Raw genomic sequence first — 54670 nt, forward strand, 5'->3', positions numbered from 1 at the left:
TCCTCTGTCCGCAATAAACTTTCACTACAACCCGTGCATTCTGCCATATGAAGCCAAATCACAGGAGTGCGATTTGCCATTTCGGCTGCTTTGAGCGTCAATGGAACAAAGCTTGCCGGCAAAGAAAGAGCCGCTGTCATCGCGCCCGCCCATTTCATAAAATCGCGACGCGTAAGCCCATTTTTATGCAATTCGTCCATGAGATTTTTATGCTCATTGTGAATAGGCATTTTTTCAAGCTCTTTGAGTCGTTTTGATACCATTGAAAATAAGTGTTTAGCGTGTTTGTCTTCCATTGCTTCTCTCCTTTATCTTATGTTATGGTTTTGATTGTATAGATTTTTTTCTAAATTTTATATTAACATTTGAAAGCTTATCAAATACTTTACTATTTTGATAAAAGTAAAAAAAATATAAACTTTTTTGATTGGCAAGAAGTGCTTAATATTGGATATAGACAAGTATTTTTTAACTTTTTTGTATTTTGATACTTTTTGTGATAGTTTTTGTTTTGTTTGGGACAAGCACACAAATAAGCTTAAGATTCCAAATAACTTATATGCATTATAGGCTCTGTTTGATTTATCTAAATCATTTAGAGCTAAATAAAATAATAAAATTAAAGATATTTTTGAAATATGATAATTACACACAAGGGCGTAGTCAAAAATAAATCCTTTTATCCTGCTAAGATTTAGCCAGAATCCACTTATAAAATCTCATTGCGAGCGCACAACGCAAGTGCGGCAATCCATAAACCCACAATCGTCATTCTGAGCAAAGCGAAGAATCTCTAAAAAGAATCTAAAAATAGAATCAAGATTATTCAGTCGCTTATGCTCCTTCAGAATGACGGCATGAGGTGGTAGATTCTAAATCCTCCGCGTGCAAAAGCACCTAAGCACAGCAAACGAGATCCCACCCGCTATGATTTATAAGCAGACATTATTTAAATATTTTCTTTGAAAAACGCATAAAGTCTGTTGTAAATTTCCTCGTTTCTTGCCTCAATGTCTTCTTTTAGCCAATCATTTTTGGGGTAATTAGCCAAATCCCTAGCCTCTAAAAAATTGCTTTCTTTGTATTTCTCCTTCTTTCTGCCAAAATATCCATTGCCTGCTTGGATATTTATCTTTTTCTCAAGCCACATTTTATTGCCAATTTGCTCTAGGTATTCTTTAGCATCTTCTCTAGTCCAGCCATTGTAATTTGTGTTTTGCCATTTTTGTGGAAAAATATGCTCCATTTCACCATTTAATATTTCTTGATCTCACTTCCGTGATTATACGCAAGCTTATCAAGAATCCCAATCACAAGCCTTTCGTCGCTTTCAAGCTCATCTCGCGCTCTTTTTTCGTCCAAATAAAAAAGATTGCCTTCTTTATACACACCGCGATTTTTTAAGTCTTATAAATCTCTTTGTATGGTTTTTGTGCTTACTTCAAGCGCATTTGCAAGTTGCACCAAACTTAAGCCATTAACATTTTTGAGCCTCGCACACAGCGCACTTTACCTTGTATTTTTTGCATTCATTTTTTTACCTTTTTGCATGATGTCAAAATAGCTTAAAATTCTACATAATTTGCTCTAAAATAAATAAGCTATACCCTCTATGATTATTTTTGGTTTCATCTGCTATAATACCCTCTTTATAACTCAAACCAAAGGACAAAATATGGAACTCACTCAAATTTACAATAAAAATTTCTATGGAAAACCAGCTGGTTCTAATCCTTCCGCAGAAGAGATCTTAAGCTATGTTGATACACTTTTGCACCCAAAAAGTGTGATTGATGTAGGCTGTGGCGTAGGCTCTTGGCTCAAAGCATGGCAGGATATAAACCCAAATATAGCAATCGCTGGAATCGATGGCAATGAAGTGGTTTCACAATTTCCATACATTTCAAGTGAATCTTACAAACAAGTCGATCTAACTCAAAATTATCAAATCACCTTACAAGAAGTTTGCAAAACATTTTCAAATGTAATAGATTCTAGCTCTAAAAACGCGCTTGGGGGGGGGGGCAGAGAATAATACAATAGAAAATAAGATAGATTCTAGCGCATTAGATTCTGCCAACTCTAAATACTCTACACAATCTAAAGACTCAAAACCACAAAAACCATTTGCCTTAGCTCAAAGTATCGAAGTAGCCGAGCATCTTTACGCACAATATGCGCAAAATCTCATTGATTTGCTGACTTCACTTTCAGATATTGTGCTTTTTTCAGCAGCTATTCCTTATCAAGGTGGCACACACCATGTCAATGAACAACCGCCAATATATTGGGCGAAACTTTTTGCCAAAAAAGATTTTGTGTGTTTTGATATTTTGCGAGATAGATTCTGGGAGAATACTAAAATAGCTCCATGTTATCGGCAAAACATGATGATTTATGTGCATAAAAGCAAGATAGATATGTTTAAAGACTTTAGCCCAACGACAAATCCGCTATATATTATACATCCGGGCTATTGGGGGACATATACTTGGATGTGGCCAAATCACAACCCACCATGCGACATAATGCTTTATCTCAAATTAAGAACGCTTGTCAGAAGACCCATAGGAAAACTGCTTCGAGCATTAAAATTGCGAAAATAATTGCGTATTTTAAAGCATATTTGGATTTACTGGATTTTCGCTTATGCTCAGAATGACAATAAAAACGACACAAAATCCATATTTTTGATTGTCGTGCAAGGATAACATTGCCTGCAATAACAAAAGACAGAATCTAGTTGTAGAGCAAATCTAGATTCTCTTTTGCTTCGGCTTCACGCCTCGCAATGACGAAAAAACGATATAGAATCTAGAATAAATCCTAGCCTTTAAGCGATTTGAGCTACGAGATTTGTTTTTCGCTTTGTCGATAGGCGACTAGCCTTATCTCCTTACTCAAAACCGCACAACCCGCAAACTCATCTTAAAATCTAGAATTTTTTTGCATTGCTTTTTGCGTTTGCATAGATTCTAGATTCCAATTTGTCATTGCGAGCAGTTGCAAACTGCGTGGCAATCCAATAGAGTGAGTTTTAGATTCCAGATTGCCTTCGTCCTATCGTCCTCGCAATGACGATTTTAGATTCTAGATTCTATTTTGTATTCCTACTCAAATACGCATTTAAAAGTTTAAGCTCCTCATCGTTTATCTCTGTTTTGCGGAAAAACGGCATAGAATGCTTGCCATAGCGGACAAAAACAGAAACCATCTCTGGTGTCAAATCACTTCTACTCTCTAGCAAAGCCGGAATCTCAGTATCTTTATATACGATAGCCAAAGCGTTGGTTCCGGGCATTCCGACCCCATGACAAGGCATACACCATTTGCTATATATTTTTTGCCCTTTTTACTGATCTGCTGTAAGCAATTTGCTCTCGATCGTAGAAAACGTTGCCGGTGAATGTGGCTTGTTTGGATTATATTCATCAACATTAATAGCCCTGCTTTCAGGTGTTGTACTCTCTTTTGTAGTTTTTAGAGCTTTAGATTCTGCTGCGATAGCCAAATTCTCTATCAGGCAGAGCATTAATAGCGATATGAGTATTTTTTTCATTTTTTGCCCCCCTTTGTGTTTGAATCTTTGAGTTTTTGCAATGCTACTGCATCAAGTTTGTTATTGGCAAATCGCTGAGATCGCTCATTTTTGCCCTAGATTCCACCTCGCCCTGGTGCTAAAATACCATTTGGATCTATGCAATCTTTGAGCTGCTCGCTAAAGCGACGCAATATATAATCATTAAACGAATATGCATTCATAACATCATCTTGAAATGTCGGTGCAACGCGATAATCACCCCAACCATTTTGAGCTGCAACTTTTACCATTTCTCGATATGCTTGTCGCATTTTTAGATTCTGCTCTTGATTGTCTCGAGAATTGCTAAACCTTAGCATAAAACAAAACGCGCGATACATCCAGCTTCTAGGATGCGCAATTGGAATGCCAAGACTCACTTTGTGCTTGACCTGCTTTTTTTGCTCAAGGCTTAGAGGCAAGGCAAATTCTTGCACTTTTTCTATCTTTCTTTGCGCCCTCGATGATTTTGAATCACTCTTTGATGTAATTCATATTCGCATAACATGTATCTTTGCAACCATAAATCGGAATATCAATCTGCCAATATGGAATATTGTTTTTTAGCGCGTAGTTTTGGATTTTGTCAAGATCTGGCAAACCACCCTTTGAAGTGAGATAGCCTTCAAGCTCCGCATTCATAGGCTTTCCATGAGGTGGATTAAGCGGGCTTCGATAAAGTGGCCAGCCAACAATAAAGCTATCTTCAAGGTAATTGAGAATCTCAACTGCAAGGATCAAATCATCGCGTTTTTTCATCGTAAGCGATAATAGCAAATAATACTCTGGTTTTGGCATCATCCAAAAGCCCATTTTGGTTACGATTCCAAAGTTTGACTGCGCAAAAAGCCCATCGACATATAGTTAATAATATCCGCACTTTGTGAAGCAATATCAAATGAAGAGGCAAATGCCATAGAAGCATTCGCATAGGCAAGGGCAGGGGCGTCATTTGCCCCATCGCCCACCATTAGAATCTTATGCTGTTTTGATTTTTCTTTTAAAAGCTGCATTTTATCTTCTGGCAGGGCTTTGCTATAAGATTCTGTAATGTCAAGCAAATGTGCTACATTTTGCGTATTTATCGCATTATCCCCACTAATGATACTTGAGCTGATGTTGTGTTGTTTAAAAAGTTCTAAGGTTTGCTTGGCGTCCATTTTTAGCCTATCTTGCAGGGAGAATAGTGCTAAAATCTCATTATTTGTGGCGAGAAAGAGTGTGATTTTATCTTCTTGTGTGTTGTTGGGAAGTGATAGATGTGGGGGCAAAATATCAATATTACCAAATAACATACTCACGCCCTTGTATTGTGCCTTTCACGCCTTTGCCTATGATATTTTGTGAATCTGTAATGGGATAGAGTATCGCATTATAGGCTAATCTAAAAATAAAAAATTTCGTCATTATAAGAATTGCAATAGCGATTCGTTGCGATTTTAATGCCACGAATCTTGGATTTTTTTTGGATTGTCACGATTTTGCGAATCACAAAATCTCGCAATAATGACAAAAAGATTTTGGATTGCCACGCCAAATCTGCGATTTATCTCGCAATGGCAAGCATTTTAGATTTGCAAAAATTAACGCTTTTTCAATCATTTTTTGCTACAATGCACCCAAAAATTTAAGGCAAGGCAATTTTATGAACAAAAAAGTGCGAGTAGAAAAGACTATTGACTTATACAAAATCCCACTATCTGCGCCGATTGTGGCACTTGCAGCGTTTGCAGGGCTAATGGTATGGTTTGTAGTCAAAACGGCGGCGTAGGGTTTTTAGGATTTGCAAAATGATTGCGTTTATTTTGAGATTTACGATGATAGCGAGGTTGTAATGTGTGTGTTGCCCCCCCCCTATTAGTTTGTTTGCGTAGATTCGCTTATAGTGTGCTATTTATCGCAGTTATTGCACAGGCGCAAAGTATAAATATAGGCAATTTTTATTATAGGGATTATTTGGACTTTGGGCAAAATAAAGGCGCATTTAGTGGCAATGGTAGCACCACGATAACGGGCAAAGACGGCAAGGAATTTACAATCCCACAAACCCCAAACTTCTCTGCTTCAAGCAATAACGGCAATCTTGCGGCGGTAGGGCGTGGCTTTGCAGTTACGGCTAATCATGTGGTAAATTTCACGCCTAGTTATGATACACTCGGCACTTACCGCACATTTGATTTAAGCACTTATCAAATCGCTGATACAAGCGGTGGCACTGGTATTTCAAAGCCTTATGGTAGAGACGAAAAATTTACTCGCTTTGACAAATATGTCGTTGAAGGGCAAGTGGATATGCTTGATTTTGAAAACTCTATCGAAAGCAAAAACCCTACACAAGAAAGCAAAAATATAGAGAGTTTTAAAACCTTATTTAATAATCTTGCAAAAGATAATGAGGACAATGTTTATCTTTATCAAGCTGGTTCAGGTATCATCACTTTAAGAGGCAACACAAATACAAAGATTGACCGAATAGAAAACGGCGAGACAAAGGGCGGGGGCTTTGGCACACTAAAACAAGATAGCATAGCTTATGAAAAACTTGTGCATTGTCCTAGTGAGGATGGTTGCTCTAATAGAGATGTATATGGTATGTATTTTAATTATATTCCAAATTCAAATTTTAACAACCGCATTACAAGCGGAGATAGTGGGAGTGGAATTTACGCTTATGACAAGACAAATAACAAATGGGTTTTGCTGGGCGTTACTTCACAATCACAAGATGGGCTAAATAGGGCTTATATTTCTGCTGTTTCAAACAAGGATTTACAAGATTATCAAAGCAAATTCGAGCAAAAGATAAATCTTAAAATTCAAGACCCCGCAGTGGCGAATATTTGGACACTTAATGGTAACAATTTGAAGTTTGAGTCAAGAGGCGATATGCCACAAGAATCTAAAACTTTGGAACAAAACAAAGACATAATTTTTAGAGGTGGTGGGACAATTAAGGTGCAAACCAACATTTACCGAAATGTAAGCGGACAAGCTGGGGGCTTTGTCTTTGAAGCTGGAGATTCGGCTACTAGCACGAATCCTACGACTTACAAATTTATAAACGAAAACGGCAAAACTCACTCTTTTATAGGCTCTGGGCTTGATATAGGCGAAAATGTCGTGGTAGAATGGCATTTGAGAAATGGGGAAATACAAAATAATGGCAAAACTACATACGATTCTCTCCATAAAATAGGCAAGGGCGAACTTATCATCAAAACGCAAAATGTCGATAGCACAAAACTAGGCACGCTGAAAATCGGCGAGGGCAAGGTTACGCTAGACACCAACAAAAAGGCTTTTGACAACATTTACATTACAAGCGGACGGGGCGAACTTGCGCTTAAAAAGGACAAGGCTGAGGCATTAGGCGCGACAAAAGACGGCGCAAATTCAGTAAGTGGCACAACTTCGGAGAATTCTTACACGCTATCGCAAGATAAAAATAGCGAAATGGGCTTTTATTTTGGCAAGGGCGGAGGCAAGTTTGATTTGGCGGGCAACTCGCTAGTGCTTAACACCATAGCCGCAAATGATAGCAAGGCTATCATCACAAATTCAAACGCAAGCACGCAATCCACGCTAGAAATTCAAGGCTTGGGTTATGACACGAACGGCAAAAAAACGACAAATAAAGCCGATACCATAATCCACGCAAGTATCGGCGACAACACAAACGGCACACCTGCAAATTTAAATCTCATCTACACGGGCGACAAAACGGCGGTAAATAGTCATTCTGAGCGTAGCGAAGAATCCACACGCTCCAATTCAGTGGATTCTTCGCTTTCTACGAAAGCTCAGAATGACAGCACAGCGAGCTTGATTTTTGACGGAAATATCAATATAAATGGCAAACTCAACGCCACAAATGCGAACATTGCACTTCAAGGACACGCCACCACCCACGCTACGATTTCTAACGAAACGATTCGCAATCAAATTACAAACGCCGAAAACGGCACGCAAAAGGGAATGCCTGATTATATGGATTTAAGCAAGCCATCAACCCTAAATCAACCCGACTGGGACGATAGAATTTTTAAAATCGCACAAGGCATTACGCTTACAGATTCCACGCTTACGCTTGGGCGCAATGCCACACTTGAATCAAATATCAACGCTTCGGGTAATTCAACAATCAAGTTTGGTGGCAATGTCAAACATTTTATCGACAACAAAGATGGCGCAAATATCAATGGAAGCGGTTTTGGCTACTATCAAAAAGTGGAGGTTGGGAATTTAAGCGAGGAAATGCAAAAAATCGCAAATGAGACTATACACTACAAAGGCAAAATTACCGCAACAGGTGGCACGATAGAATCGCATATTTTGGATTTTAATGCAAGTTTGGATTTGAAAAATAGTGCGAAATTGACGGCGGACTATTTGACTTTGACAAACACAGATTCTGTTTCACTAGATAGCACTTCAAGCGCAACTACCAAAACGCTAAAATTGCAAAATGTAAGCGATAGCAATTTAAACACGATTTTTACAAATAGCAACACCACAAATAGCGTGAAGCTAAAAGTTACCGAAGCATTATGGTTTAATAGCGTGGGCAGTGCGGATTCGCCCTTTGATTTAACCAAATTAGATTCGGCAAATGTGAAAATAGAACAAAATTACGACATTAGGGGCGTTAAATCCAGCATTACAGGAAATACTAAAGATTTAAGCGCAAATGTTTCGCTTTTTGAGGAAGCGAATCTAACGCTACAAAGCCTTACACTAAAAAATACAAAAGCAAATGAAGTAACGAGTGGCGCAACAAATGCGATTAAAAATAGCGTGTATTTGGGCAATAACACAACCGAATCCACATTTACAAAACTTTCGCTTACCGAATCGCTAAAAGCGGAAAATTTAGATAAGGCACAGATTCAGTTAGATGGCAAAAGCGAGATTATCGCACCAAAAATCACATTTAACAATGTCAAGGATGGCATTTTGGCACTTGACAAAGATTCAAAACTCACGAGTGCAAATGGCAATGCAAATATCGAAGTTAGTGGTGCAAATTCAAGCCTAAAAATCAGCATTTTAGGCGATAAAAATTTTGATATAAACGCACAAGGTGGGAGCAAAATCACGCTAGGTTTGCTTGAATCTAGAGATAAAACACAAACGCCAAGTGCGAATTTTAGTGGGACAATCACTGCCAAAGATTCAAGCGTGGTGGCAACTGCGCTTGAATCTATCACAGCAAGTGTGGATTTGAGTGGCAGTGCGAAATTAAATGCGATGGATATTGTGCTACAAAATAGCCATAATTCAATCAAATTAAGCGACACCGCCACGCTTACAGCGCAAACAATCACTGCAAAAAGTGTGGCGAATCTTACTTTGCAACAAAACGGCGGAACGGCAAATATAGGAAAATTTATTTTTGATGGCGGGACTACAACGCTTACGGGCAATCTTATCGGTAACAATATCGAGTTAAAAAATAGCACGATTAAAACTACTGATTTGACTTTCAATAACAAGCAAAACACCACACTTGAGCTTGATAAAGATTCAAAGCTAGATATTACGAATCTAAAAGTAGAAAATGCGAATCTTATGCTAAACTTTGTTAATTCGGCGACAAGCACGGCAAATCTAACAAATATCAATCTAAATAATAATGCGAATCTAAATATCAATTCGTGGGATTTTGGCAACAAAACGACATTTTCAAGCAATGGCAATTCTCGTGTAACTTTTGAAAATGCCACTTATATGCAAAATAGCACAGCAAAAAATATCAGTGTAGATTCTACTATAAGTCAAATGCTTACACTTTCAAATGTCGGTAAGGATTCTACCAAAAGCGATGATAGATTTAAAACACTCACATTTGATAAAAATCTCACATTTAGCGAAAATGCAAAAGTCCAAGTTAAGCTAGATTCAAGTGTAAAAAAAGGCGAATCTAGCATTACTTTAGGCACATATTACACGCTCATAAGCGCGGGTAGCATATTTGATAATCGCACCGATTCACGCATAGATTTTATTTTTGATTCAGTCAAAGAAAGCGACAAACTCTTTGTAGTCAGCAAATACGACAATGACAAGAAAAATCTACTTATCAAATTCCTTGAATCCGCCCCAAATACCTTTAATGAGCTAAATAAGCAAATCTCTCACGCCTCTAGCCGATATAGCGAGATTTTAAAAGCCCTTACAGAGGTGCGTCCAAACGATGAAGCGATTGATACTGCCACACGCACCGATAATTACAGCGTCCTAGATAAACGGATTCAAACTATTGATAGCGATTTAAATGAAATAGCACAGGGCAACAAAACGCGTCAAACGCGCAATTTGCTCTTTTCAAATGACCAAACGATAAATACACGCATTTCGCAAGTCCGCCTAGCACAGAGTGGGCGCAATAAGCACTTGCGATTTGCGCAAAATGACACTATGTATCGCATTCAATCCCTAATGCAAGGCGCAGTTAGAAGCGATGCGATGCCTAGCTATGCGCGTGAGCGCGAATTAGACTTGTCAAATAGTGTGTGGCTAAATGTGGGCGGTGGATATTTCGGTGGGGATAGCAAAATGGGCTTTGGTGCGACAAATATCGGCTATGATAGGCTTATTTATGCGGGTAGTAGCGATATTTTGCTTGGTGCAATGTTTGGCTTTGGTGGCTCAAATGCATACACAGGCGATATGACAGATAGCGCGATGTTTTATAATATCGGGCTATATTTGCATAGCATTTTTGATTCGCAGGGTGGAAAATACGGCGGACACGAGATTCAAAGCAATATCAGTTTTAGCATTAACGATAATCACAAAACTATCGAATCTAAAAGTGCGAAAAATACGGCATTTGGGACGCTTTTCGCACTCTATTATAAATACAACTTTATTTTAGCGCAAAATAATACCATTAGCCACGCGCTAAAACCTGTGGTAGTTTTGGCGTTAGGCTACAATCGCAATGGTGCGTTTGAAATCAATGAATACAAGCAGGCAACATATAATAGCGTGAATTTTTCCTATGGGCTTGGCGTGGAATATAATGCCGTGATGAGTGAGAGCTTTTATAGCTTAGCGCTCACGCTAAAAGATATGGCATATAGTGGCGGTGAGCGCGTATTTATGAGTTTAAGCGGAGCACAGAATTTTATCGGCTACAGCCTTGAATCTGCCCCACGATTTAGCGCAGAAATCAATCTCATAGGCTCACATAAGCTAACAGACGCGCTATACTTGCAATATGGAATCGCTGGAATGGTAGATAGTGGCACGAATTATGGTGCAAAAGGCGATATAAAGATTGGGTATAAATTTTGACTTTCACACTAAAATCTACTGATAATAAAGCTCGTGCAGGGCAAATGAATCTATCTCATAGCATTGTGCAAACGCCTATGTTTATGCCTGTGGGGACTTAAAGCCTGTGTCAAGGCACTAGATTTTAATGATTTAGAAAATCTTGGCGCGAAAATCATTTTGGCAAATACTTATCACTTGTATTTGCGTCCAAATGATGAAGTCGTGCGAACGCTAGGCGGACTGCACGGATTTAGCAGATTTAATGGTAGCTTTTTAACCGATAGTGGCGGATTTCAAGCATTTAGCTTGGGCGGGAAACCACGCGAGAATGGCATAGAATTTCGTAGCCACATTGATGGAAGCACTCATTTTTTCACGCCCAAAAAGGTGCTTGACATTCAATATAATCTAAATAGCGACATTATGATGATTTTAGATGATTTAATCCGCCTCCCCGCGGAGCAAAAACGCATTGCAGATTCGATTAAGCGCACGATTGCTTGGGCACACGAATCGCTAGAATATCACGCGACTAGGCGCGAATCTCACCTTTCAAACAATATCTTTGCCATTATTCAAGGGGGCGTAGATTTGGAAGCACGAAAAATCTGCGCTGATTGTTTAGTGGCTATAGAATGCGGCGGAGTGGGATTTGATGGCTTTATAATCGGCGGAGTTGCCGCACAATGTCCTGCCCAATAAGATTCATAAAATATGTTTGGATATATGTCCCCACAGATTTACCAAAATACACGCCGATAATCATAAGCATCATAGCTAATGCCATCTTGTCATCTTGTGCTAATTCTTCAAAGCTAAAAAATGGCGTAGCTCGTGGCGTTTTACCCTGCAAGGTATCTAAAAGTGGCTCAATGAGATAGGCAATCCCCGCTGTGCAGGCAGCAACTACAAGTGAAGCACTAATAGCGATAATAAATGAAAATGTATGCCCTTGAATTTTTATACCCTTTGGTGCGAGAATCCAAGCACGAACACCATTTTCTTTTTTGTCATAAATCACAGACATACCATAATCTGCCGCCATACGACTCACCACAAAAAAAGTCAGCTCACTACTTATGCTTCCTATAATGGCTTTATTTTGAAGCGCATGTTTAAGCTCACTATAAATGCCACTTATATCGCCATCTACTGGCAGAATCTTTTGTGCTTTGATATGACTAAAATCCAAGCCCTCACACCAAGAATCTTTCAGAAAATATGTAAGCGATAGAACTTTTGAATCCAAGTTGGTAGGAAACAAAGAATCCTGAATGGAAGCTTGAATGCCAGACACAGCAAGAGTAGCAAGCACAGAACTTTTGATAAAATCTCTACGAGAAATCTTTGCCATATTTTTCCTTCATCTTAAAATACAAATCCTTAGTTTTGCAAGAATTGCCTAATAATTATGAAAGCAAATTTTGAAGATAGTATGAAGTTAGAATAAAAAAGTAAAATTTTTTTTAAATTTTCTTGAGGTGAGTGTGGCATTCCAAACGCTATTCTTAGAATCTACACGTTACAAAATCTAAAACAATTTTGTCGTTATAAATCGCAAATGTGGTAATCTCGATTCTAAAATTTTTGGATTCTTTAGATTTACCTCCAAGAATGATGCGTTATTTTTACTGAGTATTTAGAATCAGACTAACACACCAATCAACAAAATCCAAATAGAAAAATATACTAAATTTACGCGTTTAGAAAGATAAAATAAAAAGTGCAAAATAATAAATCAGGCTAGATTCTAGCAGTAAGACTTATATCACAAATCCACTAGAATCTAAAATAAGAAATTTAAGGTGAGATTTATACAAATTCAATCATCGCCATTTGTGAAGCATCTCCACGGCGAGTTCTTGTGCGATTAATCCTTGTATAGCCACCATTGCGATCTTTGTATTGAGGCGCAATCTCTGCAACAAGCTTTTTTGTCGCACTTTTGTTTTGTAGATACGCATACACAAGACGATGCGCATTAAAGTCTCCAACCCTTGCTGTTGTAACTAATTTTTCAATGTATGTTTGCAATTCTTTTGCTTTAAAAATACCTGTTTCTATTTTTTTATTATCAATCAACGCAATAGCAAGATTTTTAAGCAATGCCTTTCTGTGAGATGAAGTCCTACCTAATTTGCGATACCCATGATTATGTCTCATAATAACTCCTTATTTTGTTTTGGCAATTTTTTTATTAAATGCGTTTGAGACTTCTGTGCTCAAAGATGTGCCGATAGGATAGCCAAGCGATGCAAGCTTCTCTGCGATTTCATCAAAAGACTTTTTACCCATATTTTTAATGCCTTTTAGCTCATTTTCTTTCATCAATACAAGCTCACCGATATATTGCACGCCGATTTTATCAAGGCAATGGAAGCAACGAGTGCTAAGATTGAGTGTGTCAATTTTGATGAGTAATGTTTTGAGATCCAAAGAATCTTCTGTGGGAATTTTTATATCAGGATTAAGCACAGATACATCACTTCCAAAAATACCCAAATGTGCTTGTGCCATTGCGATTGAGTTTTTAAATACATCTAATGGAGCAACTTGCCCATCAGTTTCAATGTCAAAAACAATTTTTTCATAATTTGGATTATCTTCGACCAAAACATCTTCAATTTCATACACAACTCTTTTTACAGGTGTGAAATACGCATCAAGGGGAATCACGCCGATTTCATTAGAAAATTCTTTGTCTTTTCTGATCGCTTCATTTGGCTTAAATCCAATAGAACGTTTGACAACAATAGAAAAACCAAAACTCGCATCATCATTAATCGTGGCAAGATAAGCATCTTTATTGACAACATCTATCTCATCTGTAACGAGATTTGCTCCACGAAGCACCATAGGACCTTTAAATTCATAATGAAGATTTATGGTGTTTTGAAGTTCTTCGCCTTTATTTGAAAAACGTATATTTTTGAGATTGACGATAAATGTCGCCACATCTTCGATAATGCCACGTATAGAATCAAATTCATGCGATACTCCATTGATTTGTAATGTAACTGGAGCATATCCAGGAGTGCAAGAGAGCATAAGTCTTCGCAATGGATGTGCAAAAGTAATAGCATATCCCGGCTCAAAAGGCCATACACTCACTTGAATACGATCCTTACCCTTTTCTACAACCTGAATATCTGTTGGAATATGGGGAATTGTTTTAAAAATATCCATAGCTTACTACCTCTTTTTATTATTTAGAATACAACTCAACAATGAGCCTTTCTTCAATCGGAATCACAACCTCTTCCCTTTGTGGATACCGCGTAAAAATACCAAATTTTTTATCTTTATCAACATCAACCCAAGGAACCAAACCGCTTTGAGATGTCAAATCCATTGCACGCACAATTTGTGTGTTATTTTTGGATTTTTCGATAACTTCAATCTTTTGCCCTTCTTTGACAAAATATGAAGGAATATCCAATCTCTTACCATCAACCAAAATATGCCCATGCGTAACAAGCTGACGAGCAAATCGACGCGTAGTCGCAAACCCCATACGATACACAACATTATCTAATCGTTGCTCAATAAGTCGTATGAGATTCTCACCTGTATTGCCGTCCAATCGATTGGCTTCCACAAAAATAGATCGGAATTGCTTTTCAGAAACACCATACATAACTTTTGCTTTTTGTTTTTCTCGTAGCTGCATACCATATTCTGAAATTTTTCCTCTTTTTTGTCCATGCTGTCCAGGTCCATAAGGACGTTTATCAAGAGAGCTTTTTCCAGCTAAACGTCTTTCGCCTTTGAGGGCTAATGAAACCCCAAAACGTCTTTCGAGTTTTTCTACAGGTCCTCTATATCTTGCCATATTTTCTCCTTACACTCTTCTTCTTTTAGGTGGTCTGCAACCATTGTGTGGCAATGGAGTTACATCTTTTAACCATAGAACTTTAATACCTTCAGTCGCACCAACACTCTTAACAGCAGTTTCTCGACCACTTCCTGGACCTTGAACTTTTATCCCCACTTCTTTGATTCCGTGTTCTTTAGCTTTTGCTAGAGCACTCTCTACGGCTTGCTGTGCGGCATAAGGAGTTGATTTTTTGCTTCCTTTGAAGCCCAATCCTCCGGCAGTAGCCCAACAAATCACATTACCCATTTCATCAGTAATTGTTACATTTGTGTTATTGAAAGTAGCAGATATACACACAATGCCTCTTGCTATATTTTTCTTTACAACTCTTTTTTTTGCAATATTTTTAGCCATTGTCTCTCCTTACGCTTTTGCGCCAACTGTTTTTCTCTTGCCTTTTCGTGTCCGAGCATTGTTTTTTGTTGTCTGTCCTCGAACGGGCAATCCTTTTCTATGACGCAAGCCACGATAGCTACCTAAATCCATTAATGCTTTAATATCCATTTGAGTTTTTTTTCTTAAATCACCTTCAACAACATACGATTCTTGAATTTTTTTTGAAATCGTCGAAACTTCGTCTTCGCTGAGATCATTAACTCGCTTATCAAAAGAAATATGAACAGCATTTAAAATATCTCTTGCACTTTTTAATCCAATACCATAAATATAGGTCAGTGCATACTCTATTCTTTTTTTCTTTGGCAAATCTACACCAGCAATTCTAGCCATATTTTATCCTTGTCTTTGTTTATGTTTTGGGGTTGAGCAAATCACTCTAATAACACCCTTACGTTTGATAATTTTGCATTTATCACACATTTTTTTGACCGATGGTCTCACTTTCATGGTTACCTCCTAAAATTACAATGTATTCAACAAAACCGCTGTAATTTATTAAATTGAAAATTCGGATTATAGCTCAGTTTAGTTTAAAACACGCTTATTTTCGTTTATTTATAACGATATGTAATGCGCCCTTTGTCTAAGCTATATGGTGTTAGCTCTAGCTTCACCACATCTCCGGGCAGAATCTTAATATAATGCATTCTCATTTTTCCTGCAATATGGCATAAAACTATATGCCCATTATCTAATTCCACCCGAAAAGTCGCATTTGGCAACGCTTCAATCACCTTGCCATCTACTTCGATTACATCATCTTTTGCCATTATTCTCCTTTTTTTAAATTTGAGTCAGTATTGTTGCACGCCCACCTATAATGGCGATCGTATGCTCATAATGACTACCATTCATCTGATCTTTGGCGACTACTGACCAATTATCCTCCAAAATAAGTGGCTCTCCATTTTTTTGGCACACCATAGGCTCTATGCAAAATACCATTCCCTCTCTGATTTTTGGTCCTTGGTTTGGCTTGAGATTGCCAAGATAATTTGGAATTTCTGGTTCTTCATGAGGCTTTCTGCCAATCCCATGCCCGCAAAACCCCTCTAATGGAATAAAGCCTTTGTTTGTGATTGTTTGCTCCAAAAACAAACTTAACTCCTTGAAATGCATACCGACCCTGATCGCGCCTATCGCCTCATAAAGTGTGTCTTTAGCACAAGCGATAAGATTCTCATCATCACTGCTGATTTTGCCAATGCCTATTGTGATAGCTCCATCTCCATACCAGCCATTTTGCTCAACGCCCAAATCCACGCCCAAAATATCACCTTCTTGAAGCCGATAATCAGTAGGAATACCATGGATAATCACAGCATTTAATGACAAGCAAGTTGCATTAGGAAAGTCATATAAGCCCTTAAACGCAGGCTTGGCATTTTGAGATAAGATAAAATCCTCTGCGATTCTATCAAGCTCCAAGAGACTTACACCGACTTTAGCATGATTTCTAACAACCTCGAGAGTTTGTGCGACAATCTGCGATGATTGACGCACAAAGTCGATTTCTTTTTTATTGCGGATATAAATACCCACTTAAAATCCTACGGCACTCAAAGTTTTATATTTATTCATATATACTTGAGCTTCTATTTTTCGCATTGTATCAATAGCAACCTGCACGACAATAAGCACTGCTGTCCCACCAAAATAAAAAGGAACACCCAAAAATTTCACCAAAAGCCAAGGCAATGTCGAAACAACCGCCAAATAAAGCGAACCCCAAAGTGTCAGATTATTTGCAACAGAATTTAAAAATGATGAAGTTCCTTCTCCTGGTCGCATACCCGGAATGTAGCCACCTTGACGCTTGAGATTATCTGCAATATCTTTTGCATTAAACACTATCGAGGAGTAAAAATATGCAAAAAACACAACAAGCAAAAACATCAAAATATGATGAAAAAAGTGGTTTGGGCTCAAAATATCAGCTATGGTTTGGAGATATTTATTGCTTGAAGCTTGCAAAAGCGTAGATGGAAACACCAAAAGAGCCGAAGCAAAAATTGGTGGAATAACCCCACTAAGATTTAACTTTATCGGAATGTAGTTCATTATTCTTTTGTTTTGATTCTGCATGATTACTTTTCTTGCATACGAAATCGGTATGCGTCGCTCAGCAAGCTCAATAAAGACAATAAAACAAATTGCAGCTACAATCACGCACGCAATTACAATAAGAGCAAGTATATTAATATCACCTGTATTGACAAGCTTAAATGTAGAGCTAATAGCTGCTGGAATCCCAGAGACAATACCACCAAAAATGATAAGGCTAATACCATTTCCAACTCCCCGTTGGGTGATTTGCTCTCCAATCCACATTAGCAACATAGTCCCTGTCAGCATAGCAAAAACAGAAATGACTAAAAACTCTTTCATATCAATTAAAATCGCACCATTTATGCCATTTCCGATACTTCTTAAGCCAAAAGATACGCTTATAGCCTGCACAATAGTAATAAAAATCGTTACATAACGAATGATTTGCATATATTTTTGCATACCATCGCGCTCTTTTTTCATCTTGCCTAATGTAGGAAAAGTAGCCGCCAAAAGCTCCATAACAATAGAAGCTGTAATATAGGGCATAATACCAAGCGAGATAATACTCAATCGCTCAACCGCATTTCCACTAAACATATTAAATAAGCCTAAGGCATTATTACTATTTTCACTAAAAAACAACTTGATAGCAACCAAATCAACACCCGGAATCGGAATATATGCTAAAACGCGATAGAGAAATAAAAATCCTAAAGTGATGAGAATCTTATTGATAATTGCTTTACTCATAGCCTATTTCTACTTTTGACCGCTAACGATCACATATTGATCTTTGATTTTTGAAGCAAGATTTGAAGCATTTGTGCCAATAATCTTGACAAGCGCCTTTGGTTCTTTTGTGTTTTGTCTTTGAGATTCTCTCACAACATAACCGGGCAATTTATGAACGCTCTGAATAGATGCGATAGTAATCTCTTCCAAATCTGCGATTTTTTTGATTTTGTTTAGGTTAATCACATAAGGTTTTTGGGTATGAGTGGTGAAGCCAACTTTTGGAAGTCTTCTTTGAAGTGGTTGCTGTCCGCCTTCAAAACCTCTTTTTGCTTTATATCCTGTTCTTGCTGTTTGCCCTTTTCCGCCTCGTGTAGAGGTTTTGCCCATACCACTACCTTGTCCTCTTCCTACCCTTTTGGTGTATTTTACACTTCCAAGTGCTGGCTTAATCTTATGCAACGATGCCATTGTATCTCCTTTAATAGCTTATTATGCTTTAATCCGCGCCAAAGCATCAAAAGTTGCTCTAACGACATTATAAGGATTGCTTGAACCCAAAGATTTTGTCAAAATATCTTTGATTCCAGCAAGCTCGATTACAGGGCGAGCTGAACCACCTGCGATAACGCCTGTCCCCTCACTTGCGGGCTTAAGCAGAATCCGACTTGCATTATATTTATGCTCAATATCATGTGCTATGGTTGTGCCTTTGATATTGACTTTGATTACATTTTTAAACGCATCATCAATGGCTTTTTTGATCGCATCTGGAACTTCTTTTGCCTTTCCCAAACCAAAACCTACCATTCCATTATGATTGCCAACTACAACAAGTGCATTAAATCGGAATCTACGACCACCTTTTACAACTTTTGTTACTCTTCCGATATTGACAACCACTTCACTAAATTCTTCTCTGTTGATTTCCATATTTTCCCCTTATAGTTTTATTCCATTTTCTCTTAGCGAATCAGCAAATGTCGCTACAACTCCATGATATAAATATCCATTTCTGTCAAATATAGCTTGAGAGATACCTTTTTCATTCAATGCTTTTGCAAATATTTTTGCAATCTCTTTTGCATTCTCTTTGTTGTTGCCAAGTTTGAGTTTTTTGCCATCTACACAAGCGATCGTTGTATGTGTCGTGTCATCAATAGCTTGAGCGTAAAAATACTTATTAGAGCGAAAAATACTTATTCGAGGACATTGCGCATTTCCGCTGATTCTGCTTTTGATGCGCATTTTTCTTTTGAGTCTTAATTTCTTTTTTAATTCCAAAACTTTTGTCGTCATATTTAACCCCTATTACTTCTTAGCTGTTTTTCCAGCTTTGCGTATGATGATTTCATCAAGATATTTTATCCCCTTACCTTTGTATGGTTCTGGCGGTCTAAATTCTCGAATCTCCGCTGCGATTTGACCGATTTGCTGCTTGTCATTACCTTTGATGATGATTTGATTTTTATCAACACTCATCTCGACATCTTTTGGTATTGTGTATTTTATAGGGTGAGAAAAGCCCAAGGCAAGCTCTAATACATTTCCTGCAACATTTGCTTTATACCCGACACCATTAATCTCCAATGTCTTGCTAAAGCCTGAAGTCAAACCGACAACAATATTATAAGCCAAAGCTCTATAAGTCCCCCAAAACGCTCTTGATTGAGGTTCAGAATCTATGGAGGTAAAGATTAATTCCTTATCCTTGATCTCAATCTTGACACGATTATAAGTTTCTAACTCTTTTGTAGCCTTAGAACCCTTAAACACAATTTTGCTTCCTTCGAGATTCACTTGAATAGAATCTGGAATGCTAATAGGTTTTTTTCCAATTCTTGACATATCATTCTCCTACCAAATACTGCACAAAGCTTCGCCACCAACATTGGCTTTATACGCTTCTTCGTTGGCGATCACGCCCCTACTTGTGCTTACAACAATAATCCCATAGCCATTTTTAAATCGCTTGAGCTCTGAACGACCTTTATACACACGGCGACCCGGCTTACTGATTCTTTTGATTTCATTGATAACCGATTTTCCGCGTTCATCATATGCTAATTGCACCAAAATAGATTGTTTGCCATTTTCATCTTTTACACTATATTCTTTAATAAAACCTTTTGATTTAAACACTTCCAAAATAGAGACAACAATCTTTGCATAATACAATGTTGTTGATTCAAGTCTTCTCATTGAAGCATTTCGAAGTCTTGTCAAAGAATCTGCAATAATATCATTTACCATACTTTAATCCTTACCAACTTGCTTTTCTTAAACCCGGAATTAATCCTTCATTGCCCATCTTCCTAAGGCACACTCTACACAAACCAAAATCACGATATACAGAATGTGGTCTCCCGCACACTCTACATCTCGTATAAGCTCTAGCACTAAATTTTGCTTTTCTATTTGTCTTAGCAATCATTGATTTTTTAGCCATAATTATCGTCCTTTTGAAAATGGTATGCCAAATAATTCCAGAAGCTTATATGCTTGCTTATCCTCTTTGGCTGATGTAACAATCGTGATATTCATACCATGAGTTACCATAATATCATCATAAACAACCTCTGGAAACATTAGTTGCTCATTAAGCCCAAAACTATAATTTCCTCTCCCATCAAAACCATTTCGAGATACACCCCTAAAGTCTTTCACTCTTGGAAGCGAAATCACAATAAGCTTTTCAAGAAAGTTATACATTTGATTGCCTCGAAGCGTTACTTTAACACCCATAGGCATTCCTTCTCTCATCTTAAAGCCTGCCACAGATTTTTTGGCTTTTGTGATAATAGCTTTTTGCCCAGCGATCAAAGAAATCGTATCAGCAATATTTTGCATGATTTTAGAATCTTTTGCATAATCACCAGCCCCAACACTTACGACGATTTTTTCAAGTTTTGGCAAAAGCATAGGATTAGTAATATTAAGCTCTTTTTTCAACTGCTCTTTAATTTCATTTTTGTATTTAGCTTTCAGTGCAAACATAAACTACTCTCCCTCTTTCTTAATATTTGAAATATGGATAGGTTTTTCTTTATTAATAAATCCACCTTTTTTATTTTCATCAGTGGGTTTAATTGCTTTTTTTGCAACCTTGCAACCTTCCACAATCACTTGGGCTTTTTTAGGAAACACTGATAGCACCTTTCCAACCTTTCCTTTATCATCACCAGCGATAACTTTGACCATATCGCCTTTTTTAATTTTATACTTTACCACTACAATACCTCCGGAGCTAACGATACTATTTTCATAAAGTTTGCATATCGCACTTCTCTACTTACAGGACCAAAAATCCGCGTGCCAATTGGCTCTTTTTTGGAATCCAAAATCACAGCCGCATTATCATCAAAGCGGATCAAAGAGCCATTTGCACGATGAACTTCTTTTGTCGTTCGGACGATAACAGCTTTGACAACTTGCGCTTTTTTGACCTTACCATTTGGAATGGCTTTTTTTACAGATGCGACAATCACATCACCTACCGTTGCATATCTTTTATGGCTACCGCCTAATACTTTGATACACATAATTTCTTTTGCACCGCTATTGTCAGCGACATTTAATCTTGTAAAACTCTGTATCATATCACACTCCTACCGCTACGATTTCTTTGAGATTAAAAGATTTGTTTTTAGAGATAGGTTTGCACTCGATAGCTGTGATTACATCACCGATCTTGACTTGATTTTGTTCGTCATGTATTGTGTATTTTTTAAATCGCTTAACGATTTTACGATATTTTGGATGAACCACCTTGCGCTCAACTAAAATAACAACACTTTTATCTCCCGCCTTTGAAACAACTTTGCCTTGTATAATTCTGTTATGTGTTTGAACTTGACTCATACTCTCAATCCTTTTTGGCAGATATTGCTGTATTGATTCGCGCAATATCTTTTCTTAGCATTGCAATTTGACTTGGATTTGTTAATTGCATAGTTTTAAGCTTTAAACGCAATTCAAAAAGCTCCGACTTTTTCTCGCTCAACATCTTTTTGAGTTCACTCAAATCTTTATCTTTCAAATCAATAAATTTCATTTTCACTCTCGCTCGTTATAATTTTTGTTCTAAAAGGCAATTTACTTTGGGCTAAAGCCAACGCCTCTCTAGCTAGGGCTTCATCTACACCTGTTATCTCATAAATCACTCTTCCGGGCTTGATATTCATTACCCATTTTTCCACAGCACCCTTTCCTTTACCCATTCTCACTTCAAGTGGTTTTGCTGTCAATGGCTTATCAGGAAAGACGCGTATCCACACCTTACCGACTCTCTTAATATGACGCGTCAAAGCAATTCTTGCCGCTTCGATTTGTCGAGAATCTATTCTACCAAGCTCAAGTGCTTTGATTCCGATATTGCCATACGCTAAAGTTGAGCCTCGAAATGCCTTACCACGATTTCGACCCTTCATTTGCTTTCTATATTTTGTTTTTTTAGGCATTAACATAATTACTATCTCCCTCTTCTAGATTTTGGGCGAGAATCTTTTGAATCATTTGATTCATCTTTTCTTTCAGGCTGTATGCCTTTTTGGAGGATTTCACCCTTAAAGATCCACACCTTTACGCCAATAATCCCATAGGTTGTGATCGCTTCTGCAAAACCATAATCAATTTTTGCGCGCAAAGTATGCAAAGGAACTCTGCCTTCCATATACCATTCAGTTCTTGCCATTTCAGCTCCAGCCAAACGACCAGAAACTTTGACTTTAATACCCTTTGCTCCAGACTTCATAGCTGCTTGCATCACTTTTTTCATCGCTCTACGAAATGCTACGCGCTTTTCAAGCTGTGTCGCCACATTTTCGGCTGCTAATTGCGCGTTAGCTTGCGGTCGCTTCACTTCTTTGATATTGATTGACACATCTCTTTTAATCAAAGATTTCAGAGCTTCTCTTTTATTTTCAATGTCTGCGCCTTTTTTACCGATAATGAGTCCCGGACGAGCGGCAACAACAGTAACTCTCACTTTTGCTGCTGCTCTTTCGATAATAATTTCACTAATCCCAGCATAATACAGCTCTTTTTTAAGGAATTTGCGTATTTTGTGATCTTCAATGATATTTGTTGGTGCAGTTTTTGTATTTGGAAACCATCGCGAAGTCCAGTTTCTATTAATGCCTAATCGGAGTCCTATTGGATTAACTTTTTGTCCCATAGCTATTTATCCTCACCTTCAGTTTTTTTCGCTTTTTGTTTTGTTGTGCTTGCACTACTTTTTGCCACTTTTGTTTGTGGTTTTTTTGCAGGAGTTTGCGTGCTTTGAGCTTTAGTGCTCTTATTGGCTTTTTTGCTTGTCTCATTTGCACTAGATTCTGCTTTATTTTGAGTCAAAGCTTTGGTTTTGCTTTTTGATGAGGCTTTTTTTGCATCAATTTCACTTTGTGTCATTACCTCTACAAACACATGAGATGTTGGCTTACGAATAGGTGTAGCCCTACCTCGCGCCCTTGGCATAAATCGTCTCAAAACAGGACCTGCATCTACTCTACAAGAATGAATCACAACATTGTTTGCCTCATATCCTCCATTTGCAATAGCCGAAGCAACAACCTTTGCGATCACTCGTGCTGCTTTATTTGGCGTAAATTCCAAACTTGCCAAAGCTATTTCAGCATTCATACCTTGAATCTCTCTTGCGACCAAACGAGCTTTTGTCGGTGATAGTCTGATAAATCTTAATAATGCTTTACTCATTGAAAACCCCTATTTGCCTATTTTCTTTTGAACACTGCCTTTGTGTCCTTTAAATGTTCGTGTCGGGGCAAATTCACCAAGTTTATACCCTACATGATTTTCTGTTACATACACTGGAACAAACACTCTGCCATTATGAACATTAAAAGTCATACCAATCATATCTGGTAAAATCGTGCTTCGTCTTGACCAAGTTTTGATTGGTTTATTGTCTTTTACCTGCTTAGATTTAGCCACTTTTTTAGCCAAATGGTCGTCAATAAAAGGACCTTTTTTAATTGATCTTGCCATTTATTTTCCTTATTTTTTCTTTCTTGAAATGATGAGTCTATCACTTGCTTTTTTGCGTCTTGTTTTGTAGCCTTTAGCTGGTAATCCCCAAGGAGATACAGGATGTCCGCTTGATCCTGTTTTACCTTCACCACCACCATGTGGGTGATCAACAGGGTTCATCGCGCTTCCTCGAGTTTGTGGGCGCACACCCAAATGTCGATTGCGTCCAGCTTTTCCTATCGAAATATTGATAAAATCCTCATTACCAATAACTCCGATTGTCGCCATACATTCATCTAAAATATAGCGCATTTCACCACTTGGCATACGCAAAATAATATACTTACCTTCGCGTCCCATAATCTGAGCACTCGCACCTGCACTTCGAGCAAGCTGACCACCAGCTCCGGGGTGCATTTCGATATTATGGACAATTGTTCCTATTGGTATGTTTTTTAATTTCATCGCATATCCAGTTTTGATGTCTAGTCCCGCTTCTGCCGCAATCACAACATCACCAACATTTAATCCACTTGGTCGCAAAATATAACGTTTATCGCCATCTTTGTATGTGATAAGCGCAATCCGACAATTTCTAAATGGATCGTATTCGATCGCGCTTACTTTTCCTTCTGTATTGTATTTATTGCGTTTGAAATCAATAATACGATAGAGCTTTTTTGCGCCTCCTTCTTTATGGCGACTTGTGATTCTGCCATTATTATTGCGTCCAGCTTTGACAGGCAATTTCACAAGAAGTTTTCTTACACTTGCTTTTGCCGTAATATCATCTGAACTTAAATTGCTCATAAACCTTCGACTTGGGGTATATGGTTTATATGTTTTTATTGCCATATCAAACTCTCCTTTACGCAGTTAGCGAATCAATCTTCGCGCCTTCTGGAATCTTGACATAAAATTTCTTATACGAATTTCGTTGTCCGACTCTTCCCTTAAAACGTTTCACTTTGCCTTCTTGTCTCAAAGAATTAATCCGAAGAGGTATTACTCCAAAATAATCAATAAACACTTGCTTAAGCTGATTCTTCGTTACTTTTGTAGAAGTTTGCACGACAAGAACTCCGCTTTCTTGAAGAGATAAGGATTTTTCTGTGTAAAGAATTGATTTAATATCAGTTATATCAGCCATTTATTTCTCCTTATGTCCAGATTCTAAAAACTGCTCAAAAACGGCTTTTTCAATCACAACAGCATGAAAGGCAGCCACCAAATACGCATTCATCTCGCTAGAATCAATAAAATAACATTGTTGAATATTGCGATATGCCAAAAAAGTCTTTTCGTCTTGTATGGTTTGAGCGACAAAAAGCACGCTTCGTTCATTAAGGCTTTTAAACACATTAAACGCGTCTTTTGTTTTGCCACTCGCAATCGCTAATGAATCAACCACATACAACTTGCCATTTTCTGCTTTTTGTTTGATTGCATATTCAAGGGCAAGTCGTTTTTGCTTTTTATTGATTTTGAGATCATAGTTTCTGTTATTGCTTGGTCCATGAGAGACACCACCTCCTACAAATACAGGAGAAGTGATACTTCCAGCCCTCGCTCGACCTCCGCCTTTTTGCGACCATGGCTTTTTGCCTCCGCCACTTACTTCACCTCTTTTTTTTGCTTTTGCGTTATTTGCTCTTAAAGAAGTCAAATAAGATTTTATATAGAGATAAAGATTATGCTCTTTGATCTCTGTATAATTTTTAGGCAAAGCAATTTCACTTGCTTTTTTAAATTGATTATCTAATACTATTGCACTACTCATTTAGATTCCCTTTGGATTTATTTTACAATTTTTATTTTGCCGTATGCCCCATTGTATCCAGCGACAGAACCTTTGACAACCAATACATTGCTATCTTTATCAAAAGATACAACATCTGCTTGCGTTGTTACTTGCTCATTTCCATAATGCCCTGCCATTTTTTTACCCGGCTGCACGCGTCCTGGCCACTCACGATTCCCAATAGAACCCAATCTCCTGTGGAATCTACTTCCATGCGCTGCAGGACCACCTTGAAAATTCCATCGTTTCATAGCTCCGCTAAACCCACGCCCTTTTGTCTTAAAAGTCGCTTTAAGTCGCTTTGCACTATCCAAACTAGACATATCCAAATCACCAACTTCTGTATTGCTCACAGAAATCGTAGCAAATCGGTTAAACTCTTTGCTGAGATTGTATTTTTTTTGTTGTCCAACTATACTTTTATTTGTTACTTTGCCTTTTGGGTAAGCAACGATGGCTTGCCCGCATGATTTGATTTCACACACTTTGGCATTCAAAACCCTTAAAAGCGTAACTGGAATACTAGGATTTCCGATTGTCCGACTCATCCCGACTTTTTCTACTAAAAATTCCATACTTTTTATCCTTGAAATAAATTATTTTGTTGCTATTTGTTTCCCATTGAAGTTACTTCAACATCTACCTCTGGAGCCAAATCAAGCTTCATCAATCCCTCAACCGTATCAGGTGTCGCAGAAATAATATCAATAATCCGAGAATGCACGCGGATCTCAAACTGCTCGCGCGAATCTTTATTGACATGGGGAGAGCGCAAAACCGTGTATTTTCTACTTTTTGTTGGTAGCGGAATAGGTCCGCAAATCTCTGAACCTGTTCGTTTTACTGCCTCAACTATCGAAGCCACAGACCTATCAAGCACCCTGTGATCATAAGCTTTAAGCTTTAATCTAATTTTTTCCATAACTCTTCCTTCCATATATTAAAGAACTCATTGCCTTTTTGGCTGCCAAATCATAGTGTCTCTCTACAATAAAGCTAGCCATAACTAAATACTAGTGGGCACATCTATATAGTATTGAGACGCGCCCACAAGACAACGCTACCAAAATCGGAACGCAAATTATAAAAGAAAATCAAAAATTAGTCAATACCTTTTCCCATTTTTTAGGACTTATCATATAATTTAATTTCCTTTTAATAAGGAAGTAAATCATCATCGCAATTCATCAATGCATTGCATATTTTTCGCTACGATTTACTCAAATCAAAACAAAGAACATCAATGATCGACTTCACGCACACTTTTTATGAAAAAACCAAAAATTTCTCTATATTTCCGCGATCCTCTATGCCCAAAAACAAAAAACTCCTCTTGTATGGACCGCCAAGAAGTGGCAAAACCTCCATAGCCTTAGAGCTTGCGAATTCTGCCAAAAAAGTGCTTTATATCGATGGCTCTGATATAAGATTCCGCATTGCTGAAGCACAAAGCACGCTCTTAAAGCTCTTTTTAGAAAAGCGATTTGATTTTCTCATTATTGATAATTTCTCCCCAAATATCCCTCTACCAAATACATCAAACATCATCTTAATTACGCCACAAATAGCGCATTTACCAGAATCTATCCTCTCAACTTTCACAATCCAAAAAATCCTCCCGCTGACATTTCAAGAATATGTCTCTTTCACCAAAAAATCCCTTTCACTAGAATCTATTTTTTCAAACTTCCTCAAAGAGGGTAATATCCCTGAAATACCATTTTTACCGGAGTTTAAAAAGCTTGAGCGCAATCAAGAGATTGTAAAACTTAGATTCTCCCAAGATCTTAATATTTTTTGCTCCTTGCTTTCATATCAAGCGCAAAAATTCAGCATTTACAATTTTTACACCATACTCAAACAACACACCAAAATCTCAAAAGACAGAATCTATCATTTTATCCAAACCCTTGATGAAGAAGGTATCATCGCCAAAGTCCCGCATATATCAGCAAATCAGCCCCAAAAACTTTATTTTTATAATTTTGCTCTACCTTATTTCATCTCCGCACAGCCAAATTTTCAAGCCATTTTTGAGAATCTCATTTATTGCGAGCTTGCCCGAAGTGCGACATCGATTTATTATGATGAATATTGCGATTTTTTAGTTGATGATTGCGTGTATTGCGCCACGCCATTTCCCACACAGCACACAATAGCCCAAAAACTCTCACAAATCCAATCCACACACAGCATAATCAAAAAAATCATTTTTATCACCATAAAGGCTCAAGAGCCCCAAACACCGCCTCATCATAAATACTCGATAATAAATTTTATCGACTTTGCGCTCAATGATGAGTAGGATTTAGATTCTATGCAAATTAGATTCTAGAATCCAATATAATATTTCTCTTTTTACATTCATTTTGAAATGCCCCCATATCCTCGCCTATCCCTTGAATAGAAAGCCAAATCACATCGGATAAAAACTCTTGATGTGTGATTGTGAGATGATGGGCTTCAAGCAAAAATTTCAGTCTCTCAAATTGACTATACGCACATCGGATATGCAAAGTATCTTGCTTGCTATATGGCACGATGAGTTGGGTATTTTTGGCGTTTGTGATAGCACTCTGCACTGCTTTTGTATAAGCCCTCACAAGCCCGCCCACACCCAAAAGCGTGCCACCAAAATACCGAACTATAATCACCCCAGAATCTACAATCTCCTCGCCCCGCAAAACATTCAAACTCGGCACTCCAGAGCTTCCTTTTGGCTCGCCATCATCACTGCTACATTCACAAATTTGATCAAATTCGTTACTATACCGATACGCATACACAAAATGCACAGCCTTTGGGTGATGAGCCTTCAATGAAGCAAGCACAGAATCAAACTCTGCATAAGGGCAAAGTGTGCTAAAAAATTTTGATCCTTTTGACTCAAAGCTCCCCTCAACACTTGAGATGACGCGATACATAAAGTAATCAGCCCCTAAGTGTGTGGTGAATTGCAAATATGAAAGGCTTTAAGCATTCCTTCATGGATTTCAAACCCTTTCTTGATGAGATTTTCTATCACCTCCATATCGCAATCCGTCTCTAAGGGCCACTGGCGCAAATACCCATCATCTTTGTTTTTGTCTGTCGCATCAACAAACACTTGAGAATCTAAAATCTTTATATCCCTTTTGGCATCGATATTATTTACAATCCTCCATACAAGCATATATGGGTTATTAAGATCATTTTTGTGCGCATCGACAAAAATAGCAATTTTTAGATTCTGCGCCATATCCTGAAGCCTCTCTACATGATCCAAAACTCTGCCCTGCTTAGCAATCCCAATAATCGCGATAGGAATTTCTGCATCTATACCATACTGACGCACGATCTGCACTTGTGGCATTTTTGATTTGAGATTTTCACACAGCTCATCATCACTACATAGCACAAAAGTCTGCGCCTCATGGAGCTCCTCACTCACATCAAGTCCTAATTTCCCGCCATACGCATAATTTGGGCTTGAATGATCGAGCGCATCACACACCCCTTCGCTAATGAGAATCCGCTTTGTGCTAAAGCGATTCAAAACATAAGTCAGCACTTCTTGATAGTTTTCAAGGCTTGGCGCATCTTCGCCCAAAAATAGCGCGTGCTTGACAAAACTCATCTGCCCTACACCCCAAAATGCATGCATAATCTGCTTGGCATGTCCTGGGTATTGTGGGGCGATTTTGGCAAAGATAAGATTATGAAACACCCCATTTTCTGGCATATGATAATCAAGCAATCCATGAGCTGTGGTTTGGAGCAATGGTAAAAACACGCGCTCAGTCAAATACCCCATATATTTATCCTCTAATGGTGGCTTTCCAACGACGCTTGCTGGGTAAATTGGGTTTTGCTTTTGTGTAATCGCTGTAACTTGAAGCACTGGATATGGCTCAATTGGTGTATAAAACCCGGTATGATCGCCAAATGGTCCTTCATCTTTTAGCACACTTGTATCGACAAACCCCTCAATCACAATATCACAATCCGCCGGCACACTAAGCTCATTATTTATGCATTTGACGACTTTTGGACGTGATTTTTTGATAACCCCATAAAGCATCAGCTCATAGATTCCATTTGGCAGCGGTGCCTGCCCGCACCAAGTATAAAGCGCATCACCGCCTAGCCCTATGCTTACTGGCATTTTTTTGTTGTGTTTTTTGTATTCATGAAAGAAATGCGCAGAATCTTTATGTATCTGCCAATGCAACCCAAGCTCATTTTTGCTATGCACTTGCAGACGATAGAGCCCTAAGTTTTTTTTCTTGCCTTCTAAATCTTGCGTATAAACCTGCCCCATTGTGATAAATGGTGCTGCATCACGCTTCCAAGTCGTAAGGATAGGAAATCTATACAAATCCACCTCATCGCCGATATAGCGCACGCTTTGACAAGGAGCATTTTTGACTATTTGAGGAAGTGTAAAGCGCAAAGAGGCGTATTTTTTCAAGGTCGCAAAAATCGATAGCAAGCCTTTTGGTGGTGCGAGATTAAGGAGATTTTTTATCTGTGTGGCGATAGATTCTGGGCTTTGTGTGGCGATAAGCTCCAAACGTTTAAACGAGCCAAAAATATTCATAAATACAGGAATGTCAAATGATGTGCCATTCCTAGAATCTATCGGACGTGTGAAAAGTAACGCCTTGCCACCATTTGGCTTTTTGACCTCAAGATACGCCAAATGCGGAATCTCCAAATAAATATCAAGCGGTGTATCAATAATCTCAATCTCATTATGTTGCTTAAAAATCTCAATGAGTGTATCCATATGCATTCCTAGCTGTATGATAAAGCCCACAATAACCCAAAACCTCAAAGCCACAAACTCCAAAGCCAGCAAAACTTAAAGCCTGCTAATAGCTTATCGTGCTTGTCTAATGTGCGCTAAAATTTAGATTCTAGCAAAAACGCCCTTAAATCTAAACAAAATATCATCTTAAGGACAAAACACAAAACCTAGAATCCACTTTGTCATTCTAAGCACATCTAAATGTAATATTAAAGAGCTATGCAATATAGATTCTGGTATTTATTCAAAAAGTGCAGAGCCTATACGCACCATATTTGCTCCGTTTTGAATCGCTAATTCAAAATCTCCACTCATTCCCATTGACAAAATCTCCGCACCTTGAAGTGTGTCAAAGGCTTTTTTGGTCTGCTCAAAGCACTTTGCGATTTGCCTTTTGTCATCGACATTTACGCCGATTGTCATAATCCCTTTGAGTCGAAGGTTTGCGCAAGTGTGCGTAATCTGGGCGTATATATCACTGATAGATTCTAGTGCAAAACCATGCTTAGAATCCTCCTTTGAAGCATTGACTTGCAACAAAATATCTTGCACCATACCGCGCGTTTGGCATTTTTTGTCAAGCGCGAGTGCAAGCGCAAGAGAATCCACAGAATGCACCAAAGAAGGTTTAAGAGAGAGTAAAGTATTGATTTTATTGCTCTGAAGCGTGCCAACAAAATGCCATTCAATAGGCAGTGTAGCAAGGTCTGTGGTTTTGGATTTGAGATCTTGGACTTTGTTTTCGCCAAAAGCCCTCTGCCCTGCCTCATACATACACTCAATGTCGCTTGAAGTGTGGTATTTGGAGACGGCTATGAGCTTAATGATTTGATGTGAGGAATAGCTTAATCGCGCGTTTTCGATTCTTGCGATAATGCGCTTGAGATTTTTGGCAAATGCTTTTGACTTCACTTCAGCCCTACTCACCGCCAAAATAAAGAAGCGCTGATCCCCAAGTAAGCCCACCACCAAAGGCATCTAAAAGCATTAAGTCGCCATTTTTGAGCTTGTTTTGATTATACACCTCATCAATCGCCATAGGAATGCTTGCTGCTGAGGTATTGCCATATTTATGCACGGTAAGCACGACTTTTTCATCGGGTAGATTGAGATGTTTAGCGACTGCAGAGAGGATTCTAGAATTAGCTTGATGAGGAATAAAATATGTTAAATCATCTGCGGTGATGTTGTTTTTTTGCAAAATAGATTCTGCATCGCTAATGATTGTTTTTACAGCAAGCTTAAAAACTTCGTTGCCTCTCATCTCTAATATCGGCGGACGTGAGGCTGTCGGTCGTAAAGTCCTTAGCAAATCTTTATAATCACCATCAGCACTGATATGGACATCAATGATAGATTCTGCTTTTTTGGTCGTGCTAGAGATCACCGCAGCTCCCGCACCATCGCCAAAAAGCACACAAGTGCTTCTATCACTAAAATCTAAAACACTGCTTATTTTTTCAGCACCTATAATGAGGATATGTTGGTATGCACCAGATTCTATGAAGCTTTTTGCAATGCTTAATAAATAAATAAACCCACTACACGCTGCTACAATATCAAATGCTGGTTTATTACGAATGCCAAGCTGCGCGCTGATAATGCATGCATTTGATGGCATAGCAAAAAAATCCGGACTCAAAGTCGCGCAAATCACCATATCAATATCGCTAGGCTTAAGCTTGGCTCTTTGGAGCGCGAGTTTTGCAGCTTCTACTCCCAAATCACTACTTTTTTGAGATTCTGAAGCAAAATAGCGGGTTTTAATCCCTGTGCGCTTAGTTATCCACTCATCGCTTGTATCAAGGGTTTTTTCAAACTCCGCATTTGGAATACATTTTTGCGGAATATATGATGCAATCGAGCGCAAAGAAGCGTAATTCATATTTGTCCTTTTTGTCCCTCAATTATTTTAGTTTGGATTTTTCAGTTTGAACGCATTTGCGATTGAATCACATACATTAGATTCTATCGCATTGATAGCCTGATAAAGCGCATTTTCAATCGCCCTTGCATTTGATTTGCCATGACTAATGATGACGACTTTATTTACACCAAGCAATGGCGCACCGCCGTATTCTGCGTAATCCACTTTCTTTTTGAGGTTTGCAAAGGCTTTTTTCAAGAGCAATCCACCCAACATTCCTAGTATAGAGGATTTGATCTCGCCCTTTAGGATATGGCTAATAGAAGAAGCGACTCCCTCACTTGCTTTTAGCACGAGATTCCCGCTAAAACCATCACAAACAACAACATCTACGCTTCCATTAAAAATATCACTTCCTTCGACATTACCCTTGAAAAATGGATAAGCCTTAAGCATTTTGAATGCTTCTTTGGTAAGCTCATTTCCTTTAGAATCCTCCTCACCATTTGCAAGCAACCCCACGCGCACATCATTATAGCCCATTACACTTTTTGCATAGCTTTCACCCATAATCGCAAATTCAACCAAATATTCAGGCTTACAATCAGTATTTGCCCCAGCATCAAGAATCATACTTGGCTTTGGGGTGATCGTTGGCATAAGCGTGCAAATAGCAGGTCGCGTTACACCCTCAATCCTACCTAATCGCAAAGTCGCTAGACTCATTGTAGAGCCACTATGTCCGGGCGATACAAGCGCGTCTGCATTATTTTCACGCACTAAATCTGTCGCGACATAAATCGAGGACTCTTTGCGCTTCAATGCGTCCGTGGCACTCTCGTGCATACGGATAAAATCCTCACAATGCACAATCTCAATTTGCGGAAAAAACTCTTTGCTCACCAAAGGTTCAATCAATGTCTTATCGCCAACCAAAAAAGCCTTAAACTCTTTTGTTTTGAGTGCTTGCAAAACACCACCAACAATAGGCGCGACACCATTATCTGCGCCCATAACATCGATTGCTATTTTTAACATATATATCCTTATATATTAGGTGAGATTATTTATAAGAACCGCTGAATTTATTGATATGATGAGGCATTTTCCAGCTTCCGTCTTTGTCTTTTATAGGTTTAGCAAGAGCGACTTTGTAATGCGTTCGTCTTTTTGCTGCTCGTGTTTTGCTTACGCGTCTTTTTGGAACTGCCATGAAAACTCCTTTATGTAGATTTTATATGATAATCTGATTGAATCGACTCTATCTCGCTTTCTAAGATATAATCCAAATCAATAAAGCCATCAAAAAACTCGATAACATCAAATGTTTCAAAGTTTTGGCTTTGTATATCCCACATACCATCTGAAATATACAAAACCAACTCTTCATCAATTTTTTGTAAAAACTCCTCTCCGCTTCTGTCGCATACCAATTTCAAATCACCTGCCAAACGCGCTTGAAGATAAAAGAGATTGCCACTTTTTGCGCTGATTTCTCCACTTAGCTTCAAGCCATCTTTCTCCAAGCTGAATTGCTTAGGAGAAGAATGTATTTTTCGGGCTTCTATGCGCATTAATTAGCAAATTTCTCTTTGAGAAAAGAAAAAAGCTATTTCTTTTTGTGCGTTTTCAAGGCTATCGCTTCCATGCACAGCATTTGCATCGATACTTTCAGCAAAATCAGCGCGGATCGTTCCAGCTGCCGCTTCTTTTGGGTTTGTAGCTCCCATTAATTCGCGATTTTTAAGCACAGCATTTGCTCCCTCCAAAACCATAACCACAACAGGACCGCTCACCATAAATGCGACCAAATCGCCAAAAAATGGGCGATCTTTATGCACTCCATAAAACGCTTTGGCATCACATTCTGAAAGCTGCAATTTTTTCATTGCTACAATCCTTAATCCATTTGATTCAAAACGTTCAATAATTTTTCCAATGACATTTTTTTTGACTGCATCAGGCTTAATAATTGAAAGAGTTTGTTCCATTTCTTCTTCCTTTTCATTTTTACAATTTTTAATTATATTTGATATTTACTTAAAAACTTTTGAACGCTGTAAAATTTTTATAAGATTCTCAATCTGCAATAATTTTAGATTCTAATCCTCTTTTTGTTGTATTTTAAGTATATATCTCTCTATAAAAATCCTTCCACCGCTTGTGAAACCAAAACCAGCTTGAAGGATTCTCTTTGACGACTTTTGAGGTTATATCTGCTTGAAGTTGTGTCGCATACTTAATGTCTGCTTTAGAATCTGATGAATGGGGAGCAAAAATTGGCGGATAAAATTGCACTTTAAAGCGCGAATAATCCTCATTCATATCGATAAAAACAGGCACTATGCCAACATCAAATCGCCTTGAAAGCACCGAAGCTATGGTTGTATGCGTTGCTTTTTTGTCCATAAATTCTACAATCTCGCCTTCTGATGCAGAAATGCTTTGATCGACTAAGATTCCAACCAAAGCGTTTTTTTGCCCATAAAGCTTGAGGAGATGGCGAAAAGCACCGGATTTATTGATAAATGTAACGCCTTGTAGCTCTCGCCTTGAAATAATCAAAGAATCCACACTTTCAATGCCTGTAAGCCTACCAAGACTTGCCATTTGGCATTGTCTATACCGCGGAGGCAAAAAAGTCGCCATAGCTTCCCAATACCCAAAATGCGCGGAAATAAGCACAGCACTTCCTTGATTATCAAGACAATCAAGCAAATATTTCTCATCAACCACATCAAAGCGTCTGCTATGAGTGGCATAAGGGATCTTCGCCACTCGTATGCTCTCAAGTATCACAAATGCAAAATTGCGATAACACCGCTTGATAATATGCTGTTTTTGCGCTTGACTTAGAGAATCTCCATAAATAAAATTCAGATTATGTAAAGCATCTGTATAACGTCTTTTTTTGTCCAAAACGCGCATAAGCCACGCCAAAGCATCAATACACGCCAAAAAGACTCGATGAGGAACAATAGCCAACACACTCCCCAACGCTTCTATAACCCAAACCAGAATCTTACCTGACACATTAACCCCTAATTTTCTAAATTTGCACCAAGGCATTATAACGAAAGTTTTTGACAAAACCCCTTAACATACAAAATCACTTCCATACAGAATCTATGCAAAATCTCAGAATCTCATGTGGATTCTATATAAAATCTACGCAAAATCCAAAATCTACAAAAGAAATGGCATCTTGGATAGAAAATCAATCCGACTATGCTATAATCTCAAATTTATCTCGCAATCTTACACAAAAGGACAAAACCCATGCAAAAAGAAACATTTCTCCAATACCTCACACGCAAAATCAAAAGACAAAAAGGCGATTATAAAACGACTATTCTTTTTTCTCAACGCGTGCTTAACCTCAATCCATGGCGCAAATACCAAACCCTCAAACAATTCCTCGCTCAACTTAGTAGTATTCCGCTCATTCAAAACGCAATCTGCGATCCAAAAGGTCTAAGTGGCTTTAATCTCAAACTTCATAACGCCCATATCCAAAAACATCATTGCGATATTTTTTATAATCTCTATTATAAAGCTTCAAAAGGTGTGTTTGGGGGGGGGGGCTACGACAAACACACGCTCACTCAATTCTCTAGATTCTGATACAAATTCTCATGTAAAATCTCATAAACCTGTTTGTATTGATTGTGGTGTGCATGCTGGATTGATAAGCGATATTCTTTTAGAATGCGGAAGTATCGTGTATGCGTTTGAGCCAAATAAAATCCTCCACTCTTTCTTAGAATCCAAATACCAAAACAACCCAAATATAATCCTCCACCAAGCCGCAGTATCTGACAAAAATGGCACGACTACATTTTTGCTTAGCGATAGCACATCTCAAGGCAATCGCATAAGCGAGAGTGGCGATAATGACTCGATTTATGATGATGGATCATATGAAGTTCAAGTTATTGATTTGGTCGAATACATCAACACGCACATTTTGACAAAATTTGACAGAATCTATTTTCTAAAGCTTGATATTGAGGGCGCAGAATTTGACATTATGGATAAAATCATGGAATACAAGCTGTATGAAAAAATCGATTTCATCGCTTGTGAGACTCACGAGCGGTATTTCACAGACGGCGAAGCAAAGATTAAAAAACTCCGCAAATTAGTCAAGCAAGCGAATGCGAAAAATATCCTTTTGGATTGGATTTGATCGCCAAAAATAGCTCATACACGCTTTGTGGCGTGATATGATTAATCGAAAAGTCATTTTTATCATAGCTTGGATTCTCATTGCCACTTAAATAGTGATTTATAGGCGATGTCAAGGCAAATCTCTGTGGTGGGGTATTGCCATAAAGCGTGATTGAAGGTCTTTGCAACGCCCATGCCAAATGCGTAATCCCCGTATCGCCACCGATTGCCATATCAATGCCTTGCATTATCCCCCGCACTTCTAGTAAATTCATCTTTGGCAAAATCACCGCCTCACCATCAAGCCCCTCATAAATGCTTTGTGCTTTGGCTTTATCATTATGAAAAAGTATAAAAATCCTCACATCATCTTGAAGCATTTTTTTGCCAAGGGCTATAAAATTACTTGCAGAGTAGGTTTTGGAAGGCAGAGAAGATTCTATGATAAATAGCACATTTGGCTTTGTTTTGTGTAATGCATCTAGCCTATATTCATCACGCACCACAAACGCCTTATGCCTTTGATGTAGCATTTCATCTAGGAATTCTTTGGATTCTGGGGCTTTTTGGAATTGAGGATTTTGTAGATTCTGCCCGCATAGCTCAAGCGCAAAGGTTATGAGTTTTGCATTGCGTTGCAGGATATGAGATTGATATGGAATCTTTATTGTTTTATTATACGCAAGCGCGCTTAATGATTCTTTGGCACTCAAAAACCCAAAACCCAAAAAATCTTTTTTAGGAATTATTTTGCCAATTAAAGCTGATTTGATAAGCCCTTGCATATCAAGTAGCACATCATAGGGCTTTAGAGATGAAAGTTGAGAATAAAGGGTTTTGAGGTAGCAGAATCTATGTGATTTAAGATTCTGCTTGAGTGGAAAGCTATGAAGCGTATCGAGCATTTGGCTCTCTTGCAAAATCCCCTCAAATGATGAATCAACAATCCAATCAATCTCACAACTCCCAAGTGATGAGCGCAAAAATGGCAAAAACGTCGCGCTTACAATAATATCTCCAAGAGAGCTTAAGCGGACAATCCCAATCCTCAATTCACAAACTCCAAATTAATTTTTGTAGGTGAAGTGAGATTCTGTGTGAGTTCTTTGGAGAGATAAAGTGGCGTGTCTGTGTGGATTTGAAGCGTTTTATCAAAATACACATAGCGGATTTTACTCTCATTTGTAACCGCAAGCGCATACGCCAACGAAATAACATAACTTAGCCACTGCAATGTCTGAATAGGCGGCATAATGTCGCTTATACTGACTATGGTTTCATCTTTGGGAATCCTTTTGTTGATATATTCGACAAGCAAACACACAATAGCCCTATCTGTATGCGAGAATCCATAATCCAAGCCATGAAGCAAAAAATACGCCCCATGATCGTTTTTGCCATAAAAATTCAAAAACACCCCTATATCACAAAGTTGAGAAACGACATTTAAGTAGAATCTACATGTGTAATCAAGATTATGAGCAGGCTTTAGCACATCAAAGAGTAGTAATGATTGCTTTGAGATATTTTTGAGATATTTTTGATGAGCCTTGCATCGATCTTTGAGGGCTATAAGTGAAGGGTAGATTCCATTTGGAAATCTAAAATTCTGCCCACGCAACATATCTGCCAAAAACACTCCCTCGCGCACACCCACGCCACTTGCGGTTATTTTTTTGGCGCCAAAATGCTCTAAAAGCAGCCAAAAAATCAACGCCCCACTTCTGATATTATCTCGCCTATCCACAGGCACGCCGATTTCCTCTAACCTTTCTTCTTTTGTCTTATAAATCATTTGGATAAAGTTTTTGCACTCTTTGACAAGAATCTCATAGCCATGTATCGTTTTTATCGGATATTTGGTTTGTTTGCTATTGATTTTAGCAATCGCACGAATAGTCCCGCCAATCCCAAATACATTGTCATGCACGAAATGTTTAGGTAATTTTTTCAACTCATTTTTGATAAATTCTTTTGCAGCCTCTAAGCCTTTATGATGATCAAAAAATAACTCTTTGAGTCGTATAGTCCCTAGCTTTAGCGAGATGAGATCATACACTCTGCCATCTTTTATGATCGCGCATTCTGTGCTTCCTCCGCCAATATCAATGGTGATTCCATTTTTGTTGTGAGAGAGATTTGCGCATGCTATGCCACCATACCACGCTTCTTTCGCTCCGTCGATGACTTTGATGTCAATGCCACTTTGTTTGCGCGCCATTCTCAAGAATTCCATTTTGTTTGGCGCATCACGAATGGCTGAAGTCGCCACACAAAGCAGTTTTCTAGCAGCATATTTTTTGGCGATAAGCCTAAAATCCCTCAACGCCATTATAGCGCGCCGCATCGGAATCTCTTGAAGATACCCGCCATTTTCATAGCAACCCTCCGAAATGCGAACTTTAGATTTTACCTCATAAATCAAGTGGAATCCATAGCGACTTGTTTTCTCAAAAATAGCCATTCTCGCGGAATTTGAGCCAATATCAATTACAGCAGTAATTTTTGACATTACTCTCCCTTGCTTAAATGCTCAAATTTATACTTCAACTCCTCAAGCGTCTCTGCATTGTCTGGATCAGGCACAATGGCATCTTTTGGACACACACTCACACAACTTGGCTCATCATAATACCCGACACATTCTGTGCAAAAATCCGGATCTATTTGATAAATAGGATCTCCCTCCATAATCGCGCCATTTGGACACTCCTCAAGGCAAGCATCACAGGCGATACACTCATCATTGATCATTAAACTCATTGCATTCCTTCATAATAAATTAAAAATGCGTTTTAACTAAAAAATTCTTAAAAATACTTGAATCTTGAAGCAGAAGTCTAAGAATTTAAATTTTATGATTTAAGTTTCTTATCAACCACATTTACGCTACAATACCCACCTATATCCAGAATCTCAAATTTTAAGTTTAAAAATCTTGAGTTTAGATTTAAGTTTAAGTTTAAGTTTAAAGTCTAAGTTTAGATTTAAAGTTTGAGAGCTTTAATTCTATTCTAAAAGGAGCATTTATGCTATTTTACTTACAACAATGTATAAAGCGATGTATTCCAAATACATTAAAGAATATAGTGCGACATAATAGATTCTATACAGAGTATATTTTGCCATGGCGTTTAAATTATCAACAAAAAAAAGTTGCAAAACTTGATGATGAAACATTTTTAACAATGAGACATAAGCATATATTTGGTTATATTCCTAATTTTAAGAATCCACAAACATTTAATGAAAAAATAGTGCATAGAATGCTTTATGATAGAAATCCAATATATAGTGCATTAGCTGATAAACTCAAAGCTAGAATCTATATTGCTACTTGTTTGCAAGAGCTTCAAAATACTGCAAATATATCTCATACATCAAACATATCTGCTACTATGTCTAATACTACTATATCTATTAATACTATGGGGGGGGGGGCAGAGCAAAAGTAATGCTTTAGATTCTAAGCATTCAAATCTTTCAGATTCTGTTTCTTATTCAAATCATTTAGAATCTTTACATAAAGTAGATTCTGCAACTTTTAATTCTAATTCCTTAGATTCTTTAAATTCAAATTATTCAAATCTTTCTAATCATTTAAAATCTAAAAATTTAGATTTTAGTTTAGATTCTGCTACTCACAAGTTGGATTCTGTTAGTTTAGATTCTAAGCATTCTCAATCTCTTGATTCTGTTTCTTATTCTAATCATTTAGATTCTAAAAATTTAGATTCTGTTTCAAATCTTTCAGATTCTAATTCCTTAGATTCTATTAATTTGCATTCCATAGATTCTGCAACTCTTTCTTTACTCTTTATGCCTATTGATGATATACAAGACAAACTCTTTGAGACAAATACTTGTGAGTTTTTGCCAAAGATTTATGGAATCTATAAGAATGTAGAAGAGATTGATTTTACACATCTTCCACAAAGCTTTGTTTTAAAAACAAATCATGATTGTGGAGGAGTAGTCTTAGTGCAAGATAAAGATGAGTTTTTAAATAATAAAAAAGTATTTCAAGAATCTATGGATAAATTAAAAAAACATTTAAATACAAATTATTATACAAAGACTAGAGAGTGGCATTATGATAATATAGAGCCTAGAGTATTTGTGGAGGAGATGCTTTGTGAAGTGAAAGGTGGAAAATGGAAAGTGCCAGAGAATTATCGATTATTTTGCTTTAGAGAAAATATATTTATACAAATTGATGATGCTAATTATTCAAATACCCATAAACGATGGTTTTATGATGACAAATGGAATTTTCAAGTCTTTAGCTACAATATGCCTGTTCGCACAGATGAGATACCAAAGCCAGCGACTCTTGAGGGTATGATAAATATTGCAAAATACCTATCAAATTCCATTGATTTTGTGCGTGTTGATTTATATACGATAGGCACAAAAATTATAGCAGGAGAACTAACCCTTACACCTGTGGGTGGAACGGGTAAATTTACTCCTAAAATTTGGGATAAAAAACTCGGTGATTTATGGAAGATTAAAGCCTAGATTTTAGATTCCAAAACAATTCTAGTTTGGATTCTGGATTTTTTCCTTTTACAATACTTGGGACTTTGGGTTAAAATGACAAAATTATGTGTCACTGCAAGCAATCGTGAGATTGCGTGATAATTTACGATGAGTTTAGATTCTCTTTTGCTTCGTCCTGCCGTCCTCGCAATGACGATTTAGAATCTAGAATCTATGCAAACACAAAGGAGCGTAAAGAAATCCTCTATTTTTAGCTTATTTTTGTAGTTTTGCAAGTTTAGCGAGTGAGTCGCACTTTTCGTGCGTCGCAATGAGCTAAACGAAGCAATCTGCAAAAAGAAGCAAAAAGAAGCAAAAAGAAGCAAAAAGAAGCAAAAAGAGAGGATTTGGATTCTAGAATCTAGAATCTAGAATCCAAAATCCATTTATCACCTTGTCATTCTGGGCTTAATGAAAAGTAGCATTGAGAATCTAAAGCAAATCAAGTATAAACTGTGCGTGGGCTTTGGCTCTAACATTATAAAAAGCATGCAAAATGATTCCATTTTGTATCACAAAAGTTGATCGGATAATCCCCATAACCTCCTTGCCATACATCATCTTTTTGCCAAACGCACCATACAAACTTGCCACTTTTTTGTCAGGATCGCTAAGCAAAATATGCTTGAGATTGTGCTTTTGGATAAAGTTTTGATGAGATTTTGGGCTATCTGGACTGATACCTATCACGACAGCATTTTTTTTGATAAATTCATCAAGCAACGCACTAAAATCGCTCGCCTCCAAGGTGCAGCCCGGCGTATTGTCTTTGGGATAAAAATACACAATAAGTGTTTTGCGTCCAAAATCTTTGAGGCTTATCTCCGCTCCATCATTATTTGGAAGTGCAAAATCTGGCGCTTTATCATTAGGCTTTAGCATAATTTATCCAAATAGCACAACGCTAACAGCTTGCGGTCCATGCACGCCAAAAACGGTCTGAAGCTCAATATCTGCAGTCCGAGAAGGTCCAGCCACAAAAATCATATTAGTCGGCAATGCTTTATCCTGCGTGTCTTTGAGCTTTTGGATTCCGTCATAAATGCTTGAGACGATATTATTTTTGTGTAGCAAAATCACACATCTTGGAGTGATAAGTGAAGCGAGCCGTGGTGAGCGCACATCTGATCGAAGCCCTACAATGCCTAAATTTGCCACCCCACAAATTGCTTCAATAATGCTTGTATCTGTGTCAAAAAGCTCTTCTCTTAGCTCCTCTACACTTTTGTCATAATCAAGATAATCAAAGCCATCAATTTTTTGACAAGGAAGATTCTGCGTCCAAAGAATCCTTTGAGAATCCAAATCCCTAAACACTTCCGCAAGGCTAGAATCTAAATCCGCCACATCATACACCTTCGCTCTATTGGCTTCTTGCAGGGTTTTGTATTGTTGGATAAGATCGCTTTGCTGATTAGAGTAAGGTTGCTCGTAATGTGCTTCGGCTTTTGTGATTGTATTTTTATTCAATGCGTGTTGCACATTTTTTAGTATTGAATGTTTGCTACTCATAAATCACTCCTTGTAATTGCTTGACTTTAGAATCTAAATTACCATTGATTGTGGGTAAATCTCTGTATTTGCTCCATTGCTTAAGTCCGGGAATAAGAGGCGCAAAAACCTTGCCTACATTGCCAAAATAATGCACGAATTTTAATGCAAATCTCCATTGTTTTGGGCTTGTAGCGACCATACTAAAGTATTTCATTGCTTGTTGTTCTTTTTTGTTTGGGGTGATGTGCTCAGAGGCATACACCAAGCCTCTACCTTCTTTGGCTTTCTCACTTCTAAGATCTCGTATCAGCTCTGCAAGCGGAATCTGCACCGGGCATACCTCGCTACATCTTCCACAAAGCGAGCATAGATTTACCATATAGCCATACTGCTTGAGCCCAAAAAGTTGTGGTGAGATGACTTCGCCTATTGGTCCGGGATATGTGCTAAGGTAGGCATGCCCGCCGATTTTGTCATACACAGGGCAGTGATTGAGGCAAGTGCCACAGCGGATACAGCTTAGTGCACGGTAAAATTTAGAATCTGCCAAAATATTTGATCTATGGTTATCAAGCATAATGATATGCACTTCTTTTGGTCCGTCTTTTTCGCCCTCTTTTCTAGGTGAAGAGATGATGTTATTATACGCAGTGATAGGCGCACCCACAGCTGATGGAGCAAGCAAGCTAACTAATATACTCGCATCCTCAAAACTTTCAACGATTTTTTCTATACCACAAATAGCGACATGCACATCGCAAGCTGTGGTGCTCATTCTGCCATTGCCTTCGTTTTCTATGAGCCAAACTGCGCCCTCTTTGGCGATTGCAAAATTCACCCCGCTTAGCCCCATTTTAAAATCTTTGAACTCTTTGCGTAAATGCACTCTTGCGATATTATTGAGCTTTTCTGGCTCGGATTCTAGTGGAGCGTTGAGCTTGTTTTTGAATATCTCGCCGATTTGATAGCGGTTTTTGTGAATCGCAGGTGCGACAATATGCACAGGTGGCTCATCAATGAGTTGGATAATAAGCTCACCTAAATCTGTCTCAACCGCTTCTACGCCCTTTTTCTTAAGGTAGGCATTGAGGTGGATCTCTTCGCTTGCCATTGATTTGCCTTTGAGAATCTTAGTGATATTTTTTTGCTTAGCAAGATTGTAAATGATTTCATTTGCGTCATCTGGCGAGCTCGCCCAATGGATTTTGATACCATTTGCAGTGGCGTTTTTTTCAAACTCTTCAAGCAAATAATCAAGCTGAGAGAGGGCTTTGAGCTTTACATTTCTGCCCTTTTTACGTAACCCTTCCCAATCAGTAAATCTTGTCGTGATAAGATTTTTGCGATTTGTCTTAAGCGTAGTCATACAGCTTTTGAGATTTTTGCGCAATTGCTCATCGCTTAGCTTTTGTAATACCTCTTCCTCATAATTGGAATGTGTTTGGTTAGAATGTGCTTGAATATCGCTCATGTTATGCTCCTATTCTTTGTGTCAAAAAATCATACAAATGCATAGCTTTGATCGCAACGCCCTGCTTTTTCATAGCTCCTGAGATATTAAGCAAACAGCCCGCATCTCCTGCGATAAGATACTCAACTTTTTGATTTTGTATGTCAAGGATTTTTTCGCTTACCATTGCGTTTGAAATCTCTGGCTCTTTTATGCTAAAAGTCCCTCCAAACCCGCAACACTCCTCTTCACGCTCTAATTCTATAAGCTCGACATTTTTAAGCTGTCTTAGCAATGTTTTTGCATGAGGGATGCACTTTGCTACGCGCAATGCGTGGCAATTACTATGCCAAGTGATTTTGGTATGCTCTCCTGTGTCAGTGTAGCGCACCTGAAGCTTACCGACCAAAAATTCACTCACTTCATAGATTCTGCTTGCAAATTCCCTAGCTCTTACTTCATCTGGCGTATCTGCAAAAAGCTCTATATAATCATGCTTCATCATTCCCGCACAACTCCCGCTAGGAAGCACGATAGGATAATCTTTTTCAAAAAGACTCATATTATAGAGCGCGATTTTTCTTGTCTCATCATAATACCCAGAGTTAAAGCTTGGCTGTCCGCAACATGTCTGATCTTTTTTGTAGATGATCTCCGCTCCTGCATTTTGTAATAATTTCATAGCATTGAGGCAGGTATCTGCAAACACACCTGCGCCCATACAAGTAGCAAAAAAATAAACTCGCATATTCTTCCTTTTTGTGATTTGGTTGTGAATGTAAAGTGTAGCATAGTGTAAATACTAATATGTAAAAACGAGAATCTAAAGTATAAAAAAATGTAGCGGTTTTATACATTTTGAGTTTTAGATTCTGGTTGGCTTGCGGATTCTTTTATCTTTGCTATATCACTTTTGACTTTGTTAAAAATCTCTACATCTTGGCTAAGATCTACCCATTTCCACTCCTGCCCGCTTTGACGCTTGCCTCCTAATATATCTCCGCCTTTGCGGTATTTGAGATCGATTTCTGCTATATCAAACCCACTTGAATGTGTCGCAAAATCAGCCAACCGCTTAGAATCTGGATTATGTGTATATAAGAAACAATACCCCTTTAATCCATTACGACTTACGCGCCCGCGCAACTGATGAAGTGTCGCTAAGCCGAGTCGCTCTGGGGCTATGATGATGATTGTTGAGAGCTTTGGTAAAGAGATTCCCACTTCAATAAGCGTTGTCGCAAGCAAAATATTGCCATTATCTGCAAACTCTTGCATAATTTGTTCTTTTTGCTTATCCTGCCCTGAAGTTACATACACGCGCTCAAAATGCTTCTGCCAAAACAAAGCCCCTTCTTCAAGCGAGAGATACTCAATAACTTGACTCTCTTCAACTAGCGGATAAATAATTGCTATTTGGTGATTTTTTGCTATTTCGTTTTTGATATGCGCTAAAAGCTCCTTAAAATCAGGCTTTGAGATGATTTGCGTGCTAATGTCTTTCATAAATGGCATTTCATCAATAATGCTTACATCAATCAAATTAGATTCTAGCATAGCCATAGTGCGCGGAATCGGCGTTGCTGAAAATTGCAAAATATGGGGTTTTTGAGGCGTTTTGGCATTGTATTGTGTAGCAAGGCTTTCAAGATAGAATCTCTGCTTTGTGCCAAATCTATGCTGCTCATCACTCATCACAAGTGCCAAATCCTCCCCATCAATCTCCCTGTATAACAACGCTTGAGTGCCGATGATAAAATCAATATGTCTTCCAAAAAGCCCGCTTAGCTCATCTTTAGAATCTGAAGTGATGAGTGCTATTTGGATTTGCTTTGGCAAATATAGCTTAGCTTGCTCATATAGCTGTTTAGCAAGGATTGTCGTAGGTGCCATAAGGATTGATTTTTTGGGATAGGCTATCATCACACTTGCTAAGATTATGATTGTTTTACCACAGCCCACATCGCCCATTACAAGTCGCCTTGCTGCTTTTTGGCTTGAGAGATCGTTTGCAATCTGTGCGATGACTCTATTTTGTGCGTTTGTCAGCGCAAATGGAAGAGAATTGATGAAAGCCTTATAATCACCCCCACATTGAAATTTGGCTTGAAAGGTTGTTTTTTTGCCTTGGAGTGATAAAAAATGATAAAAAACTTCGACATATTTAAGCGCGTAGAGGTATTTTCCAAAAAATCCATTATGCTTTGTGTATGCGTCAAAAAACGCAAGATTTGGGTGAAAAATCTCTACAATATCTTCAATCACTCTAGAATCTAAACCATACGCGCTTAATCCTTCTTTTGTTATGAGCTGATCTAAAGCCTCTTTGATAGTGTTTGATTTGTATTTGATTGATTTAAAAACAGGCACAATAGAGCCTTTATGCTTTATCACTTTTGGCTGGATCATTGTGTATTGCCCAAATTTTGCACTCAGCTTACCATGGATAAATAGATTCTGCCCGATTGGAAAAAGCTTTTTGTGAAAGGCTTTTGGGTGAAAAAAAACAAGCTCGATATACTCATCAAAATCTAAGATTCTGCCCTGCACTTTAAATACATTTGGATAGGCATTTGTGCGTAATATTTCAACCTCAAGCACGCCTTCTGTGCTATCTTGCAAACTTGCCATTGGCAAAGTATTGACATAATCACTTGGCGCACAAATCACAAATTCCAACAGATGAGAAAACCCTAGCGCTTTAAGCTTTTTTTCTTTTTGGGTTTGCTCTATCATTTGTAAAGCGACTCGGCTTTTAGCTTTGTGATAAGAGATGATGAGCTTTCAATGACTCTCAATCCTAGCTTTTGCCTATCTTTGCCTATTTTTGAAGCTCATGCAATGGCGGATAAGCAAAAAATGTCTTGCGCTCGACAAAAATCTTTTCATCATCAACAGCATAGGCTTTAATGATGAGATTCTGTTTTGTAACTCCGCTTTGAGTGGCATTATTTGCTGGATTTTTGGAGCGCAAGGTAACGACTTTTTTGATTTTTTTGCCCGGCATAACTGAGATGGGCTCCAAAGGCTCAAGGATTTCAAGCGTGTCATTATTGATAAGCTCAAAATAATATTTATGCGTCTTAGAATCTGTATTTTGAAACAAAAATGTATAATAATTATCCACTGAACCGCTTGTTTTGCGGATCTCATAGAGTTGCGCGTCTCTATCGATATTAAGTAGCATTGGCTCTTTTTTGCTTCCGACAAGAATCGCAAAAATAAAAATAATGCTTAAAAACACCATATAAGCGATAGTTTTGAGTCTGAAATATTTGATTTTTGAATGTGTCGTTATAGAATTTGGCGAGCTCCATTGCACCAAAGATGGACGATTATAATGCGCCATTACGCTCGTGCAGGCATCAACGCATTCTAAGCAGTTAATACACTCAAGCTGCATACCTTTGCGTATATCAATGTGTGTAGGGCAGACTTTTACGCATTGCACGCAGTTTGTGCATTCATTTTCTGGATTCTGCTTTTTGGGCGCAAGGGCATTTTTGATTCCATTTGGCGCATACACCGCGCCACCTCTTTTATTGTCATAAATCGCCATAATCGTATCATTATCATACAGCACTGATTGCACCCTGCAATAAGGACAAATATACACACAGAAATTTTCAGCAATCAGCGTAACATCAGCGACCAAAAATAGCGCGATACTAAGCCAGAATCCAAGCAGAATCTTATGATTGAGCGGATCGGCGATATAAGTGAAAAAATCATTAGGCCTTACAAAAAGAAACAAAAAATCCGCTGCTGCTACTAATGCAATCACAGAAAACAAAGCCATTGCGATGATTTTTTTGAGTTTGTTAGAAAACAGCGCATAATCAGGCTTTTTTTGTTTATCAGAAATACGTTTGCGAAGCCCCAAAAGCTTTGTCTCTATGCCATCTCGATAAATCACACGAAAAATAGTCTGTGGGCAACTCCAGCCACACCACACTCTCCCGCCAAGACTTGTCATAAAAAAAATCCCAACAAAAAGTAGAATCAACAAAAATGGCATTAAATACAGCTCTTGAACACTAAACACAACCCCAAGCAAATGAAGCTCTCCGCGATCAAAAGAGAGCAAAAAAATCTGATTGCCATGGATTGAAATAAATGGCAAAATCAAAGCAAAAGCCGTAATGAGCGAATATATCACATATCGTCTTTTGCGATAAGGCATTTTGGATTTGCTTTGTGTATTTTCTCCTAATGTCTTTTCTGTTGTTTGCGTTGTTTCTTCCATTATCTCTCCTTTATTGTTCCTTGCGCTATTTACTTTTACTTTTTGTGAAGTATTCTAAAAACTAAGATTCTAGAATCTATGATTGTTTCAAGTTTGTAAGCTGGCATTATATACCTAAAAATAAGAAAAAAATATAAAATTTTTACTTTCTTGCTAATTTTTGCTTTGGCTAAGGTAAGCACGCGGTTTAGATTCTCTATTACAAACACAAAACCAAACGCAAAGAGTCGCAAAAAGTGGCACTCTTTAAGCTTTTTTTACTTTGCTTTGTAGTAGAATCCACACTCTAAAAAAGCATATTTATATCATCTCACTCATCTTAAGGAATCTTAAATGCTACAAACCATAAACCTCACAAAGCGCTACGCTACAAAGAAGCTCTTTGAAAATGTGAATCTTAGCCTTGATGCGCATAAGCGCTATGGGCTTATTGGCGCAAATGGCGCGGGGAAATCCACATTTTTAAAAATCCTAAGTGGGCAGTATGAGCCAAGCAGCGGCGAAGTGGTGATACTAAACAACGCGCGCTTAGGCGTGCTAGGGCAAGATCAATACGCCTTTGAAGATCTAAGCCTCAAAGATGCCGTGCGCATTGGCAATAAGCGCCTTTATGATGCGCTCAAACGCAAAGAATGGCTGTATGAAAACGCGGACTTAAGCAATGAGGCGGTGAATAACGAGCTAGCCGAGCTTGAGATAATCTGCGCAGAAGAAGATCCTATGTATGAGCAAGATGTGGTGATAGAGCGCATATTAGAGGAGCTAGGATTTAGCGCTCAAACGCATGAAAATCCTATGAGCTCACTCACTGGCGGGGATAAGTTTAAGATCTTGCTTGCTCAAGTGCTCTTCCCAAAGCCTGATATTTTGCTCCTAGATGAGCCTACAAACAACCTTGACTTACACTCTATATCGTGGCTTGAAGAGAATCTCAAACGCCACGAAGGAACGCTTGTAGTCATCAGCCACGATAGACATTTTTTAAACAGCGTTTGCACGCATATTTTGGATATGGATTTTGGCTCTGTGCGGGAGTTTAGCGGGAATTATGATGATTGGTATATCGCCTCTACTTTGATAGCTAAACAGCAGGAAATGGAGCGAAACAAAAAGCTTAAAGAAAAAGAGGAGCTAGAATCCTTTATCGCGCGTTTTTCTGCTAATGCGAGCAAAGCCCGCCAAGCCACAAGCCGCCAAAAGCAGCTTGAAAAGCTCAATATTGAATCCTTAGCGGTTAGCTCTAGGCGAGATCCTAGCATAGTCTTTAAGCCCAATCGCACCATTGGCAACGAAGCCTTGGAGTGTGAAAATATCTCAAAAAGCTATGGGGATCTCTGCGTACTAAACAATGTGAGTTTGAAAATTTTGCCCGGGGATAAAATCGCTATCATCGGTGCAAATGGCGTGGGCAAAAGCACTTTGTGTAAGATTTTAGTTGAAGAGTTAGCTGCAGATTCTGGGGTTGTCAAATGGGGGGCGACAACGCAAAGGGGCTACTTCCCACAAAATGTAAGTGAAGAGATAAGCGGGGAAGAAAGCCTGTATGAGTGGCTAAGGGGCTTTGATAAGAAAAAAGAGAGTGGCGAGATACGCAATGCACTAGGGCGAATGCTCTTTAGCGGCGAAGAGCAAGAAAAGCCCATAAACGCCCTAAGCGGTGGGGAAAAGCACAGAATGGTGCTAAGTAAGCTTATGCTAGAAGGGGGGAATTTTTTGGTGCTTGATGAGCCTACAAACCACCTTGATTTAGAATCTATTATCGCGCTTGGCGAGGCGTTGTATAAATTTAGTGGAAATGTGATTTGTGTCAGCCACGATAGGGAGCTGATTGATGCTTATGCCAATAGAATCATTGAGCTAAAAGCGGATTCTAGCGGCGGTGGAGCAGAAATCATAGACTTCCGCGGGAGTTATGAAGAGTATTTGGAATCTAAAGGGGAATGATAGATGAATAGTCCAAGTTTCAGCGTTGTTATCCCTATAAAAGATATTAACGCTCCGCATTTTATACACACCCTAAGCTATCTTAAGCATTTTACAAACGCACAAGATATAGTTATTCTTACCGCAATGGAAAATGCAAAAATGTCCCATCAATTTGAAAATCTACAAAAAATAGGCAATGTCGTATGGATTGATGAAAAGGACATCTATCAAGGAATGAATCTAGAATCTATAAGTGCCAAAATGTGTGGGCTTGGGGCAAACTCTACTTCTCGTGCTGGCTGGTATTTACAGCAATTTTTGAAAATGGCTTTTGCATTGTATGTATTGAAAAATGCAAATAGTGCGAAATTTTTAACGGGGGGGGGGATAAGATATTATCTCATTTGGGATTCTGATACTATTCCGCTAAGAAAACTAAAATTTTTCAAGCAAGGCAAAGTTGTATTTGAAAAGGCAAACGAATACCACAAGCCCTATTTTGACACTTTAGCAAACTTGCAACTCCCCATAGGAGAGACACAATATATCCATAAGGCAGTGGATTTTAGCTTTGTTACCGAAAATATGATGATAGAAATTGCAAAAATGCAGGAGTTGATAGAACTTATAGAATCTACTCGCAAAAAACCTTTTTGGGAAGCGATTTTAGAGCATATCAATCCGCAGGATTTAATGCACTCTGGCTTTAGCGAGTTTGAAACCTATGGGAATTTTATTGCCCTAGCCTACCCAAATACCTTTCATATCACACAACGCAAACGAGACAGATACGCCAAAGAATTTATAGGGGAAAATCCAAGCATAGAGCTTTTGCAGTGGTATAGCAGGAGCTACGAAGTCATAGGGCTTGAATCTTGGAGTAAAGAAAATATCCGCATAAGCACACTTTTACAAAATCCCTTAGTTAGAATCTTGCCGCCAAAGGTGTTTAAGGTGTTTAAAAAGCTTCTTAGATTCTATATAAAACTTAAGCGTTTGTAGCTCTCACACCACCACGCCGCATAAAAGCATAAAGGGCAGGTATCCTTTCTCATAGAGATGATAGATATTTTCTTTAGGTGTATTCATACTAGGGCGTAAGTCAAGGGCAGAGCATAGCACACCTTGTGGGCGGACACCCATTTCATTTGCTACATTTTGTATCATCTCTGCCACTTCATAAGGGATAGAATCTAGCTCTTGCATATCCGGAGATTCAGTTTTCATACAATACACATTAATAGCAAAAAGTGCGAGTTTAAAGTCATTATAGTTCTCTAATCTCCCTGCTTGTTTGAGTTGTGTTATATCCTTTACTTGTGCGATGGCATCTCTAATCCGCTTTGTGCAATGATAATCAAATGCTCTTTTTGCCCTTTTGCCGACATTAAGCCATAAACGCTTAGATTCTATCCATATATCAAGCCCATTATTCCCCTCTGTCGCACACCAAAAGTCAATCGTGCGCCTTTGCTTCTCATTTTGGCTTTCGTCCTCTCGCAAATCTACACCTTTGCAATCCACACCATATTCGCTTATCACATAAGGTGTAAGGCGAGAGAGAGCCATAGCGATAGTGGCGGAATTACTCCGCCCAAATTTGAAACAGCGTGGCTACCTCAACAGCCTTTCCGTTTGGATACACAAAGCTATCAAGGGGCAGTTTTTCGCTATGCACTAACTCATAGTCCTTTATGCGTTTTTTAGGGCTACCCTTGCCATCGCTGTCAAAAAGTGGGGGCAAGATAAAGGCGATAAAATCAGCAAATTCACTTGCGTGGTTGATGAAACGCAGGGCTAAATTCCCGCGTAAGCCAAAGGGCGGATTGCCCAAAACTATGTATTTTTGGTGCATATTTTGCGGATAAAAACTCAAAAAATTCTGACACAAAATTTCATCATTTTTATACTCTAAATCCACGCCTATGCGTGAATTTTTAGGCATTAGCTCGTAAAAACTCAAATCCCCACAACTTGGCTCGATGAAAATATAATCATCTGCCTTAATGTTGTGGATTTGCAAAAAGTGCGAAAAGCTCTCAAAGCAGTATTTTGCCACTTCTTTTTTGGTAAAAAATTCATTATGTGAGCGAAAATCCACCTTTTGTAAGTCGTATTTGTTGCCAAGCAAGAAATTTAAGTCGTAAAGGTATTCATTTGGGATTTTTTGCGTGGCTTCCCAACGCTTCAAAGTGCCTGTGTGTAAATGTAGTTTTTGCGCAATTTGTTGGGTATTAAAATGTTCTTTAAGCTCTTGATACATAAGCTCGGCTGTCATCTTTTGCTGTAATCCTTAATTAAGTCTTGCAGATTGTAATATTTTTACAATTATACATGGCTTAATGTCTCTTGTATATTTAAGAAGGCTAGAGCCAAAGATTTATGAATATGGCTTTTTGAAAGAATAGAATCTTAGCTATAATATGATTTATAAGCCCATAAAAGGAGGCGAGATGACATTAATTATCGAAAATGCAGATGATAAAATCCTAACTATTTTAAACACGCTCAAAGCCTTAAAGCCAGAGCTTACAATCAGGCAGGATAATAAAAAAAGTGATTTTGAGCTTGTAAGTGATGAGCTTATGCGAGATCTAGAGAAACCAGAGAATTACGCAGTGTTTGAGCGATTGAAAGACAAATGAGATATGTAAAGCTAGATGAAGCCATACTTTTGCATGAAACATTCAATGCACAAAATGCAAGGTTTGAGTGGCTATGACAAGGCGCGCATAAGCTATTTAGAATCTGCGCTTACACAAATCCAAAATGACAAATACTATCCAAGTTTTTTGGATAAACTCACACATTTATGCTTTGCCTGCGTGAAGTTTCATCCATTTTTAGATGGAAATAAGCGCACCGCACTTTTACTCTCAAAGGCTTTTGTCATGCTAAATTGTCCTGAAACTTTAAACAAAGATTTCTACCAAAGGCTAGAAGATGTCGTAGTGGGCGTAGCAGAGGATAGAATCTCAAAAGAGCAATTAAAAGAGGTTTTTGCAAGGCTACTAATTCAAAAAGCCTAAAAGCCTAAACTTAGCTATAGTATGATTTATAAACCCATAAAAGGAGGCGAGATGACATTACTTATCAAAAACGCTGACAGCAAGTTTTTAGAGTAACTCAAAGTCCTAGCCAAAAACACAGCAGTGAGCATAGAGCAGACAGAAGAGCTAGAGAATATGGGGAATGCAGAAGAGTGCCCAATCTGTAAGGCGCATAATTACACACCAAATAAAAGGGTGCTAAAGGCGATGCAAGAGTGCGAGGATATACTTAAGAATCCACATTTGTATAAAAACTATCGTGATATTGATGCGATGTTTAAGGATATTCTAAATGACTAAATACGAGGTGCGGTATTCTAAGGCTTTTAAAAAAGGCTTAAAAAAGCTAAAAAACAATGCAAAAGCCTTAGAATGCACTAAAGAGGTTATCACAAAGCTTGCAAATGATGAGAGTTTAGCACCAAAGCACAGAGACCACAACCTGCAAGGCAAGCATGTGGGGCTTTAGAGAGTGCCACATAATGCCCGATCTCTTGCTTATTTACAAAAAAGAGCAAAATATCCTTGTGCTTACTTGCATGGTTTGAAATCTATCTTTTTATCCCTACTAGATTCTACTAAATCATAAAAATAAGCTATAATGAGAAAAAATTTCAAGGAGCGTAAAATGAAAATCTTAGTTATCCAAGGACCAAATCTCAATCTCTTAGGACATAGAGATCCTAGAATCTATGGACCAATGACTTTACAGCAAATCCACGAAAACATGAAAGCTGTCGGAAGTCAAAACAATATCGATCTTGAGTTTTTCCAAAGCAACTTTGAGGGCGAGATCATCGACAAAATCCAAGAATGTGTCGGCGGAGAATATGATGGAGTCATCATTAATCCGGGTGCATACGCTCACACTTCAATCGCCATTGCTGATGCGATCATGTCCGCTGGAGTTCCTGTCGTGGAAGTGCATATTAGCAATATCCTAGCTCGCGAGGAATTCAGACAAAAAAGCTACACAGCAAGCGTGTGTGCGGGCGTGATTACAGGATTTGGGGCATATGGTTATCATCTCGCACTCATTGCAATCGGGCAAATCGTTACTGAAGTCAAAGCCTATCAACAATCTCAGCAAAACCAACAATCTCAACAAGCCCAACAAGCAAGCAATAATGAAAACATTTGATTTTATCAGTAGCGATGAGAGCGCGCAGTATTATGAGACGGGATATAGTTGCGATAATGCGATTATTTTGAAACTTCAAAAAGATATATTTTTTATCACGGATTCTCGCTACACCACTGAAGCGAAGCAAAATCTCCACCCACGCATCATACTTATGGAGTCTCGCTTTTTGATTGACAAGGCTATCGAGATTCTCAAAACCGCAAAAATCAAAACACTTCATTTTGATTCTACCAAGCTTAGCGTGTGCAATTATGAGAAATTGCGATCAAGCCTCAACCACAC

General features: G+C 38.3%; 77 protein-coding genes and 2 pseudogenes (1 of these 79 cut by a window edge). 20 read left to right on the forward strand and 59 right to left on the reverse strand.

Annotated elements, in window-relative coordinates:
- The 3 genes from DY109_RS00005 to DY109_RS12450 form a co-directional block, all read right to left on the reverse strand.
- Positions 1-263, reverse strand: a 263-nt coding sequence (locus tag DY109_RS00005) for a twin-arginine translocation signal domain-containing protein (protein WP_244916671.1), incomplete at its 3' end; no start/stop codon positions are given.
- A 686-nt stretch (positions 264-949) separates the two neighbouring features.
- Positions 950-1246, reverse strand: a complete 297-nt coding sequence (locus DY109_RS00015; RefSeq protein WP_023949818.1) for an HNH endonuclease family protein — start codon at positions 1244-1246, stop codon at positions 950-952.
- Between the two features lie 161 nt (positions 1247-1407).
- Positions 1408-1503, reverse strand: coding sequence for a DeoR family transcriptional regulator (locus tag DY109_RS12450; RefSeq protein ID WP_112059083.1), 96 nt, complete (start codon positions 1501-1503; stop codon positions 1408-1410).
- Between the two features lie 172 nt (positions 1504-1675).
- Between DY109_RS12450 and DY109_RS00025 the strand changes: the two genes are divergently transcribed.
- Positions 1676-2035, forward strand: coding sequence for a hypothetical protein (locus DY109_RS00025; protein ID WP_114996963.1), 360 nt, complete (start codon positions 1676-1678; stop codon positions 2033-2035).
- Positions 2013-2606 (forward strand): hypothetical protein, encoded by a 594-nt coding sequence (locus DY109_RS00030; RefSeq protein WP_115737711.1) that lies wholly within the window; start codon positions 2013-2015, stop codon positions 2604-2606. Before DY109_RS00025 ends, DY109_RS00030 begins: the two co-directional genes overlap by 23 nt.
- 491 nt (positions 2607-3097) lie before the next feature.
- Here the strand turns inward: DY109_RS00030 and DY109_RS11730 are convergent, their stop codons facing one another.
- The 6 genes from DY109_RS11730 to DY109_RS12250 all read right to left on the reverse strand — a co-directional run bounded on the left by DY109_RS11730 (position 3098) and on the right by DY109_RS12250 (position 4987).
- Positions 3098-3301 (reverse strand): c-type cytochrome, encoded by a 204-nt coding sequence (locus DY109_RS11730; RefSeq protein ID WP_023947998.1) that lies wholly within the window; start codon positions 3299-3301, stop codon positions 3098-3100.
- Positions 3302-3352: 51 nt separating this feature from the next.
- Complete coding sequence (locus DY109_RS11735; protein ID WP_023948000.1) at positions 3353-3559, reverse strand: hypothetical protein; 207 nt, start codon at positions 3557-3559, stop codon at positions 3353-3355.
- A 95-nt stretch (positions 3560-3654) separates the two neighbouring features.
- Positions 3655-4017 (reverse strand): p-cresol methylhydroxylase subunit, encoded by a 363-nt coding sequence (locus DY109_RS11740; protein ID WP_023948002.1) that lies wholly within the window; start codon positions 4015-4017, stop codon positions 3655-3657.
- Positions 4018-4054: 37 nt separating this feature from the next.
- Complete coding sequence (locus DY109_RS11745; protein ID WP_023948004.1) at positions 4055-4381, reverse strand: hypothetical protein; 327 nt, start codon at positions 4379-4381, stop codon at positions 4055-4057.
- A 17-nt stretch (positions 4382-4398) separates the two neighbouring features.
- A complete protein-coding gene (locus DY109_RS00050; protein WP_023948006.1) occupies positions 4399-4875 on the reverse strand; it encodes an HAD-IC family P-type ATPase in 477 nt (158 codons plus the stop codon).
- Positions 4862-4987, reverse strand: a complete 126-nt coding sequence (locus tag DY109_RS12250; protein ID WP_023948008.1) for a hypothetical protein — start codon at positions 4985-4987, stop codon at positions 4862-4864. Before DY109_RS12250 ends, DY109_RS00050 begins: the two co-directional genes overlap by 14 nt.
- A 35-nt stretch (positions 4988-5022) precedes the next feature.
- On the opposite strand from DY109_RS12250, the gene DY109_RS11650 reads away from it, so the two are divergent.
- The 4 genes and pseudogenes from DY109_RS11650 to DY109_RS00065 all read left to right on the forward strand — a co-directional run.
- Positions 5023-5211, forward strand: a complete 189-nt coding sequence (locus tag DY109_RS11650) for a hypothetical protein (protein ID WP_034549590.1) — start codon at positions 5023-5025, stop codon at positions 5209-5211.
- Positions 5212-5225: 14 nt separating this feature from the next.
- Complete coding sequence (locus tag DY109_RS12255; RefSeq protein WP_023948015.1) at positions 5226-5351, forward strand: hypothetical protein; 126 nt, start codon at positions 5226-5228, stop codon at positions 5349-5351.
- A 116-nt stretch (positions 5352-5467) separates the two neighbouring features.
- Positions 5468-10879, forward strand: a complete 5412-nt coding sequence (locus DY109_RS00060) for a S6 family peptidase (protein WP_280524215.1) — start codon at positions 5468-5470, stop codon at positions 10877-10879.
- Positions 10876-11542: pseudogene (locus DY109_RS00065) on the forward strand (tRNA-guanine transglycosylase); the annotation flags it as partial. The gene DY109_RS00060 and the pseudogene DY109_RS00065, both read left to right, overlap by 4 nt.
- Here the strand turns inward: DY109_RS00065 and DY109_RS11750 are convergent.
- The 30 genes and pseudogenes from DY109_RS11750 to rpsJ all read right to left on the reverse strand — a co-directional run bounded on the left by DY109_RS11750 (position 11523) and on the right by rpsJ (position 26632).
- On the reverse strand, positions 11523-12215 hold the full coding sequence (locus tag DY109_RS11750) for a 6TM ABC transporter family protein (RefSeq protein WP_023948021.1): 693 nt from the start codon (positions 12213-12215) through the stop codon (positions 11523-11525). The pseudogene DY109_RS00065 and the gene DY109_RS11750 overlap by 20 nt on opposite strands.
- A 458-nt stretch (positions 12216-12673) precedes the next feature.
- Positions 12674-13024, reverse strand: coding sequence for a 50S ribosomal protein L17 (gene rplQ / locus DY109_RS00075; RefSeq protein WP_023948023.1), 351 nt, complete (start codon positions 13022-13024; stop codon positions 12674-12676).
- A 9-nt stretch (positions 13025-13033) separates the two neighbouring features.
- Positions 13034-14047 (reverse strand): DNA-directed RNA polymerase subunit alpha, encoded by a 1014-nt coding sequence (locus DY109_RS00080; RefSeq protein ID WP_023948025.1) that lies wholly within the window; start codon positions 14045-14047, stop codon positions 13034-13036.
- 19 nt (positions 14048-14066) lie between these two features.
- Positions 14067-14693 carry a 30S ribosomal protein S4 gene (gene rpsD / locus DY109_RS00085; RefSeq protein WP_023948027.1) on the reverse strand — a complete coding sequence of 209 codons (627 nt, stop codon included), beginning with the start codon at positions 14691-14693 and terminating at the stop codon, positions 14067-14069.
- A gap of 9 nt (positions 14694-14702) precedes the next feature.
- Positions 14703-15092, reverse strand: coding sequence for a 30S ribosomal protein S11 (gene rpsK / locus DY109_RS00090; protein ID WP_023948030.1), 390 nt, complete (start codon positions 15090-15092; stop codon positions 14703-14705).
- Positions 15093-15101: 9 nt separating this feature from the next.
- Positions 15102-15467: a 30S ribosomal protein S13 gene (gene rpsM / locus DY109_RS00095; protein ID WP_112058736.1), complete on the reverse strand. Its 366-nt coding sequence runs from the start codon at positions 15465-15467 to the stop codon at positions 15102-15104.
- A gap of 3 nt (positions 15468-15470) precedes the next feature.
- Positions 15471-15584 carry a 50S ribosomal protein L36 gene (gene rpmJ, locus DY109_RS00100; RefSeq protein WP_034549594.1) on the reverse strand — a complete coding sequence of 38 codons (114 nt, stop codon included), beginning with the start codon at positions 15582-15584 and terminating at the stop codon, positions 15471-15473.
- A gap of 104 nt (positions 15585-15688) precedes the next feature.
- Positions 15689-15907 (reverse strand): translation initiation factor IF-1, encoded by a 219-nt coding sequence (gene infA, locus DY109_RS00105; protein WP_023948034.1) that lies wholly within the window; start codon positions 15905-15907, stop codon positions 15689-15691.
- 13 nt (positions 15908-15920) lie between these two features.
- Positions 15921-16679 carry a type I methionyl aminopeptidase gene (map, locus tag DY109_RS00110; RefSeq protein WP_023948036.1) on the reverse strand — a complete coding sequence of 253 codons (759 nt, stop codon included), beginning with the start codon at positions 16677-16679 and terminating at the stop codon, positions 15921-15923.
- Positions 16680-17939, reverse strand: a complete 1260-nt coding sequence (secY, locus tag DY109_RS00115; RefSeq protein WP_023948038.1) for a preprotein translocase subunit SecY — start codon at positions 17937-17939, stop codon at positions 16680-16682. It lies immediately after the preceding gene.
- A 9-nt stretch (positions 17940-17948) separates the two neighbouring features.
- On the reverse strand, positions 17949-18392 hold the full coding sequence (rplO, locus tag DY109_RS00120) for a 50S ribosomal protein L15 (protein ID WP_023948040.1): 444 nt from the start codon (positions 18390-18392) through the stop codon (positions 17949-17951).
- A 21-nt stretch (positions 18393-18413) separates the two neighbouring features.
- Positions 18414-18854: a 30S ribosomal protein S5 gene (gene rpsE, locus DY109_RS00125; RefSeq protein ID WP_023948042.1), complete on the reverse strand. Its 441-nt coding sequence runs from the start codon at positions 18852-18854 to the stop codon at positions 18414-18416.
- A 9-nt stretch (positions 18855-18863) separates the two neighbouring features.
- Positions 18864-19220: a 50S ribosomal protein L18 gene (gene rplR, locus DY109_RS00130; protein WP_023948044.1), complete on the reverse strand. Its 357-nt coding sequence runs from the start codon at positions 19218-19220 to the stop codon at positions 18864-18866.
- A 12-nt stretch (positions 19221-19232) separates the two neighbouring features.
- Positions 19233-19769, reverse strand: a complete 537-nt coding sequence (gene rplF, locus DY109_RS00135) for a 50S ribosomal protein L6 (protein ID WP_023948046.1) — start codon at positions 19767-19769, stop codon at positions 19233-19235.
- A 9-nt stretch (positions 19770-19778) separates the two neighbouring features.
- A complete protein-coding gene (rpsH, locus tag DY109_RS00140) occupies positions 19779-20174 on the reverse strand; it encodes a 30S ribosomal protein S8 (RefSeq protein WP_023948048.1) in 396 nt (131 codons plus the stop codon).
- Positions 20175-20184: 10 nt separating this feature from the next.
- Entirely contained in the window at positions 20185-20370 is a 186-nt protein-coding gene (locus DY109_RS00145; RefSeq protein WP_034549599.1) for a type Z 30S ribosomal protein S14, read from the reverse strand.
- Between the two features lie 2 nt (positions 20371-20372).
- Positions 20373-20918, reverse strand: a complete 546-nt coding sequence (gene rplE, locus DY109_RS00150) for a 50S ribosomal protein L5 (protein WP_023948052.1) — start codon at positions 20916-20918, stop codon at positions 20373-20375.
- A gap of 3 nt (positions 20919-20921) precedes the next feature.
- Complete coding sequence (rplX, locus tag DY109_RS00155; RefSeq protein ID WP_081714895.1) at positions 20922-21152, reverse strand: 50S ribosomal protein L24; 231 nt, start codon at positions 21150-21152, stop codon at positions 20922-20924.
- A complete protein-coding gene (gene rplN / locus DY109_RS00160; RefSeq protein ID WP_023948056.1) occupies positions 21152-21520 on the reverse strand; it encodes a 50S ribosomal protein L14 in 369 nt (122 codons plus the stop codon). Before rplN ends, rplX begins: the two co-directional genes overlap by 1 nt.
- 1 nt (position 21521) lies before the next feature.
- Complete coding sequence (gene rpsQ, locus DY109_RS00165; RefSeq protein WP_023948058.1) at positions 21522-21782, reverse strand: 30S ribosomal protein S17; 261 nt, start codon at positions 21780-21782, stop codon at positions 21522-21524.
- Between the two features lie 4 nt (positions 21783-21786).
- Positions 21787-21975 carry a 50S ribosomal protein L29 gene (gene rpmC / locus DY109_RS00170; RefSeq protein ID WP_034549602.1) on the reverse strand — a complete coding sequence of 63 codons (189 nt, stop codon included), beginning with the start codon at positions 21973-21975 and terminating at the stop codon, positions 21787-21789.
- Positions 21962-22387, reverse strand: coding sequence for a 50S ribosomal protein L16 (gene rplP, locus DY109_RS00175; RefSeq protein ID WP_023948062.1), 426 nt, complete (start codon positions 22385-22387; stop codon positions 21962-21964). Before rplP ends, rpmC begins: the two co-directional genes overlap by 14 nt.
- Before the next feature lie 5 nt (positions 22388-22392).
- On the reverse strand, positions 22393-23097 hold the full coding sequence (gene rpsC / locus DY109_RS00180) for a 30S ribosomal protein S3 (RefSeq protein ID WP_023948064.1): 705 nt from the start codon (positions 23095-23097) through the stop codon (positions 22393-22395).
- Positions 23098-23276: 179 nt separating this feature from the next.
- Positions 23277-23636, reverse strand: a pseudogene (gene rplV, locus DY109_RS00185) (50S ribosomal protein L22); the annotation flags it as partial.
- Between the two features lie 9 nt (positions 23637-23645).
- Positions 23646-23927, reverse strand: coding sequence for a 30S ribosomal protein S19 (gene rpsS, locus DY109_RS00190; RefSeq protein ID WP_023948068.1), 282 nt, complete (start codon positions 23925-23927; stop codon positions 23646-23648).
- Between the two features lie 9 nt (positions 23928-23936).
- The gene (gene rplB, locus DY109_RS00195) at positions 23937-24764 is read right to left on the reverse strand and encodes a 50S ribosomal protein L2 (RefSeq protein ID WP_023948070.1); all 828 of its coding nucleotides are present in this window, start codon (positions 24762-24764) and stop codon (positions 23937-23939) included.
- A 13-nt stretch (positions 24765-24777) separates the two neighbouring features.
- Positions 24778-25059 carry a 50S ribosomal protein L23 gene (locus DY109_RS00200; protein WP_023948072.1) on the reverse strand — a complete coding sequence of 94 codons (282 nt, stop codon included), beginning with the start codon at positions 25057-25059 and terminating at the stop codon, positions 24778-24780.
- A complete protein-coding gene (gene rplD, locus DY109_RS00205; protein ID WP_023948074.1) occupies positions 25060-25689 on the reverse strand; it encodes a 50S ribosomal protein L4 in 630 nt (209 codons plus the stop codon).
- 17 nt (positions 25690-25706) lie between these two features.
- Complete coding sequence (gene rplC / locus DY109_RS00210; RefSeq protein ID WP_023948076.1) at positions 25707-26285, reverse strand: 50S ribosomal protein L3; 579 nt, start codon at positions 26283-26285, stop codon at positions 25707-25709.
- A 32-nt stretch (positions 26286-26317) separates the two neighbouring features.
- Positions 26318-26632 carry a 30S ribosomal protein S10 gene (rpsJ, locus tag DY109_RS00215; protein ID WP_023948078.1) on the reverse strand — a complete coding sequence of 105 codons (315 nt, stop codon included), beginning with the start codon at positions 26630-26632 and terminating at the stop codon, positions 26318-26320.
- A gap of 321 nt (positions 26633-26953) precedes the next feature.
- Between rpsJ and DY109_RS00220 the strand changes: the two genes are divergently transcribed.
- Positions 26954-28015, forward strand: coding sequence for an AAA family ATPase (locus DY109_RS00220; protein WP_023948080.1), 1062 nt, complete (start codon positions 26954-26956; stop codon positions 28013-28015).
- A 19-nt stretch (positions 28016-28034) separates the two neighbouring features.
- Here the strand turns inward: DY109_RS00220 and DY109_RS00225 are convergent, their stop codons facing one another.
- The 9 genes from DY109_RS00225 to DY109_RS00265 all read right to left on the reverse strand — a co-directional run bounded on the left by DY109_RS00225 (position 28035) and on the right by DY109_RS00265 (position 35399).
- Positions 28035-28634 carry a YigZ family protein gene (locus DY109_RS00225; RefSeq protein ID WP_023948082.1) on the reverse strand — a complete coding sequence of 200 codons (600 nt, stop codon included), beginning with the start codon at positions 28632-28634 and terminating at the stop codon, positions 28035-28037.
- Positions 28635-28648: 14 nt separating this feature from the next.
- Positions 28649-30478 carry a menaquinone biosynthesis decarboxylase gene (locus DY109_RS00230; RefSeq protein ID WP_342352884.1) on the reverse strand — a complete coding sequence of 610 codons (1830 nt, stop codon included), beginning with the start codon at positions 30476-30478 and terminating at the stop codon, positions 28649-28651.
- Positions 30479-30739: 261 nt separating this feature from the next.
- Entirely contained in the window at positions 30740-31477 is a 738-nt protein-coding gene (locus tag DY109_RS00235; protein ID WP_081714896.1) for a YggS family pyridoxal phosphate-dependent enzyme, read from the reverse strand.
- The gene (locus DY109_RS00240; RefSeq protein ID WP_023948088.1) at positions 31419-32384 is read right to left on the reverse strand and encodes a beta-ketoacyl-ACP synthase III; all 966 of its coding nucleotides are present in this window, start codon (positions 32382-32384) and stop codon (positions 31419-31421) included. Before DY109_RS00240 ends, DY109_RS00235 begins: the two co-directional genes overlap by 59 nt.
- Before the next feature lie 27 nt (positions 32385-32411).
- A complete protein-coding gene (gene plsX / locus DY109_RS00245) occupies positions 32412-33404 on the reverse strand; it encodes a phosphate acyltransferase PlsX (protein ID WP_023948090.1) in 993 nt (330 codons plus the stop codon).
- 25 nt (positions 33405-33429) lie between these two features.
- Positions 33430-33579 (reverse strand): 50S ribosomal protein L32, encoded by a 150-nt coding sequence (gene rpmF / locus DY109_RS00250; RefSeq protein WP_023948092.1) that lies wholly within the window; start codon positions 33577-33579, stop codon positions 33430-33432.
- Between the two features lie 10 nt (positions 33580-33589).
- Positions 33590-33940: a DUF177 domain-containing protein gene (locus DY109_RS00255; protein WP_023948094.1), complete on the reverse strand. Its 351-nt coding sequence runs from the start codon at positions 33938-33940 to the stop codon at positions 33590-33592.
- 3 nt (positions 33941-33943) lie between these two features.
- Positions 33944-34357: a nucleoside-diphosphate kinase gene (gene ndk / locus DY109_RS00260; protein WP_023948096.1), complete on the reverse strand. Its 414-nt coding sequence runs from the start codon at positions 34355-34357 to the stop codon at positions 33944-33946.
- A 133-nt stretch (positions 34358-34490) separates the two neighbouring features.
- Positions 34491-35399, reverse strand: a complete 909-nt coding sequence (locus DY109_RS00265; RefSeq protein WP_023948098.1) for a lipid A biosynthesis lauroyl acyltransferase — start codon at positions 35397-35399, stop codon at positions 34491-34493.
- 246 nt (positions 35400-35645) lie between these two features.
- On the opposite strand from DY109_RS00265, the gene DY109_RS11210 reads away from it, so the two are divergent.
- Both DY109_RS11210 and DY109_RS00275 read left to right on the forward strand, forming a co-directional pair.
- Positions 35646-35990 carry a hypothetical protein gene (locus DY109_RS11210; RefSeq protein WP_181461835.1) on the forward strand — a complete coding sequence of 115 codons (345 nt, stop codon included), beginning with the start codon at positions 35646-35648 and terminating at the stop codon, positions 35988-35990.
- Positions 35938-36555, forward strand: coding sequence for an FkbM family methyltransferase (locus tag DY109_RS00275; RefSeq protein ID WP_181461836.1), 618 nt, complete (start codon positions 35938-35940; stop codon positions 36553-36555). Before DY109_RS11210 ends, DY109_RS00275 begins: the two co-directional genes overlap by 53 nt.
- On the opposite strand, the gene waaC is transcribed toward DY109_RS00275, so the two are convergent.
- From waaC to DY109_RS00290, 3 genes are read right to left on the reverse strand one after another with little or no spacing between them, the layout of a single operon-like run.
- Positions 36512-37588, reverse strand: coding sequence for a lipopolysaccharide heptosyltransferase I (gene waaC / locus DY109_RS00280; protein ID WP_023948104.1), 1077 nt, complete (start codon positions 37586-37588; stop codon positions 36512-36514). The two genes, DY109_RS00275 and waaC, sit on opposite strands and share 44 nt — an antisense overlap.
- A complete protein-coding gene (locus DY109_RS00285; protein WP_023948106.1) occupies positions 37585-39048 on the reverse strand; it encodes a Ppx/GppA phosphatase family protein in 1464 nt (487 codons plus the stop codon). Before DY109_RS00285 ends, waaC begins: the two co-directional genes overlap by 4 nt.
- Positions 39048-39299, reverse strand: coding sequence for a YfhL family 4Fe-4S dicluster ferredoxin (locus DY109_RS00290; RefSeq protein WP_034549609.1), 252 nt, complete (start codon positions 39297-39299; stop codon positions 39048-39050). The genes DY109_RS00285 and DY109_RS00290 overlap by 1 nt, the downstream gene beginning before the upstream one ends.
- 266 nt (positions 39300-39565) lie before the next feature.
- On the opposite strand from DY109_RS00290, the gene DY109_RS00295 reads away from it, so the two are divergent.
- Positions 39566-39991 (forward strand): hypothetical protein, encoded by a 426-nt coding sequence (locus DY109_RS00295; RefSeq protein WP_235148491.1) that lies wholly within the window; start codon positions 39566-39568, stop codon positions 39989-39991.
- A 364-nt stretch (positions 39992-40355) separates the two neighbouring features.
- Positions 40356-41057, forward strand: a complete 702-nt coding sequence (locus tag DY109_RS00300; RefSeq protein ID WP_115737867.1) for an ATP-grasp fold amidoligase family protein — start codon at positions 40356-40358, stop codon at positions 41055-41057.
- 453 nt (positions 41058-41510) lie between these two features.
- On the opposite strand, the gene DY109_RS00305 is transcribed toward DY109_RS00300, so the two are convergent.
- From DY109_RS00305 to ccoG, 6 genes are all read right to left on the reverse strand, one after another.
- Positions 41511-41960 carry a peroxiredoxin gene (locus DY109_RS00305; protein WP_023946291.1) on the reverse strand — a complete coding sequence of 150 codons (450 nt, stop codon included), beginning with the start codon at positions 41958-41960 and terminating at the stop codon, positions 41511-41513.
- A gap of 3 nt (positions 41961-41963) precedes the next feature.
- Positions 41964-42590, reverse strand: coding sequence for a LutC/YkgG family protein (locus DY109_RS00310; protein WP_023946293.1), 627 nt, complete (start codon positions 42588-42590; stop codon positions 41964-41966).
- A complete protein-coding gene (locus DY109_RS00315) occupies positions 42583-44043 on the reverse strand; it encodes a LutB/LldF family L-lactate oxidation iron-sulfur protein (RefSeq protein ID WP_023946295.1) in 1461 nt (486 codons plus the stop codon). The genes DY109_RS00310 and DY109_RS00315 overlap by 8 nt, the downstream gene beginning before the upstream one ends.
- A gap of 1 nt (position 44044) precedes the next feature.
- Positions 44045-44770 (reverse strand): (Fe-S)-binding protein, encoded by a 726-nt coding sequence (locus DY109_RS00320; protein WP_023946297.1) that lies wholly within the window; start codon positions 44768-44770, stop codon positions 44045-44047.
- 101 nt (positions 44771-44871) lie between these two features.
- Complete coding sequence (recG, locus tag DY109_RS00325; protein WP_023946299.1) at positions 44872-46758, reverse strand: ATP-dependent DNA helicase RecG; 1887 nt, start codon at positions 46756-46758, stop codon at positions 44872-44874.
- Between the two features lie 85 nt (positions 46759-46843).
- Positions 46844-48268 (reverse strand): cytochrome c oxidase accessory protein CcoG, encoded by a 1425-nt coding sequence (ccoG, locus tag DY109_RS00330; RefSeq protein ID WP_023946300.1) that lies wholly within the window; start codon positions 48266-48268, stop codon positions 46844-46846.
- 333 nt (positions 48269-48601) lie between these two features.
- Here ccoG and DY109_RS00340 point away from each other — a divergent pair, with 333 nt between their 5' ends.
- Positions 48602-50212: an ABC-F family ATP-binding cassette domain-containing protein gene (locus tag DY109_RS00340; RefSeq protein WP_023946303.1), complete on the forward strand. Its 1611-nt coding sequence runs from the start codon at positions 48602-48604 to the stop codon at positions 50210-50212.
- A 3-nt stretch (positions 50213-50215) separates the two neighbouring features.
- Positions 50216-51196, forward strand: a complete 981-nt coding sequence (locus DY109_RS00345) for a hypothetical protein (RefSeq protein WP_115737712.1) — start codon at positions 50216-50218, stop codon at positions 51194-51196.
- 3 nt (positions 51197-51199) lie between these two features.
- On the opposite strand, the gene DY109_RS00350 is transcribed toward DY109_RS00345, so the two are convergent.
- Positions 51200-51763 (reverse strand): hypothetical protein, encoded by a 564-nt coding sequence (locus tag DY109_RS00350; protein ID WP_023946309.1) that lies wholly within the window; start codon positions 51761-51763, stop codon positions 51200-51202.
- A gap of 16 nt (positions 51764-51779) precedes the next feature.
- A complete protein-coding gene (locus DY109_RS00355; RefSeq protein WP_023946311.1) occupies positions 51780-52472 on the reverse strand; it encodes a hypothetical protein in 693 nt (230 codons plus the stop codon).
- Positions 52473-52647: 175 nt separating this feature from the next.
- Here DY109_RS00355 and DY109_RS00360 point away from each other — a divergent pair, with 175 nt between their 5' ends.
- From DY109_RS00360 to DY109_RS00385, 7 genes are all read left to right on the forward strand, one after another.
- A complete protein-coding gene (locus tag DY109_RS00360; RefSeq protein ID WP_023946313.1) occupies positions 52648-52839 on the forward strand; it encodes a hypothetical protein in 192 nt (63 codons plus the stop codon).
- 33 nt (positions 52840-52872) lie between these two features.
- Positions 52873-53223 (forward strand): Fic family protein, encoded by a 351-nt coding sequence (locus DY109_RS00365; protein WP_322789425.1) that lies wholly within the window; start codon positions 52873-52875, stop codon positions 53221-53223.
- 123 nt (positions 53224-53346) lie between these two features.
- Entirely contained in the window at positions 53347-53544 is a 198-nt protein-coding gene (locus tag DY109_RS00370) for a hypothetical protein (protein ID WP_023946317.1), read from the forward strand.
- The gene (locus DY109_RS00375) at positions 53537-53713 is read left to right on the forward strand and encodes a type II toxin-antitoxin system mRNA interferase toxin, RelE/StbE family (RefSeq protein ID WP_023946319.1); all 177 of its coding nucleotides are present in this window, start codon (positions 53537-53539) and stop codon (positions 53711-53713) included. The genes DY109_RS00370 and DY109_RS00375 overlap by 8 nt, the downstream gene beginning before the upstream one ends.
- Before the next feature lie 13 nt (positions 53714-53726).
- Positions 53727-53792, forward strand: a complete 66-nt coding sequence (locus DY109_RS12260; RefSeq protein ID WP_268743587.1) for a hypothetical protein — start codon at positions 53727-53729, stop codon at positions 53790-53792.
- An 80-nt stretch (positions 53793-53872) separates the two neighbouring features.
- Complete coding sequence (aroQ, locus tag DY109_RS00380; protein ID WP_023946321.1) at positions 53873-54385, forward strand: type II 3-dehydroquinate dehydratase; 513 nt, start codon at positions 53873-53875, stop codon at positions 54383-54385.
- A protein-coding gene (locus tag DY109_RS00385) for a M24 family metallopeptidase (RefSeq protein ID WP_023946323.1) crosses the window boundary here: on the forward strand, positions 54372-54670 show its beginning. It continues 730 nt past the right edge of the window; the window shows 299 of its 1029 coding nt (coding positions 1-299); its start codon is at positions 54372-54374; the stop codon falls past the right edge of the window. The genes aroQ and DY109_RS00385 overlap by 14 nt, the downstream gene beginning before the upstream one ends.

This window comes from Helicobacter fennelliae, assembly GCF_900451005.1.
GTDB classification, from domain to species: domain Bacteria; phylum Campylobacterota; class Campylobacteria; order Campylobacterales; family Helicobacteraceae; genus Helicobacter_B; species Helicobacter_B fennelliae.

Bases quoted from the DNA above. Each gene is read 5' to 3' on its own strand.
- DY109_RS00015 (WP_023949818.1), bottom strand. From the start codon at position 1,246: ATGGAGCATATTTTTCCACAAAAATGGCAAAACACAAATTACAATGGC.
- DY109_RS00025 (WP_114996963.1), top strand. From the start codon at position 1,676: ATGGAACTCACTCAAATTTACAATAAAAATTTCTATGGAAAACCAGCT.
- DY109_RS11730 (WP_023947998.1), bottom strand. From the start codon at position 3,301: ATGCCCGGAACCAACGCTTTGGCTATCGTATATAAAGATACTGAGATT.
- DY109_RS11735 (WP_023948000.1), bottom strand. From the start codon at position 3,559: ATGAAAAAAATACTCATATCGCTATTAATGCTCTGCCTGATAGAGAAT.
- DY109_RS11745 (WP_023948004.1), bottom strand. From the start codon at position 4,381: ATGATGCCAAAACCAGAGTATTATTTGCTATTATCGCTTACGATGAAA.
- DY109_RS00050 (WP_023948006.1), bottom strand. From the start codon at position 4,875: ATGTTATTTGGTAATATTGATATTTTGCCCCCACATCTATCACTTCCC.
- DY109_RS12250 (WP_023948008.1), bottom strand. From the start codon at position 4,987: ATGACGAAATTTTTTATTTTTAGATTAGCCTATAATGCGATACTCTAT.
- DY109_RS11650 (WP_034549590.1), top strand. From the start codon at position 5,023: ATGCCACGAATCTTGGATTTTTTTTGGATTGTCACGATTTTGCGAATC.
- DY109_RS12255 (WP_023948015.1), top strand. From the start codon at position 5,226: ATGAACAAAAAAGTGCGAGTAGAAAAGACTATTGACTTATACAAAATC.
- DY109_RS11750 (WP_023948021.1), bottom strand. From the start codon at position 12,215: ATGGCAAAGATTTCTCGTAGAGATTTTATCAAAAGTTCTGTGCTTGCT.
- rplQ (WP_023948023.1), bottom strand. From the start codon at position 13,024: ATGAGACATAATCATGGGTATCGCAAATTAGGTAGGACTTCATCTCAC.
- DY109_RS00080 (WP_023948025.1), bottom strand. From the start codon at position 14,047: ATGGATATTTTTAAAACAATTCCCCATATTCCAACAGATATTCAGGTT.
- rpsD (WP_023948027.1), bottom strand. From the start codon at position 14,693: ATGGCAAGATATAGAGGACCTGTAGAAAAACTCGAAAGACGTTTTGGG.
- rpsK (WP_023948030.1), bottom strand. From the start codon at position 15,092: ATGGCTAAAAATATTGCAAAAAAAAGAGTTGTAAAGAAAAATATAGCA.
- rpsM (WP_112058736.1), bottom strand. From the start codon at position 15,467: ATGGCTAGAATTGCTGGTGTAGATTTGCCAAAGAAAAAAAGAATAGAG.
- rpmJ (WP_034549594.1), bottom strand. From the start codon at position 15,584: ATGAAAGTGAGACCATCGGTCAAAAAAATGTGTGATAAATGCAAAATT.
- infA (WP_023948034.1), bottom strand. From the start codon at position 15,907: ATGGCAAAAGATGATGTAATCGAAGTAGATGGCAAGGTGATTGAAGCG.
- secY (WP_023948038.1), bottom strand. From the start codon at position 17,939: ATGAGTAAAGCAATTATCAATAAGATTCTCATCACTTTAGGATTTTTA.
- rplO (WP_023948040.1), bottom strand. From the start codon at position 18,392: ATGGCATCGTTGCATAAGATTAAGCCAGCACTTGGAAGTGTAAAATAC.
- rpsE (WP_023948042.1), bottom strand. From the start codon at position 18,854: ATGGAAATCAACAGAGAAGAATTTAGTGAAGTGGTTGTCAATATCGGA.
- rplR (WP_023948044.1), bottom strand. From the start codon at position 19,220: ATGACGACAAAAGTTTTGGAATTAAAAAAGAAATTAAGACTCAAAAGA.
- rplF (WP_023948046.1), bottom strand. From the start codon at position 19,769: ATGTCAAGAATTGGAAAAAAACCTATTAGCATTCCAGATTCTATTCAA.
- rpsH (WP_023948048.1), bottom strand. From the start codon at position 20,174: ATGGTAAATGATATTATTGCAGATTCTTTGACAAGACTTCGAAATGCT.
- DY109_RS00145 (WP_034549599.1), bottom strand. From the start codon at position 20,370: ATGGCTAAAAAATCAATGATTGCTAAGACAAATAGAAAAGCAAAATTT.
- rplE (WP_023948052.1), bottom strand. From the start codon at position 20,918: ATGTTTGCACTGAAAGCTAAATACAAAAATGAAATTAAAGAGCAGTTG.
- rplN (WP_023948056.1), bottom strand. From the start codon at position 21,520: ATGATACAGAGTTTTACAAGATTAAATGTCGCTGACAATAGCGGTGCA.
- rpsQ (WP_023948058.1), bottom strand. From the start codon at position 21,782: ATGAGTCAAGTTCAAACACATAACAGAATTATACAAGGCAAAGTTGTT.
- rpmC (WP_034549602.1), bottom strand. From the start codon at position 21,975: ATGAAATTTATTGATTTGAAAGATAAAGATTTGAGTGAACTCAAAAAG.
- rplP (WP_023948062.1), bottom strand. From the start codon at position 22,387: ATGTTAATGCCTAAAAAAACAAAATATAGAAAGCAAATGAAGGGTCGA.
- rpsC (WP_023948064.1), bottom strand. From the start codon at position 23,097: ATGGGACAAAAAGTTAATCCAATAGGACTCCGATTAGGCATTAATAGA.
- rpsS (WP_023948068.1), bottom strand. From the start codon at position 23,927: ATGGCAAGATCAATTAAAAAAGGTCCTTTTATTGACGACCATTTGGCT.
- rplB (WP_023948070.1), bottom strand. From the start codon at position 24,764: ATGGCAATAAAAACATATAAACCATATACCCCAAGTCGAAGGTTTATG.
- DY109_RS00200 (WP_023948072.1), bottom strand. From the start codon at position 25,059: ATGGCTGATATAACTGATATTAAATCAATTCTTTACACAGAAAAATCC.
- rplD (WP_023948074.1), bottom strand. From the start codon at position 25,689: ATGAGTAGTGCAATAGTATTAGATAATCAATTTAAAAAAGCAAGTGAA.
- rplC (WP_023948076.1), bottom strand. From the start codon at position 26,285: ATGGAATTTTTAGTAGAAAAAGTCGGGATGAGTCGGACAATCGGAAAT.
- rpsJ (WP_023948078.1), bottom strand. From the start codon at position 26,632: ATGGAAAAAATTAGATTAAAGCTTAAAGCTTATGATCACAGGGTGCTT.
- DY109_RS00220 (WP_023948080.1), top strand. From the start codon at position 26,954: ATGATCGACTTCACGCACACTTTTTATGAAAAAACCAAAAATTTCTCT.
- DY109_RS00225 (WP_023948082.1), bottom strand. From the start codon at position 28,634: ATGTATCGCGTCATCTCAAGTGTTGAGGGGAGCTTTGAGTCAAAAGGA.
- DY109_RS00230 (WP_342352884.1), bottom strand. From the start codon at position 30,478: ATGGATACACTCATTGAGATTTTTAAGCAACATAATGAGATTGAGATT.
- DY109_RS00235 (WP_081714896.1), bottom strand. From the start codon at position 31,477: ATGCCTTTGGTGGTGGGCTTACTTGGGGATCAGCGCTTCTTTATTTTG.
- DY109_RS00240 (WP_023948088.1), bottom strand. From the start codon at position 32,384: ATGAATTACGCTTCTTTGCGCTCGATTGCATCATATATTCCGCAAAAA.
- plsX (WP_023948090.1), bottom strand. From the start codon at position 33,404: ATGTTAAAAATAGCAATCGATGTTATGGGCGCAGATAATGGTGTCGCG.
- rpmF (WP_023948092.1), bottom strand. From the start codon at position 33,579: ATGGCAGTTCCAAAAAGACGCGTAAGCAAAACACGAGCAGCAAAAAGA.
- DY109_RS00255 (WP_023948094.1), bottom strand. From the start codon at position 33,940: ATGCGCATAGAAGCCCGAAAAATACATTCTTCTCCTAAGCAATTCAGC.
- ndk (WP_023948096.1), bottom strand. From the start codon at position 34,357: ATGGAACAAACTCTTTCAATTATTAAGCCTGATGCAGTCAAAAAAAAT.
- DY109_RS11210 (WP_181461835.1), top strand. From the start codon at position 35,646: ATGCAAAAAGAAACATTTCTCCAATACCTCACACGCAAAATCAAAAGA.
- DY109_RS00285 (WP_023948106.1), bottom strand. From the start codon at position 39,048: ATGTCAAAAATTACTGCTGTAATTGATATTGGCTCAAATTCCGCGAGA.
- DY109_RS00290 (WP_034549609.1), bottom strand. From the start codon at position 39,299: ATGAGTTTAATGATCAATGATGAGTGTATCGCCTGTGATGCTTGCCTT.
- DY109_RS00295 (WP_235148491.1), top strand. From the start codon at position 39,566: ATGCTATTTTACTTACAACAATGTATAAAGCGATGTATTCCAAATACA.
- DY109_RS00300 (WP_115737867.1), top strand. From the start codon at position 40,356: ATGCCTATTGATGATATACAAGACAAACTCTTTGAGACAAATACTTGT.
- DY109_RS00305 (WP_023946291.1), bottom strand. From the start codon at position 41,960: ATGCTAAAGCCTAATGATAAAGCGCCAGATTTTGCACTTCCAAATAAT.
- DY109_RS00310 (WP_023946293.1), bottom strand. From the start codon at position 42,590: ATGAGTAGCAAACATTCAATACTAAAAAATGTGCAACACGCATTGAAT.
- DY109_RS00315 (WP_023946295.1), bottom strand. From the start codon at position 44,043: ATGAGCGATATTCAAGCACATTCTAACCAAACACATTCCAATTATGAG.
- DY109_RS00320 (WP_023946297.1), bottom strand. From the start codon at position 44,770: ATGCGAGTTTATTTTTTTGCTACTTGTATGGGCGCAGGTGTGTTTGCA.
- recG (WP_023946299.1), bottom strand. From the start codon at position 46,758: ATGATAGAGCAAACCCAAAAAGAAAAAAAGCTTAAAGCGCTAGGGTTT.
- ccoG (WP_023946300.1), bottom strand. From the start codon at position 48,268: ATGGAAGAAACAACGCAAACAACAGAAAAGACATTAGGAGAAAATACA.
- DY109_RS00340 (WP_023946303.1), top strand. From the start codon at position 48,602: ATGCTACAAACCATAAACCTCACAAAGCGCTACGCTACAAAGAAGCTC.
- DY109_RS00345 (WP_115737712.1), top strand. From the start codon at position 50,216: ATGAATAGTCCAAGTTTCAGCGTTGTTATCCCTATAAAAGATATTAAC.
- DY109_RS00350 (WP_023946309.1), bottom strand. From the start codon at position 51,763: ATGGCTCTCTCTCGCCTTACACCTTATGTGATAAGCGAATATGGTGTG.
- DY109_RS00355 (WP_023946311.1), bottom strand. From the start codon at position 52,472: ATGACAGCCGAGCTTATGTATCAAGAGCTTAAAGAACATTTTAATACC.
- DY109_RS00360 (WP_023946313.1), top strand. From the start codon at position 52,648: ATGACATTAATTATCGAAAATGCAGATGATAAAATCCTAACTATTTTA.
- DY109_RS00365 (WP_322789425.1), top strand. From the start codon at position 52,873: ATGAAACATTCAATGCACAAAATGCAAGGTTTGAGTGGCTATGACAAG.
- DY109_RS00375 (WP_023946319.1), top strand. From the start codon at position 53,537: ATGACTAAATACGAGGTGCGGTATTCTAAGGCTTTTAAAAAAGGCTTA.
- aroQ (WP_023946321.1), top strand. From the start codon at position 53,873: ATGAAAATCTTAGTTATCCAAGGACCAAATCTCAATCTCTTAGGACAT.